General features: G+C 67.4%; 51 protein-coding genes, 1 pseudogene and 2 riboswitches (2 of these 54 running past the window's edge). Of the genes and pseudogenes, 39 read left to right on the top strand and 13 right to left on the bottom strand.

The genetic code is table 11. The annotated features are described in order from the left end of the window. Positions 1 to 660 carry the beginning of an aminomethyl-transferring glycine dehydrogenase gene (gene gcvP, locus QFZ61_RS11375; protein ID WP_307036083.1) on the bottom strand. 2,193 nt of this gene lie to the left of the window's left edge, so the window shows 660 of its 2,853 coding nt (coding positions 1-660); the start codon lies at positions 658 to 660; the stop codon falls past the left edge of the window. Positions 661 to 806: 146 nt separating this feature from the next. Then, positions 807 to 906: riboswitch (glycine riboswitch) on the bottom strand. Positions 907 to 1,159: 253 nt separating this feature from the next. After that, a riboswitch (glycine riboswitch) is annotated at positions 1,160 to 1,257 on the top strand. Positions 1,258 to 1,421: 164 nt separating this feature from the next. Between gcvP and cycA the strand changes: the two genes are divergently transcribed. The 4 genes from cycA (at position 1,422) to QFZ61_RS11395 (ending at position 5,066) form a co-directional block, all read left to right on the top strand. Beyond that, positions 1,422 to 2,891, top strand: coding sequence for a D-serine/D-alanine/glycine transporter (gene cycA / locus QFZ61_RS11380; protein WP_307036085.1), 1,470 nt, complete (start codon positions 1,422 to 1,424; stop codon positions 2,889 to 2,891). Next, positions 2,888 to 3,796, top strand: coding sequence for a formyltetrahydrofolate deformylase (purU, locus tag QFZ61_RS11385; protein ID WP_307036087.1), 909 nt, complete (start codon positions 2,888 to 2,890; stop codon positions 3,794 to 3,796). The genes cycA and purU overlap by 4 nt, the downstream gene beginning before the upstream one ends. A 140-nt stretch (positions 3,797 to 3,936) precedes the next feature. After that, positions 3,937 to 4,836, top strand: a complete 900-nt coding sequence (locus QFZ61_RS11390; RefSeq protein ID WP_307036088.1) for a methylenetetrahydrofolate reductase — start codon at positions 3,937 to 3,939, stop codon at positions 4,834 to 4,836. Then, positions 4,833 to 5,066, top strand: coding sequence for a hypothetical protein (locus QFZ61_RS11395; protein ID WP_307036090.1), 234 nt, complete (start codon positions 4,833 to 4,835; stop codon positions 5,064 to 5,066). Before QFZ61_RS11390 ends, QFZ61_RS11395 begins: the two co-directional genes overlap by 4 nt. A gap of 141 nt (positions 5,067 to 5,207) precedes the next feature. Here QFZ61_RS11395 and QFZ61_RS11400 read toward each other — a convergent pair whose 3' ends face one another. The 3 genes from QFZ61_RS11400 to QFZ61_RS11410 form a co-directional block, all read right to left on the bottom strand. Continuing rightward, positions 5,208 to 5,855, bottom strand: a complete 648-nt coding sequence (locus tag QFZ61_RS11400; RefSeq protein ID WP_307036092.1) for an MBL fold metallo-hydrolase — start codon at positions 5,853 to 5,855, stop codon at positions 5,208 to 5,210. Further along, positions 5,852 to 6,937 (bottom strand): S-(hydroxymethyl)mycothiol dehydrogenase, encoded by a 1,086-nt coding sequence (locus QFZ61_RS11405; RefSeq protein ID WP_307036095.1) that lies wholly within the window; start codon positions 6,935 to 6,937, stop codon positions 5,852 to 5,854. The genes QFZ61_RS11400 and QFZ61_RS11405 overlap by 4 nt, the downstream gene beginning before the upstream one ends. A gap of 127 nt (positions 6,938 to 7,064) precedes the next feature. After that, on the bottom strand, positions 7,065 to 7,322 hold the full coding sequence (locus QFZ61_RS11410; protein ID WP_011692168.1) for a mycoredoxin: 258 nt from the start codon (positions 7,320 to 7,322) through the stop codon (positions 7,065 to 7,067). Between the two features lie 237 nt (positions 7,323 to 7,559). Between QFZ61_RS11410 and QFZ61_RS11415 the strand changes: the two genes are divergently transcribed. The 3 genes from QFZ61_RS11415 (at position 7,560) to QFZ61_RS11425 (ending at position 9,710) form a co-directional block, all read left to right on the top strand. Continuing rightward, entirely contained in the window at positions 7,560 to 8,381 is an 822-nt protein-coding gene (locus QFZ61_RS11415) for an MBL fold metallo-hydrolase (RefSeq protein ID WP_307036097.1), read from the top strand. A gap of 95 nt (positions 8,382 to 8,476) precedes the next feature. Continuing rightward, positions 8,477 to 9,223 carry an SOS response-associated peptidase gene (locus QFZ61_RS11420; RefSeq protein WP_307036099.1) on the top strand — a complete coding sequence of 249 codons (747 nt, stop codon included), beginning with the start codon at positions 8,477 to 8,479 and terminating at the stop codon, positions 9,221 to 9,223. Between the two features lie 160 nt (positions 9,224 to 9,383). Continuing rightward, the gene (locus tag QFZ61_RS11425; RefSeq protein WP_307036101.1) at positions 9,384 to 9,710 is read left to right on the top strand and encodes a chorismate mutase; all 327 of its coding nucleotides are present in this window, start codon (positions 9,384 to 9,386) and stop codon (positions 9,708 to 9,710) included. A gap of 8 nt (positions 9,711 to 9,718) precedes the next feature. Here QFZ61_RS11425 and QFZ61_RS11430 read toward each other — a convergent pair whose 3' ends face one another. Next, positions 9,719 to 10,105 carry a hypothetical protein gene (locus QFZ61_RS11430; RefSeq protein ID WP_307036103.1) on the bottom strand — a complete coding sequence of 129 codons (387 nt, stop codon included), beginning with the start codon at positions 10,103 to 10,105 and terminating at the stop codon, positions 9,719 to 9,721. A 154-nt stretch (positions 10,106 to 10,259) separates the two neighbouring features. Between QFZ61_RS11430 and QFZ61_RS11435 the strand changes: the two genes are divergently transcribed. From QFZ61_RS11435 to pdxS, 6 genes are all read left to right on the top strand, one after another. Continuing rightward, positions 10,260 to 10,589 (top strand): hypothetical protein, encoded by a 330-nt coding sequence (locus tag QFZ61_RS11435; protein ID WP_307036105.1) that lies wholly within the window; start codon positions 10,260 to 10,262, stop codon positions 10,587 to 10,589. Then, positions 10,586 to 14,086 (top strand): DNA polymerase III subunit alpha, encoded by a 3,501-nt coding sequence (locus tag QFZ61_RS11440; protein ID WP_307036108.1) that lies wholly within the window; start codon positions 10,586 to 10,588, stop codon positions 14,084 to 14,086. The genes QFZ61_RS11435 and QFZ61_RS11440 overlap by 4 nt, the downstream gene beginning before the upstream one ends. A gap of 125 nt (positions 14,087 to 14,211) precedes the next feature. After that, positions 14,212 to 16,218, top strand: coding sequence for a threonine--tRNA ligase (thrS, locus tag QFZ61_RS11445; RefSeq protein ID WP_307036109.1), 2,007 nt, complete (start codon positions 14,212 to 14,214; stop codon positions 16,216 to 16,218). 14 nt (positions 16,219 to 16,232) lie between these two features. Beyond that, the gene (locus tag QFZ61_RS11450; protein WP_307036111.1) at positions 16,233 to 16,829 is read left to right on the top strand and encodes an HIT domain-containing protein; all 597 of its coding nucleotides are present in this window, start codon (positions 16,233 to 16,235) and stop codon (positions 16,827 to 16,829) included. Then, positions 16,819 to 17,457 (top strand): phosphatidylinositol phosphate synthase, encoded by a 639-nt coding sequence (gene pgsA / locus QFZ61_RS11455; RefSeq protein ID WP_307036114.1) that lies wholly within the window; start codon positions 16,819 to 16,821, stop codon positions 17,455 to 17,457. Before QFZ61_RS11450 ends, pgsA begins: the two co-directional genes overlap by 11 nt. Positions 17,458 to 17,621: 164 nt before the next feature. Next, positions 17,622 to 18,548 (top strand): pyridoxal 5'-phosphate synthase lyase subunit PdxS, encoded by a 927-nt coding sequence (gene pdxS, locus QFZ61_RS11460; RefSeq protein WP_307036116.1) that lies wholly within the window; start codon positions 17,622 to 17,624, stop codon positions 18,546 to 18,548. Positions 18,549 to 18,766: 218 nt separating this feature from the next. Here pdxS and QFZ61_RS11465 read toward each other — a convergent pair whose 3' ends face one another. Next, a complete protein-coding gene (locus QFZ61_RS11465; protein ID WP_307036118.1) occupies positions 18,767 to 20,779 on the bottom strand; it encodes a M3 family metallopeptidase in 2,013 nt (670 codons plus the stop codon). Between the two features lie 81 nt (positions 20,780 to 20,860). Between QFZ61_RS11465 and QFZ61_RS11470 the strand changes: the two genes are divergently transcribed. Together QFZ61_RS11470 and QFZ61_RS11475 are read left to right on the top strand one after the other, a co-directional pair. After that, the gene (locus QFZ61_RS11470) at positions 20,861 to 22,144 is read left to right on the top strand and encodes a CapA family protein (protein ID WP_307036120.1); all 1,284 of its coding nucleotides are present in this window, start codon (positions 20,861 to 20,863) and stop codon (positions 22,142 to 22,144) included. 2 nt (positions 22,145 to 22,146) lie between these two features. Beyond that, positions 22,147 to 23,013, top strand: coding sequence for an alpha/beta fold hydrolase (locus QFZ61_RS11475; protein ID WP_307036122.1), 867 nt, complete (start codon positions 22,147 to 22,149; stop codon positions 23,011 to 23,013). A gap of 77 nt (positions 23,014 to 23,090) precedes the next feature. On the opposite strand, the gene QFZ61_RS11480 is transcribed toward QFZ61_RS11475, so the two are convergent. Both QFZ61_RS11480 and QFZ61_RS11485 read right to left on the bottom strand, forming a co-directional pair. Further along, a complete protein-coding gene (locus QFZ61_RS11480) occupies positions 23,091 to 23,855 on the bottom strand; it encodes a type 1 glutamine amidotransferase (protein ID WP_373427200.1) in 765 nt (254 codons plus the stop codon). Positions 23,856 to 23,908: 53 nt separating this feature from the next. After that, positions 23,909 to 25,216 (bottom strand): Mur ligase family protein, encoded by a 1,308-nt coding sequence (locus tag QFZ61_RS11485; protein ID WP_307036124.1) that lies wholly within the window; start codon positions 25,214 to 25,216, stop codon positions 23,909 to 23,911. Between the two features lie 92 nt (positions 25,217 to 25,308). Here QFZ61_RS11485 and pdxT point away from each other — a divergent pair, with 92 nt between their 5' ends. From pdxT to QFZ61_RS11530, 9 genes are all read left to right on the top strand, one after another. Further along, positions 25,309 to 26,010 carry a pyridoxal 5'-phosphate synthase glutaminase subunit PdxT gene (pdxT, locus tag QFZ61_RS11490; protein WP_307036126.1) on the top strand — a complete coding sequence of 234 codons (702 nt, stop codon included), beginning with the start codon at positions 25,309 to 25,311 and terminating at the stop codon, positions 26,008 to 26,010. A gap of 3 nt (positions 26,011 to 26,013) precedes the next feature. Beyond that, positions 26,014 to 26,769, top strand: coding sequence for a YebC/PmpR family DNA-binding transcriptional regulator (locus QFZ61_RS11495; protein WP_307036128.1), 756 nt, complete (start codon positions 26,014 to 26,016; stop codon positions 26,767 to 26,769). Continuing rightward, positions 26,766 to 27,374 carry a crossover junction endodeoxyribonuclease RuvC gene (ruvC, locus tag QFZ61_RS11500; RefSeq protein WP_307036130.1) on the top strand — a complete coding sequence of 203 codons (609 nt, stop codon included), beginning with the start codon at positions 26,766 to 26,768 and terminating at the stop codon, positions 27,372 to 27,374. The genes QFZ61_RS11495 and ruvC overlap by 4 nt, the downstream gene beginning before the upstream one ends. 81 nt (positions 27,375 to 27,455) lie before the next feature. Continuing rightward, complete coding sequence (gene ruvA, locus QFZ61_RS11505; protein ID WP_307036132.1) at positions 27,456 to 28,103, top strand: Holliday junction branch migration protein RuvA; 648 nt, start codon at positions 27,456 to 27,458, stop codon at positions 28,101 to 28,103. Next, positions 28,096 to 29,172: a Holliday junction branch migration DNA helicase RuvB gene (gene ruvB, locus QFZ61_RS11510; RefSeq protein WP_307036134.1), complete on the top strand. Its 1,077-nt coding sequence runs from the start codon at positions 28,096 to 28,098 to the stop codon at positions 29,170 to 29,172. The genes ruvA and ruvB overlap by 8 nt, the downstream gene beginning before the upstream one ends. A 234-nt stretch (positions 29,173 to 29,406) precedes the next feature. Then, positions 29,407 to 29,898: a preprotein translocase subunit YajC gene (gene yajC, locus QFZ61_RS11515; protein WP_307036137.1), complete on the top strand. Its 492-nt coding sequence runs from the start codon at positions 29,407 to 29,409 to the stop codon at positions 29,896 to 29,898. Positions 29,899 to 30,004: 106 nt separating this feature from the next. Continuing rightward, positions 30,005 to 31,789 (top strand): protein translocase subunit SecD, encoded by a 1,785-nt coding sequence (secD, locus tag QFZ61_RS11520; protein ID WP_307036139.1) that lies wholly within the window; start codon positions 30,005 to 30,007, stop codon positions 31,787 to 31,789. Next, positions 31,790 to 32,794 carry a protein translocase subunit SecF gene (gene secF, locus QFZ61_RS11525; protein WP_307036141.1) on the top strand — a complete coding sequence of 335 codons (1,005 nt, stop codon included), beginning with the start codon at positions 31,790 to 31,792 and terminating at the stop codon, positions 32,792 to 32,794. A gap of 147 nt (positions 32,795 to 32,941) precedes the next feature. Further along, positions 32,942 to 35,335, top strand: coding sequence for a bifunctional (p)ppGpp synthetase/guanosine-3',5'-bis(diphosphate) 3'-pyrophosphohydrolase (locus QFZ61_RS11530; protein ID WP_373427152.1), 2,394 nt, complete (start codon positions 32,942 to 32,944; stop codon positions 35,333 to 35,335). 27 nt (positions 35,336 to 35,362) lie between these two features. Here the strand turns inward: QFZ61_RS11530 and QFZ61_RS11535 are convergent, their stop codons facing one another. From QFZ61_RS11535 to QFZ61_RS11545, 3 genes are all read right to left on the bottom strand, one after another. Beyond that, positions 35,363 to 36,106 (bottom strand): hypothetical protein, encoded by a 744-nt coding sequence (locus QFZ61_RS11535; protein ID WP_373427153.1) that lies wholly within the window; start codon positions 36,104 to 36,106, stop codon positions 35,363 to 35,365. A 107-nt stretch (positions 36,107 to 36,213) separates the two neighbouring features. Then, positions 36,214 to 37,824: a DUF349 domain-containing protein gene (locus QFZ61_RS11540; RefSeq protein WP_307036142.1), complete on the bottom strand. Its 1,611-nt coding sequence runs from the start codon at positions 37,822 to 37,824 to the stop codon at positions 36,214 to 36,216. A gap of 61 nt (positions 37,825 to 37,885) precedes the next feature. Continuing rightward, complete coding sequence (locus tag QFZ61_RS11545; RefSeq protein WP_307036145.1) at positions 37,886 to 38,692, bottom strand: peptidylprolyl isomerase; 807 nt, start codon at positions 38,690 to 38,692, stop codon at positions 37,886 to 37,888. Between the two features lie 221 nt (positions 38,693 to 38,913). Here QFZ61_RS11545 and hisS point away from each other — a divergent pair, with 221 nt between their 5' ends. Next, positions 38,914 to 40,272, top strand: coding sequence for a histidine--tRNA ligase (hisS, locus tag QFZ61_RS11550; protein ID WP_307036147.1), 1,359 nt, complete (start codon positions 38,914 to 38,916; stop codon positions 40,270 to 40,272). 61 nt (positions 40,273 to 40,333) lie between these two features. Here the strand turns inward: hisS and QFZ61_RS11555 are convergent, their stop codons facing one another. Further along, positions 40,334 to 41,626 (bottom strand): APC family permease, encoded by a 1,293-nt coding sequence (locus tag QFZ61_RS11555; protein WP_307036149.1) that lies wholly within the window; start codon positions 41,624 to 41,626, stop codon positions 40,334 to 40,336. 96 nt (positions 41,627 to 41,722) lie between these two features. Here QFZ61_RS11555 and aspS point away from each other — a divergent pair, with 96 nt between their 5' ends. Both aspS and QFZ61_RS11565 read left to right on the top strand, forming a co-directional pair. Continuing rightward, entirely contained in the window at positions 41,723 to 43,504 is a 1,782-nt protein-coding gene (aspS, locus tag QFZ61_RS11560) for an aspartate--tRNA ligase (RefSeq protein ID WP_307036151.1), read from the top strand. A 93-nt stretch (positions 43,505 to 43,597) separates the two neighbouring features. After that, positions 43,598 to 44,398 (top strand): GNAT family N-acetyltransferase, encoded by an 801-nt coding sequence (locus QFZ61_RS11565; protein WP_307036153.1) that lies wholly within the window; start codon positions 43,598 to 43,600, stop codon positions 44,396 to 44,398. Positions 44,399 to 44,416: 18 nt separating this feature from the next. On the opposite strand, the gene QFZ61_RS11570 is transcribed toward QFZ61_RS11565, so the two are convergent. Next, a complete protein-coding gene (locus QFZ61_RS11570) occupies positions 44,417 to 45,064 on the bottom strand; it encodes an acVLRF1 family peptidyl-tRNA hydrolase (protein WP_307036156.1) in 648 nt (215 codons plus the stop codon). Between the two features lie 74 nt (positions 45,065 to 45,138). Here QFZ61_RS11570 and QFZ61_RS11575 point away from each other — a divergent pair, with 74 nt between their 5' ends. The 12 genes and pseudogenes from QFZ61_RS11575 to QFZ61_RS11630 form a co-directional block, all read left to right on the top strand. After that, positions 45,139 to 46,632 (top strand): replication-associated recombination protein A, encoded by a 1,494-nt coding sequence (locus QFZ61_RS11575; RefSeq protein ID WP_307036158.1) that lies wholly within the window; start codon positions 45,139 to 45,141, stop codon positions 46,630 to 46,632. A 181-nt stretch (positions 46,633 to 46,813) separates the two neighbouring features. After that, on the top strand, positions 46,814 to 47,440 hold the full coding sequence (rpsD, locus tag QFZ61_RS11580) for a 30S ribosomal protein S4 (protein ID WP_091251848.1): 627 nt from the start codon (positions 46,814 to 46,816) through the stop codon (positions 47,438 to 47,440). Positions 47,441 to 47,587: 147 nt separating this feature from the next. Beyond that, the gene (locus QFZ61_RS11585; protein ID WP_307036164.1) at positions 47,588 to 47,962 is read left to right on the top strand and encodes a DUF948 domain-containing protein; all 375 of its coding nucleotides are present in this window, start codon (positions 47,588 to 47,590) and stop codon (positions 47,960 to 47,962) included. A gap of 30 nt (positions 47,963 to 47,992) precedes the next feature. Continuing rightward, complete coding sequence (locus QFZ61_RS11590) at positions 47,993 to 48,259, top strand: DUF6167 family protein (RefSeq protein ID WP_307036166.1); 267 nt, start codon at positions 47,993 to 47,995, stop codon at positions 48,257 to 48,259. Between the two features lie 177 nt (positions 48,260 to 48,436). After that, positions 48,437 to 51,116: pseudogene (alaS, locus tag QFZ61_RS11595) on the top strand (alanine--tRNA ligase). Between the two features lie 8 nt (positions 51,117 to 51,124). Then, on the top strand, positions 51,125 to 51,736 hold the full coding sequence (ruvX, locus tag QFZ61_RS11600) for a Holliday junction resolvase RuvX (RefSeq protein WP_307036168.1): 612 nt from the start codon (positions 51,125 to 51,127) through the stop codon (positions 51,734 to 51,736). A 582-nt stretch (positions 51,737 to 52,318) separates the two neighbouring features. Further along, entirely contained in the window at positions 52,319 to 53,419 is a 1,101-nt protein-coding gene (gene mltG, locus QFZ61_RS11605; RefSeq protein WP_307036169.1) for an endolytic transglycosylase MltG, read from the top strand. Continuing rightward, entirely contained in the window at positions 53,416 to 54,291 is an 876-nt protein-coding gene (locus QFZ61_RS11610; RefSeq protein ID WP_307036171.1) for a shikimate dehydrogenase, read from the top strand. Before mltG ends, QFZ61_RS11610 begins: the two co-directional genes overlap by 4 nt. Before the next feature lie 26 nt (positions 54,292 to 54,317). Further along, on the top strand, positions 54,318 to 55,517 hold the full coding sequence (gene aroC, locus QFZ61_RS11615; protein WP_307036173.1) for a chorismate synthase: 1,200 nt from the start codon (positions 54,318 to 54,320) through the stop codon (positions 55,515 to 55,517). Between the two features lie 59 nt (positions 55,518 to 55,576). Beyond that, a complete protein-coding gene (locus tag QFZ61_RS11620) occupies positions 55,577 to 56,110 on the top strand; it encodes a shikimate kinase (RefSeq protein ID WP_307038153.1) in 534 nt (177 codons plus the stop codon). Continuing rightward, positions 56,107 to 57,198, top strand: a complete 1,092-nt coding sequence (gene aroB / locus QFZ61_RS11625) for a 3-dehydroquinate synthase (protein WP_307036175.1) — start codon at positions 56,107 to 56,109, stop codon at positions 57,196 to 57,198. Before QFZ61_RS11620 ends, aroB begins: the two co-directional genes overlap by 4 nt. Beyond that, on the top strand, positions 57,198 to 57,538 hold the 5' portion of the coding sequence (locus QFZ61_RS11630; RefSeq protein ID WP_307036177.1) for a lipopolysaccharide assembly protein LapB. It continues 175 nt past the right edge of the window; 341 of the gene's 516 nt are visible here — the first part of the coding sequence; its start codon is at positions 57,198 to 57,200; the stop codon falls past the right edge of the window. Before aroB ends, QFZ61_RS11630 begins: the two co-directional genes overlap by 1 nt.

The following is a 57,538-nucleotide window of genomic DNA, read 5'->3' on the forward strand; positions in this document are numbered from 1 at the left end:
GCCGGGCTGCTGCAGGACGATGCCGTTGATCTCACCCTCGGGCAGTCCCTTGGAGAGGTCAGCGACCTCGACCTCGAAGCCGAGGGCCTCCGCGCGGCCCTTCACGATCGCGATGGTCTGCGGCAGGCAGCCGGCGTCCAGGACGGTCTTGCCGTCGTGCGCGGACTTGTTCTTGTTGGCGCGGCGCATCATCAGCACGGCCTCGGCGACGGCGGTGGCTTCATCCAGCAGCGAGGCGTTCGCGATGGGCAGGCCGACGAGGTCCTGGACCATGGTCTGGAAGTTCAGCAAAGCCTCGAGCCGGCCCTGCGAAATCTCGGGCTGGTACGGGGTGTAAGCGGTGTACCAGGCCGGTGCTTCAAGGATGTTGCGGCGGATCACGGCGGGAGTGACAGTGTCGTAGTACCCCTGGCCGATCATCTGCACGGCAGTCTTGTTCTTCGCGGCGAGCCTGCGCAGCTCAGCCAACACTTCAACCTCGCTCAGGGCGTCCTTGAGCGCAAGCGGCTTGGCCTGGCGGATGGAATCGGGGACGGCGACGTCCACCAAGCCGTCCACGCTGTCGTAGCCGACAGCTTTCAACATGGTATCCACGTCAGCCTGGCGGCGGGCGCCGATATGGCGATCGGCAAAATTGGATGAGAGCGATTGGACCGTCACGGGGAACTCCAAGGTTTGGCCGACGCAAAGCGCCGGAGGGGACCGGGTTCCTCCCCGCTCTGTATTGGACCTGAGAGATTCCGCAGACTGACGTCCGCTTGCACCGTCGGTGAGTCCGGAATGGCCGGACTGCTTTCCAGAGTCGCCTCGCCATGACGGTACGGGTGCCTGAGAGATTCCTGGGGAGGATTTGCTCCTACGGCGCCTGCCCGGTGTCAGCCGGGAGAACTCTCCCGCCACAGCTCGAAAGGCATATCAAAATATGGGTGATTCGGCTCACACGTTACACAACCTTTCGGCGGCGGGCAAGGCGGCCGCCCAAGGTGACGACACAAACTCGGGCGCTTGACATTTTCGCGTGAGCTATCCCACACTGAAGCAGCCGGGCGCTCCCTTGGGGGTTGACGCCCGGTGGCCGTGCGGGCCCTGATGCGTGGTTGAGCGGAGTTGACCTCCAAGCCACGGCGTCTTCCGCGTCACAAGAAAGTTTAAGTGCTTATGATCTGCGGCGGGAGAGTCCTGCCGGTACATTCAGCAGGCGCCGTAGGAGCAAATCCTCCCCAGGAATCTCTCAGGCCCACGTACCGCCGCGGTTAGGCAACTCTGGAAAGCAGCAAGCGCGTCACCTGGCGCGCCGGCTCACCGAAGGTGCAAGCAGGTCCTGCCGGCAGGACCCGCGGAAACTCTCAGGTCCCAGACAGAGCGGGGAGGAACCCGAATCATTGTGGCACTGAAATGCCACTTGAACGATGGAGTTCCTTATGACGATTCATACACCAGCTTCAGCCAAGGTTGAAGCTCCCCACCTCGAGCGCCAACTCAGCAATCGGCACATTCAGCTGATTGCGATCGGCGGCGCCATTGGCACGGGCCTGTTTATGGGCTCCGGCAAGACCATTTCGGCAGCCGGACCATCGGTCATCTTCGTCTACATGATCATCGGTTTCATGCTCTTCTTCGTCATGCGGGCCATGGGCGAGCTGCTTTTGTCCAACCTGCATTACAAATCCTTCAGCGATTTCGCGGCCGATCTGCTCGGCCCGTGGGCCGGCTTCTTCACCGGTTGGACCTACTGGTTCTGCTGGGTGATCACCGGGATTGCAGACGTTATTGCCATTGCCGGGTACTCTAAGGAACTTTGGCCGGGAGTGCCCCTGTGGATCCCGGGCCTGGTGACCATCGCCATCCTGCTGCTGCTGAACCTGACGACGGTGAAGGCTTTCGGCGAGACCGAGTTCTGGTTCGCCCTCATCAAGATCATCGCCATTGCGGCGCTGATCGTAGTCGGCCTGTTCATGATCTTCAGCGGTTTCAGCTCCGACGCCGGCCCGGCCACCTTCACGAATCTGTGGAGTCATGGCGGCTTCTTCCCGAACGAGTTCATGGGCTTCGTGGCCGGCTTCCAAATTGCTGTGTTCGCTTTCGTCGGCATTGAACTCGTAGGCACGACGGCGGCCGAGGCCAAGGATCCGGAGAAGAACCTGCCCAAGGCCATCAACTCCATCCCGATCCGCGTCCTGCTTTTCTACGTCGGTGCGCTGATCATCCTGATGTCCGTTATCCCGTGGACCCAGTTCGCCGCAGGCCACAGCCCCTTCATTGCCATGTTCTCCCTAGCGGGCCTCGGCGCCGCAGCCACGGTGGTCAACCTGGTGGTCCTGACCTCGGCAATGTCTTCGGCTAACTCCGGGATCTACTCCACTTCCCGGATGGTTTACGGACTCGCCCAGGAAGGCGACGCGCCATCCCGCTTCGGCGCCCTGTCCCGCCGCAAAGTACCCCAGAACGCCCTGTTCCTATCCTGCGTGCTGCTGCTCGCCGGCGTCGTACTGATGTACGCGGGGGACAACATCGGTAAGGCCTTCGAGATGGTCACCACCGTGTCTGCGGTCTGCTTCGTCTTCGTCTGGTCGATCATTCTTGCCAGCTACCTGGCCTTCCGCCGTCGCCGTCCCCACCTGCACGCCGCATCCAAGTTCAAAATGCCGGGCGGCGTGCCCATGGTTTGGGTAGTTTTTGCGTTCTTCGCCTTCGTGCTGTGGGCGCTCACCACCCAGACGGACACGCTGGAGGCGCTGCTCGTGACGCCGGTTTGGTTCGTTGTGCTCGGCGTGGCATGGGCTGTCCTGCGCCGGCGGCCGAGCCACCTGGCCCGCTACCAGGCGTTCCAGGCGGACCTGCAGTCCGAGCAGGATGTCGCTGCGGACCGTCGGGCGGTGGACAGCAAATGACCTTCGAATCGGCGGCACCGTCCGGTAGCCCGGCCGCGGAACAGCCGGAGGCGCCGGGTACGGAGTTCGTGCTCACCCTCGACTGTGCCGAATCGCCCGGGATCATTAGCTCGGTTTCCAAGTTCCTCCTGGACCACGGCTGCAACATTGTGGATATCAAGCAGTTCGGTGACCGGCAGGTGGAGCACTTCTTCCTGCGGGCCCACTTCGTCTCTGCGGCCGCTGTAAGCGTCGAAGACCTTAGGGAAGACTTCGCTCCCGTGGCGGCGGAGTGGAAGATGAATTGGCGCTTGGAACGGCACGGCCGGAAACAGCGGATCCTGGTCATGGTCTCCAAGTACGGTCATTGCTTGAACGACTTGCTTTTCCGGGCCCGCATCGGCGACCTGCCGGTGGAGATCGTCGCCGTCGTGTCCAACCACCAGGACCACGAGGACCTCGTCGCCTGGCACGGGATCCCGTTCCATCATGTGCCTGTGAGCCGGGAAACCAAGCCGGAGGCCGAAGCCACGCTGCTGAACGTGGTCGATAAGTACGACGTCGAGCTCGTCGTCCTGGCCCGCTATATGCAGGTCCTCAGTGACAACCTCACCGCCCGGCTCACCGGGAAAGCCATCAACATCCACCACTCCTTCCTGCCGAGCTTCAAGGGCGCCAAGCCCTACCACCAGGCGTATGAACGGGGGGTCAAGACCGTCGGAGCAACAGCGCACTACGTCAACTCCGAACTGGACGAGGGCCCGATCATTGCCCAGCAGGTGATCGAGGTGGATCACACCTACACGCCGGCGGATCTGGTCGCGGTGGGCCGCGACGCCGAATGCAAGGCGCTGACGAACGCCGTCCGGTGGCATTCCGAAGGACGCATCATTCTTTCGGGCAACAGGACCGTCATTCTTCGCTGAGACGGCTCCCGCTCGGACGTGCGGTGCCATCCGGTCATCCGGGTGGCACCGCATGATCAACCTGTCGGCTTTGGTTCCCGGACCCGACGTTCAGGCATGTCCTCCCGGCGCTTTGCGCCGCCCTTTTCCTGGAGTTTCTTGTGACGGTTCATTCTCCTGCACCCATTTTTGGCCCTGCATCCACTCTTCCCTCACCCCGCGACGCCGGGCCTGGGGATCCGATTCCGGCACGGCTGGAAATCATTCCGGCCGACGGTATCGTCGGCCGGGTCCACGCCAGCATCCCGCCGGGATCGGCGCTGACGGTCACCTGCCTGCCGCACCGCGGGGTTCGTCCCACTGTCCAGACGGCGCTCCAGCTTCGCGGGCTGGGATATGACGTGGTGCCGCACGTGGCCGCGCGAAGCGTCGAGAGCCGCGCTGAACTTACCGGCATCCTCCGGGAGTGTGAGGGCGGCGGGATCACCGAAATTTTCGCCGTCGGCGGTGACATGGCGCGCACTGACGGCCCGTACGCGAGCAGCGCCCTGATACTGGAAGACATCGCCCAGATCTCCGCCGGGCGGATCGCTGTCGGCGTGGCCGGCTACCCGGAAGAACATCCCCATCAGAGCCAGCTCCACATGCTTGATGCCCTGCTGGAAAAACAGCACCTCGCCGCCAGCGTCGTTACACAAATGTGCTTCTCGGCCGCCCGGATCGGCTGGTACGTCGAGCTGCTGCGCCGTGAAGGCGTCACCTTGCCGGTGTGGGCCGGAGTCGCCGGGTCAGTACCGCGGGCCAAGCTCATAGCTCAGGCGACCCGGATCGGCGTCGGGCCTTCCTTGCGGTTCATCAGCCGCAGGGGTCCGCTCGCCCGGCGGTTCCTCGAGGGAGGCAATTACTCGCCCCGGCGGCTCGTGTCCGAGTTGTCCGTCTTCCAGCCGGCGCTGGCAGGGGTCCACCTGTACACGTTCAACAACCTTGAGCCGTACTCAAGCGCCGGACCCTCGGTTCGCGCCACCCCGGCAGCGGCACCAGCGCGGGGACGCGGCCGGTGAAAACGACCCGGCTCCGGGCCGATGAGTCCCGGCACCCCCGGCCACGGCCGCCCTGGACCAGGCTTCCGCGGGGCCTGCCGGTGCGCATCACCGTGGGCGGCACGTACGTGGGCCAGGGAACCGTTGACAGTACGATGCCGGACGGGTCAGCGCTGTGGATCCTGTTCAACGGCTTCGAAGGCCGCCGCATGTTCCACCGGGACGACCCGGTCCTGATCGAAGTGGGCTAGCAAGGAGCAGGTTCTTACCCGGTGACCGCCCCTGGTCGGCCGGTGACCGCCCCCGGATCGGCCGCGGCCGGGGCCGTGCATCGGCCGGGGCCGGGGCCGTGCATCGGCCGGGGCCGGGGCCGTGCATCGGCCGGGGCGGTGTCAGTGGCCCCGCGCCAGCCATTCCTCAAGGTGCGGCGCTTCGGCCCCGATGCTGGTCGAATCCCCGTGCCCGGTCCGCACCACCGTGTCCGCAGGCAGCGTCAGCAGCCGGGACTTGATGGATTCGATGATGGTGGGGAAGTCGCTGAAAGACCGTCCGGTGGCGCCGGGGCCGCCCTGGAACAGGGTGTCGCCGGTGAAGACCGTGCCCTCGCTCTCAAGGTAGAAGCTCACCGAGCCGGGGGAGTGCCCCGGCGTGGCGAACGCCACCAGACGGGCGCCGGCGACGTCGAACGTGTCGCCGTCGGCGATGGCGCGGTCCGGCTCGGTGCCCGGGAAGACACGCTCCCACAGCATCCAGTCCTCACGGTTCAGGTAGACCGGGGCGTTGACCAGTTCGCGGAATTCACCGACGGCGGCGATGTGGTCGTCATGGCCGTGGGTGAGCAGGACCGCCGTGACTTTCCGGCCGGCGACGGCGGCCGCGATGGCGGCGGCGTCGTGCGCCGGATCGATCACCAGGCATTGCTCATCGTCGCCGACAATCCAGACGTTGTTGTCCACAGCCCAGGTTCCGCCGTCGAGCGAGAACGTTCCCGAGGTGACCAGTTGCTCGATCTTCAGGCCGGCTCCGGAGGCGCCGCTCACAGCTCCACCACCGAGCGGAGGACGGCGCCGCCGTGCATCTTCTCGAACGCTTCCTCGATCTGTTCGATCGTGATCCGTTCCGTGACGAAGGCGTCCAGGTCCAGCCGGCCCTGCCGGTACAGGTCGATCAGCATCGGGAAGTCGCGGGAGGGCAGGCAGTCGCCGTACCAGGAGGACTTCAGCGAGCCGCCGCGGCCGAAGACATCAAGCAACGGCAGTTCCAGGGTCATTTCCGGGCTGGGCACCCCTACGAGGACAACGGTGCCGGCGAGGTCACGGGCGTAGAACGCCTGCTTGTATGTTTCGGGGCGGCCGACGGCGTCGATCACCACGTCGGCGCCAAAGCCGCCGGTCAGTTCCCGGATCGCCTCGATGGGGTCGGCGGCGGAGGAGTCCACCGTGTGGGTGGCGCCCAGTTCCTTGGCCCGGTCGAGCTTCTTGGCATCGATGTCCACCGCGATCACGGTCGTCGCGCCGGCGAGCGCGGCTCCCGCGACGGCAGCCACGCCCACGCCGCCGCAGCCGATGACGGCGACGGAATCGCCGCGCTGGACGTTGCCGGTGTTGATGGCGGCGCCGATGCCAGCCATCACGCCGCAGCCGAGCAGCCCGACGGCGGCCGGATCGGCCTCGGGGTCAACCCTGGTGCACTGGCCGGCGGCGACGAGGGTCTTTTCGGCAAACGCGCCGATCCCCAGGGCGGCGGTGAGTTCCGTGCCGTCCTCGAGGGTCATCTTCTGCGCGGCGTTGTGCGTGTTGAAGCAGTACTGGGGTTCGCCCCGGCGGCAGGCCCGGCATTCGCCGCAGACGGCGCGCCAGTTGAGCACGACGCGGTCGCCCGGTGCCACCTCGGTGACGCCGGGACCGACGGCGCTGACCACGCCGGTGGCTTCATGGCCCAGCAGGAACGGAAAGTCGTCGTTGATCGCACCCTGCTTGTAGTGCAGGTCGGTGTGGCAGACGCCGCAGGTGAGGATGTCCACCAGCGCCTCCCCGGGCCCGGGGTCCGGAACCAGGATGGTCTCCAGGGTGACGGGGGCGTTCTTGGACCGGACAACGGCGCCTTGGACTTTATGGACCATAGGGGTGGCTCCTTTCGTACCGCTTCCCTGGCGGAAAGCGGGACGGCGCGGGCTCCTGGATGATCCGGGAGTCCGCGCCGTCGCTGGTGTCTGTGGAATGTCCTGCGGTGTGGCCTAAGCCGACGGCTCAGGCCGCGAGGCGGCTCTTGACTTCGGCTGCGGAGGGGTTGGTGGCTGCGGTGCCGTCCGGGAACAGCACGGTCGGGACGGTGCGGTTGCCGCCGTTGAGCTGCTCCACGAGGTCGGCGGTGCCTTCGACTTCTTCGATGTTGATCTCGGTGTACCCGATGCCCTGGGCGTCCAGCTGCTTCTTGAGCCGGTTGCAGTAGCCGCACCAGGTGGTCGAAAACATGGTGATGGTGCCGGATTCGGGGGTAAAGTCCACGAAGTTCTCCTCAAGCTGGTTGCCGGGGTGGCCGACTGATAAGTCTGATGTCACTTTCAATAACCGTAACCCGCGGGACCCTATTCCCGCAGCAGCACCGGCTCCCTACCTCGCCGGCTCCCTACCTCGCCGGCTCCCTACCTCGCCGGCCGTTTTCCCCACAGTGCTTGCGGTCTGGCGCCGCCGGGTAATACCGTCCCTGCAGGGCGGGTGCGGACCTCAAGCGGGCGGCGTTTCATGCTGAAGCACGTGGTCGAGGGCGTTTTCGTTCACGAAAGCGGGTTCCTCCGGAGTAATTCCGTCGTTGTGGAGGGCGGGGCCGGTGTGTTGCTCATCGACCCGGGGATAACGCGTGCCGAGATGGCCGGCCTCGCCGAGGACCTTCGCGCACGTGGACTGCCCGTCGCGGCCGGCTTTTCGACCCATCCTCATTGGGACCACGTGCTTTGGCACGAGATGTTCGGCGACGTGCCCCGGTTCGGTACAGCCCGTTGCGCGGCGCCTCTCCGCGAGCTGCTGTCGGATCCTGACTGGAAGGAACGCGTCGCGTCGGTGCTGCCGTCGGAGTTCGCCGCGGACATCCCGATGGAACTGTTCGGCCTGGTCACCGGACTGCCCGCCGGCGCGCGGCAAGTTCCCTGGGATGGCCCAGCAGTGCGGATCATCGAACACCAGGCTCACGCGGCAGGCCATGCGGCGCTGTTGGTTGAGGGACCCGGCGTCCTCATCGCCGGGGACATGCTTTCCGATCTCCTGATGCCGTTCCTCGATCCGGGGCCGGTGAATCCGATTGAGGACTACCTCGCCGCGCTATCGGTGTTCGACAGCGTGGCCGGCGAGGTCGTCGCTGTCATCCCCGGCCACGGCTCCGTGGGCGGGGCCGGACAGCTGCAGGTCCGAATCCGCCAGGACCGCGCGTACCTGGAGGCGCTGCGGGACGGCGGCGTCGCTGATGATCCGCGGGTCGGTCCCGCCGCCCCGGTGGGCTGGTTGACCGACATTCACAGCTGGCAGGTGCAGCAGTTCGGCCAAAGAGAGCAGAACAAGGCGGCCGACTAGCGGCGGCTGCCGGTTCCGGAGTCACTGCCTGCCTGACACCGGTGGAAATGTTTGCCGGGCTATCCCCTGGCTGCGCCCGATGGCATGCTGGTGCCATGTGTGGACGCTACGTGATGGCCCGGGCCGTCGGGGACCTGCTTTCCCAATTCGACGCCGAACTCGAGGAGGAAGTCGTTGTTCCGCCTTCGTGGAACGTCGCCCCGACCGCTGACGTGCCGATCCTGCTGGAGCGGCTGGTGGACGGCAGTCCGGTGCGGCAGTTGCACATCGCACGCTGGGGCCTGGTGCCGTCCTGGGCCAAGGACACCGGCATCGGCTCGAAAATGATCAACGCCCGCAGCGAAAGCGTGCTGGAGAAGCCTGCGTTCCGGAAGGCCACCCGGACCCGGCGCTGCGCGGTCCCGGCCGACGGCTACTACGAGTGGAAGGGCGAGGGCCGCAGCAAGCAGCCCTACTATGTCCACCCGAAGGACGGGACTCCGGTGGTCTTCGCCGGTCTCTATGAATGGTGGCAAGACCCCTCAAAGGGCGAGGACGACCCCGAACGCTGGCTGCTCTCGACCTCAATTCTCACCACGGACTCCCCGCCGGAAGGATACGCGGGCGGAATGCTGGCCGAACTCACGGCCCTGCATGACCGCGTTCCCTTGCCGATGGACCGGGCGACCATGGAGAAGTGGCTGGACCCGCAGGCCCAGGATGCTGCCGAACTGGTGGGAATCGTCCGGGTCAACGCGCATGACGTTGCCGAAGGCTGGAGGATCGACGCCGTCAGCAAGGCCGTTGGGAACGTCAGAAATGATTCCCCTGAGTTGATTGAGCCGGTCGGCAGCCTGTTCTAGGAGACTCTGCCGCGGTGTATCCGGCTAGATCGTCACGTTGCCGCCGGCGTCGACGGCCCAGCTGGGATTGAACGCGACCTCCCAGCGGAAGCCGTCACCTCAACGCTGCGGACATCCAGTGAGATGAAGTCGACTCGCGGTTCCATCTTTCGATACTGTCATGCGCATGTCGACAAACCACTCAGAAGATAAAGCCACCCAGGCCGACAAGGAGCAACTCGCTGCGGTGCGCGTGGCGGTCGATGAGGTGGATGAGCAGATCGTCGCACTGATCGGCCGGCGGGAACGGCTGATCCGGATTGCGGGAACCCTGAAATCCGACAGCGCCGAGGTCCGCGCTCCCGGCCGCGTGGAGCGGGTCCTGGAGCACGTGAAAGCCACGGCCGAGCAAAAAGAGGTCGACCCCGACATTGTCGAGCAGACCTACCGGGCCATGATCGAGGCCTTCATCAAACTTGAGCTCGACGTTTACAAGGCCAGCAGCTAGGACCGGGGCTAGAGAGCTTCTTCGACGGGTACGTTGGCCTGGTACTCCCTGCCTTCGCAGTCGCTGTAGGCCGTCATCAGGTGGCCCTTGGTCAGGCCCATCACTGTGCTGAGCGGAAAGTTTCCGGTGATGGTGTTGCCGGAGTGCTCAACCCCCTTGAGGTCGAAGTTCTCCTCCGTGCCGTCGTGGCTGAAGCAGAAAAAGGACACGGCCTCGCCATTCATGAACTCGATTTCCATCCGCCGCTGGTGGGAATGGTCCGGACTTGCCGCCACGAGCCCCACCACATAGGCACCTGAACTCGGGATATTGCCGTCTATATCGAACTTCGCCTCCAAGGTTGAGTCTTTGGCGGCGATGCTTACGTGCTTCAGGAGTGCGCTGTGGGAGCTCATTCCACCATCCTGCTCTCTGGAGATTCCTCCGTCCAGCCCCGATCTAGGTTTTGTCCTGCGGCCGTCGTAGACTGGAAGTGTTCGAAGATATATTCGAATACTTATTCAGTGAACCGCACGTTTCAGCATGGGGTTCCGCGGTCCGGGAGGCGCCATGGGGATGTTCAGCGAGTCGGTTGACGTCGCCTGCACCCCTGCCGGTCAGCCGGTGTCTCTTGACTGGGCAGGCCGGCACTATGAGCTTTGCGCCGAGCCTGTCCGCTGGTTTGAACGACGCCAGTGGTGGGTCGAAGAACAACGTGCACCGCTGGGCAGCGGTCCCGGCCTGGTGGATTCCGAAATCTGGCGCCTCCAGGTCCGGGACCCCGGGAACCCCGAGGTGACGCTGACCCTTGACCTGAGCCGCCACGTGCGCAGCGGCCGCTGGCGGCTGCTGCGGACCCATGATGCCCTGCCGGCACAGCGGAAACCGGAATCGGCATGAGTTTCACCCACCTGCACGTCTCCACCGCGTTCAGTGCCCACTATGGAGTGTCCTGGCCCGACGAACTTGCTGCGGCTGCCGCCGCGGACGGCGCCACGGCGCTTGCCTGTACGGACCGCGACGGGCTGTATGGAACCGTCAAGCATTTGAAGGCCTGCATGGCCGCGGGGCTTGACCCGGTGGTGGGGGTGGATCTCGCCGTGTTCGACGACGACGGCGACCTCCGCACCCAGCTGGGCGGACGCGTCGTCGTCCTGGCGCACGGGCAAAACCGCGGCGCCGGATACCGCGCGCTGTGCCGGCTGGTCTCCGATGCCCACGCCCGCACCACGGGCAAGGCCGGGGGAGTGGTCCCCGCCGCCGTGACCCGGGCGGAGCTGGCTTCCCGCGCTATGGATTCGGAGACCGGTCAGCCGGTCCTGACCGTGCTGGTCGGTCCGGACTCCGACGTCGGACGTGCCATGGGCGGGCGGCGCTACCTGCGCCCCCGAACGCTCTTCAAACGCTGGCTGGACGCCATGCCGGCCGGGACCCTTGCCGCTGAGGTGGTCTCACAGCTCAGCCCGCCCGGGGAGCCGCTGAGCACGGCCCATGCGGTGCGGATGCTCAAACTTGCGGCCGAGTACGGGGTTCCCGCTGTGCTGAGCAACGCCGTGCGGTATGTCGCTGAGGACGGGGCCGCGACGGCGGATGTGCTTGATTCAGCCCGGACCCTCAAATCCCTGCCGGAGCTTTCCGCCGCGCCGCTGCTGCAACCCAACGGGCAGGCCTGGCTGAAATCGTCAGCGCAGATGGTGCGGCTGGGTCAGGAGATCATGCACGCCGCAGGGTTCGGTGCGGCGGACCTGAAAAGCCTGCTGGCGCATACCGAGGCGCTCGCGGACCGTTGTCGGATGGATCCGGTTACGGACATGGGCTGGAAGCAGCCGGTTGTCCCGGAGGCTGCGGTGATCGGGATTGTCGGAGACCCGCTGGTCGAGCTGACCCAGCGCTGCGAGGCAGGCATCAGCCGGCGCTTCCCGGGCATGACCGGCAGGGCGGCCCAGGAGATGCGCGACCGGTTGGGTCACGAATTGCGGATCATTGACAGCCTTGGTTTCGCCTCCTACTTCCTGACCGTGGCGGAGGTGTCCAGGATGATCCAGGACATGGGAGTCCGGGCCGCTGCCCGCGGTTCGGGAGCCTCCAGCCTGGTCAACTACCTGATCGATGTCAGCCAGGTGAACCCGCTGCAGCACGACCTGATCTTTGAACGCTTCCTCTCCCGGGACCGGGCCACCCTGCCGGACATTGATATCGACGTCGAAAGCGCCGAACGGCACAACGTCTACCGGAAGATCTTTGAGCGTTTCGGCTCCGAACGCGTCACGCTGATGAGCATGCAGAACGGCTACCGGGCCCGGGGCGCCGTGCGGGACGCCGGCCTGGCCCTGGGCATGGACGGCGGGGACATAGACGAGATCGCCAAACAGCTGTGGCGGTTTTCGGCCCGGAACTTCCGTGAAGCGCTGGTGGAAAAACCCGAGCTAAAGGAATTTGCCGGTCGGGTGGAGCAGCGTGACTTCACCGAAAACCAGCAGCTGGACCTGCTGGTGGACCTTACTGAACGGCTGGACCGGCTGCCCCGGCACATTTCGATGCATCCGTGCGGGGTGATCCTGGGTGATGCCACGCTGCTGGACCGTACCCCGGTCCAGCCCAGCGGCCTGGGTCTGCCGATGAGCCAGTTCGACAAGCACGACATGGACCCGATGGGGATGCTCAAACTCGATGTCCTGGGCGTCCGGATGCAATCCGCCATGGCCTTCGCGGTCCGGGAGGTCATCCGGCTGCACCCCTCCAAGGCAGAGGTGGTGGCGGCCGGCCGGCATCCGGTGGGACCGGACGGCACCGGACCGGAGTACATCGCCGCAGACGGCACCATCGACCTCAATGCGGTTCCGCTCGATGACGAGCCCACCTACGAGCTAATCCGCAGCACCCACACGCTGGGCTGTTTCCAGATCGAATCCCCGGGCCAGCGGGAGCTGATCGGCAAGCTGGCGCCCCGGGAATTTAACGACCTCATCATTGACATCTCGTTGTTCCGGCCGGGGCCGATGAAGTCGGACATGGTCCGGCCTTTCCTGGAACACCGCCACGGCTTTGCCCCGGAGGTTTACCCGCACCCGGACCTGAAGCCGGTGCTGCAGGAAACGCACGGGGTGACCGTTTTCCACGAACAGATCCTCAAGACCTTTGACGTGCTGACCGGCTGCGGGCTGGCCCGGGCGGACGAGTTCCGGCGTGCCCTCGGCAATGACGTCCTGGAAGGGAAGGTGGAGGAATTCTTCCGCCGCGAGGCCAAGGCCCGGAACTACACCCCCGAAGTGGTGGACAAAGTGTGGGGGACCCTGAAGGCGTTCGGCAGTTTCGGCTTCTGCAAAGCCCATGGCGCTGCCTTTGCCGTTCCCACCTACCAGTCGGCCTGGCTCAAGACCCACCATCCCGAGGCGTTCCTGGCCGGGCTGTGGGAACATGACCCCGGCATGTATCCCAAGCGGCTGTTGGTCGCCGAGGCCCGGCGGCTGGGGATCCCCATCCTGCCGTTGGACATCAACCGCAGCCAGGCCGAATACCGGGTGGAGCGGGTCGACGCCGGGCCGGACCGCGGCCGGCTCGGAATCAGGCTGAGCCTGAACGGTATTTTCGGACTCTCCGGCGCGGAACTGAAGCGGCTCGTCGCCGGGCAACCGTATGACTCCCTCGCGGACCTGCGGGCCCGGGCCAGGATCAGCAAGCCCAGCATCCAGCGCCTCGCCCAGCTGGGGGCCTTCGACACGCTGCACCGCGCCTCCGGCGGAACAGCCAACCGGGCGGACCTGGTCCAGCACCTGCAGCTGCTGCAAAGCCGGCCGCAACGCAAAGGCGCGGAGATTATCGAAGGACAGCTGGCGCTGCCGCTGGGCGACGTCGAACTCAAGAACCTGCAGGGCGGGCTCCCGGCCCCCAGCCTGGTGGACAACGTCCGGGCCGAGCTGGACCTGATGGCGGTCGATGCCAGCGGGCACCTGATGGACAGCCACCGGCCGCTGCTGGACCGGCTCGGCGTCACGACGGCGGACAAACTGCTGGGATTGCGCAATGGCACCGAGGTGCTGGTGGCCGGGGTGCGGGTAGCCACCCAGACGCCGCCAATGCGGGGCGGCCGGCGGGTGGTCTTTATCAGCATCGACGACGGCACCGGCTGTGTGGATTCGGTCTTCTTCCACGAAGCCCAGGAACAGGCCGGGCCGCTGCTGTTCAGCACCCGGCTGCTGCTGATCCGCGGAACCACCCGCCGGACCGGTCCGCGGGGCATCAGCATCAGCGCCTCCATGGCCTGGGACCTCAGCCGCACGGAAACCCTGCCCCTCCCCGAGCCGCCAACCGGCGGGTCGGGCCCTCCAGAACCGGAACCCCCAAGTGCGCTGGACGGTATCCGCCGGAACCTGGCCATCACCGGCTTTGGCGGCTGAGCGGCCGTTTTCCTCCGGCACCCCGCGTTGGTTGGCCTCTCAAGAACCGATAGCATGGACGGGGCTGGCTGTGGTCCCCGTACGCCACAAGCTATGAAGCCCTTAACCGTGAATAGGAGACACCCGTGTCAGATGCCCAGCAGATCACCCTTCTCGTCGATGGCGAAGAGACCAAGGTGACTACCGGGACCACCGGCGCGGAACTCTTCTTTGAGCGCCGCGACGTTGTAGTAGCCCGAGTCAACGGCGAGCTGAAAGACCTGGACCAGCCGCTGCCCGAGGACGCCAGCATCGAAGGCGTCACCATCGATTCCCCGGACGGCCTGAACGTGCTGCGGCACTCCACCGCCCACGTCATGGCCCAGGCCGTGCAGCAGCTCCGGCCTGACGCCAAGCTCGGCATCGGCCCCTACATCACCGACGGCTTCTACTTCGACTTCGACGTCGAGGAACCCTTCACCCCGGAGGACCTGAAGACCCTGGAAAAGATGATGCAAAAGATCATCAACCAGAACCAGAAGTTCGTCCGCCGCGTCGTCACCGAGGACGAAGCACGCGAAGCCATGAAGGACGAGCCCTACAAGCTCGAACTCATCGGCCTCAAGGGTGCCGGTTCCGACGCTGACGGCTCGTCCGTGGAGGTCGGTGCCGGCGAGCTGAGCATCTACGACAACGTGGACCGCAAGGAAGGCGCCACCGTCTGGTGCGACCTGTGCCGCGGCCCGCACCTGCCCAACACCAAGCTGATCTCCAACGCCTTCGCCCTGACCCGGTCCTCCGCGGCCTACTGGCGCGGCAGCGAGAAGAACAAGCAACTGCAGCGCATCTACGGCACCGCCTGGCCCACCAAGGAAGCCCTGAAGGCCTACCAGGAGCGGATCGCCGAAGCCGAACGCCGCGACCACCGCAAGCTCGGCGCCGAACTGGACCTGTTTTCCTTCCCCGACGAGCTGGGCTCCGGGCTGCCGGTGTTCCACCCCAAGGGCGGCATCATCCGCAAGGCCATGGAGGACTACTCACGCCAGCGCCATGTCGACGCCGGGTACGAATTCGTGTACACCCCGCACATCACCAAGGGCCATCTCTACGAGGTCTCCGGCCACCTGGACTGGTACCGCGACGGCATGTTCCCGCCGATGCACATCGACGCCGAACTGAACGAAGACGGAACCGTCCGCAAACCCGGCCAGGACTACTACCTCAAGCCGATGAACTGCCCCATGCACAACCTGATCTTCCGCTCACGCGGACGGTCCTACCGCGAACTGCCGCTGCGGCTCTTCGAATTCGGTTCCGTCTACCGGTACGAAAAGTCCGGCGTCGTGCACGGCCTCACCCGCGTCCGGGGCATGACCCAGGATGACGCGCACATCTACTGCACCCGCGAGCAGATGAAGGAAGAGCTGACCAAAACGCTCAACTTCGTCCTGGGCCTGCTCAAGGACTACGGCCTCGAAGACTTCTACCTGGAACTGTCCACCAAGGACCCGGAAAAGTTCGTCGGATCCGACGAAGTCTGGGAGGAGGCCACCCAGACCCTCGCCGAGGTGGCGCAGGAATCCGGGCTGGAACTGGTTCCGGATCCGGGCGGAGCAGCGTTCTACGGCCCCAAGATCTCGGTCCAGGCGCGCGACGCCATCGGCCGGACCTGGCAGATGTCCACCATCCAGCTGGACTTCAACCTGCCGGAACGCTTCGAACTCGAGTTCCAGGCCGCCGACGGCACTCGCCAGCGGCCGGTCATGATCCACCGCGCGCTCTTCGGCTCGATCGAACGGTTCATGGGAGTTCTCACCGAGCACTACGCCGGTGCGTTTCCAGCGTGGCTGGCTCCGGTGCAGGTTGTCGGCATCCCGGTGGCGGAGGCCTTCAACGACTACATGTTCGACGTCGTCGATCAGCTCAAGGCCGCCGGAATCCGCGCCGAGGTGGACATCTCCTCCGACCGCTTCCCGAAGAAGATCCGCACCGCCAGCAAGGACAAGGTCCCGTTCGTGCTGATCGCCGGCGGAGACGACGCCGAGGCCGGCGCCGTGTCTTTCCGGTTCCGCGACGGAAGCCAGGACAACGGTGTGCCCGTCGCCGAGGCAGTCCAGCGGATCGTCGACGCCGTCCGTAACCGGACCAGCTAGCGGGGGAGCAACACGTGCAGGAGACCACAGGCGCCGGCCCGGACTATCCGGGCGACGACAACGTGACCGACGACTTTAACCTGGCCGGCGTCCCGGACGCATTCCAGCGTCTGTGGACACCGCACCGCATGGCGTACATCAAGGGCGGCCAGCACCAGTTCAAAAACGAGAACGACTGCCCGTTCTGCGTGGCCCCGGGACGCGGGGACGACGAGTCATTGATCGTTTACCGCGGCCGGTCCTGCTACGTGGTGCTGAACCTGTTCCCGTACAACCCCGGCCACCTGCTGGTCTGCCCGTACCGGCATGTCCCGGACTATACGGACCTGACAGTGGAGGAAACTGCGGAGTTTGCCGAGCTGACGCAGACGGCCATGCGGGTGCTGCGCAAGGTCGCGAACCCCGGCGGCTTCAACCTGGGCATGAACCAGGGCGTGACCGGCGGGGCCGGCGTTGCGGGCCACCTGCACCAGCATGTCGTTCCGCGCTGGGGCGGGGACGGCAACTTCTTCCCGATCATCGCGCAGACCAAAGCGATCACGCAGACCCTGGGCGACGTCCGGCAACAGGTTGCCGAGGCCTGGCCCCAGGGGACGACCCATGCTGAATAAGCACGCCCGCGGCTTCTTCACCGCATTGTTCTCGCCGCTGGCGCGCTGGCTGCTGCGGATGGGCGTCTCGCCCGACGCCGTCACGATCGTCGGCACCGCCGGCGTGGTGGTCGGCGCCCTGGTGTTCTACCCGCTGGGCCAGCTTTGGTGGGGCACGCTGTTCATCACCGCGTTCATCTTCTCCGACGTCCTCGACGGCATCATGGCCCGGCTGCAGGAACGCGGCGGCCGGTGGGGCAACTTCCTGGACTCCACCCTGGACCGGGTCGCCGACGGCGCACTGTTCGCCGGCGTCGCCATCTGGTTCTTCACCGGCGGCCAGAATGCCCCGATCGCCATCGCCGCCCTGGTCTGCCTGGTGCTGGGCATGGTCGTGTCCTATGCCCGGGCAAAAGCGGAGGCGCTGGGCTTTACAGCCAACGTGGGCATCGCGGAACGGGCCGAGCGGCTCGTGTCAGTTCTGGTGGTCACCGGGTTCACCGGAATCGGGCTGCCCACGGTGGTCCTGTTTGCCACTTTGTGCCTGTTGGGCCTGGGCAGCTTCGTGACAGTGGTGCAGCGGATCGCCGCAGTGCACCGCCAGTCGCTGGCGGAGACCCAGGGCACTGCGAGCGAACAGGCCGCCTAAAGGCCGTAACCGGAATTCAAACCGGCCGCGGCGGGGGACTAGTATTAGCCTTACCGGCCAATGGTTCCCGGTAATCCGGTGTGTGCGAGCTGGTGTATGCGAGATTGTCGTCTGCGTGCCGTCCGCGCCCCGGTGAGGTCATCTATCTACCCATAGGGGTTTTTGTGTCTACACCTGATGTAAGCAGCGAAGCCGGCGCGTCCGCGAAGAATGTCACGGGCAGCAGCCGCGTCAAGCGCGGCATGGCGGAGATGCTCAAGGGCGGCGTCATCATGGACGTCGTCAACGTCGAGCAGGCCCGAATCGCCGAGGATGCCGGTGCCGTGGCCGTGATGGCGCTGGAACGCGTTCCCGCCGACATCCGGGCCCAGGGCGGCGTGTCCCGCATGTCGGACCCGGACATGATCGACAAGATCATCGACGCCGTCTCCGTCCCGGTTATGGCCAAGGCCCGCATCGGCCACTTCGTCGAGGCCCAGGTCCTGCAGTCCCTCGGCGTCGATTACATCGACGAGTCCGAGGTCCTGACCCCGGCGGACTACACCAACCACATCGACAAGTGGAACTTCACCGTTCCGTTCGTCTGCGGCGCCACCAACCTTGGCGAAGCGCTGCGACGCATCAACGAGGGCGCGGCGATGATCCGCTCCAAGGGCGAGGCCGGCACCGGAGACGTCTCCAACGCGACCACCCACATGCGCCAGATCCGCGCCGAGATCCTCAAGCTCGCCGCCCTGCCCGAGGACGAGCTCTACGTCGCCGCCAAGGAACTGCAGGCACCGTACGACCTGGTCAAGGAAGTTGCCGCTTCCGGCAAGCTCCCGGTGGTGCTGTTCACCGCCGGCGGCATCGCCACTCCGGCCGACGCCGCGATGATGATGCAGCTCGGCGCGGACGGGGTCTTCGTCGGCTCCGGCATCTTCAAGTCCGGCAACCCGGCCCAGCGTGCCGCCGCCGTCGTGAAGGCCACCACCTTCTTCGATGACCCGGACGTTATCGCCAAGGCCTCCCGCGGCCTCGGCGAAGCCATGGTCGGCATCAACGTCGACGAGATCCCGCAGCCGCATCGCCTCGCCGAGCGCGGCTGGTAGCCTTCGCGCTGTTGAGGGCGCCGGATGGCGCGATCCTCTGCGGGTAAGAGAGACTGCAGAGGCTCCATAAATGAGGCGCCCTGGCGCCGAGTTTGTGGAGAGGCAGTCGAACGCGCTGCCGGATCACACCGCCCGTCTCCGCGCTTCTAAGTTAGACCACGAAGCCGGCCCGTCACCTCTTCAGGTGGCGGGCCGGCGTCGTTTGCGTTCTGGTGGTATTAGTCGAGGCCGCGGCGTTTGAGTAGCGGTTCGAGCTGGGCGTCCCGGCCGCGGAAGGCGCGGAAGGACTCCAGCGGGTCGCGGCTGTTGCCGCGGGACAGCAGCTCGGCGCGGAAGAAGTCGCCGTTGCCGCGGGTCAGCCCGCCGTTCTCCTTGAACCACTCCACGGTCTCGGCATCGAGCACCTCGCTCCAGATGTAGGAGTAGTAGCCCGCGGCGTACCAGCCGCCGGCGAAAATGTGCTGGAAGTAGCCGGTGCGGTAGCGCGGCGGGATCAGGCTGTGCGCGACGCCGGCAGCCGCCAGCGCCTTGGCCTCGAACTCGACGACGTCATCCGGGATCTCGGTGCCGTCCAGCACGTGCCAGGCCAGGTCCAGCAGCGCGGCGCCCAGGTATTCGGTGGTGCCGAACCCCTCGCCCCACAGTTCGGCGGCGTTGAGCTTGTCCACGGTCTCCTGCGGCAGCGGCTCACCGCTGATGTGGTGCTTGGCGTAGTTGGCCAGCACCTCAGGCCACATGATCCACATTTCGTTGACCTGGGAGGGGTACTCAACAAAGTCCCGGGGGACGGCGGTGCCGGCGAACCGCGGGTACGTGACCGAGGAGAAGAGGCCGTGCAGCGCGTGGCCGAATTCGTGGAACGTGGTGCGCAGCTCGTCCAGGGTCAGCAGCGTGGGTTCGCCGGCCGGCGGCTTGGAAATGTTGAGGTTGTTGATCACTACGGGCCGGGTGCCCAGCAGGTCCGACTGTTCCATCAGGGAGTTCATCCAGGCGCCGCCGCGCTTGGAATCCCGGGTGTAGTAGTCACCCAGGAACAGGCCGAGCTCCGTGCCGTCGGCGTTCTTGACTTCCCAGACCCGGACGTCCGGGTGGTAGCCAACCATGTCCGGGCGCTCGGTGAAGGTGATGCCGTACAGGGCGTTGGCGGCAAAGAAGACGCCGTCGTTCAGCACCCGGTCCAGCTCGAAGTACGGCCGGAGCGCCTGTTCATCCACCGAGTACCGGTCGCGCTTCACCCGGGCCGAGTAGAAGGCCCAGTCCCAGGCCTCCAACGGGTGGCCGGCGACCTCCGCCAGGGCCTCGGCCTCGGTGTCGGCATTCCGGACGGCGGCGGGCGCCAGCCGGTTCATCATGGCCTGGACAGCCTGGAAGTCGGGCGCGGTCTGCTGGTCCACGGAGAGTTCGGCGAAGTTTGCGAAGCCCAGGAGCTTCGCCTTCTCGGCCCGGAGCCGGACCATGTCCTTGACCAGCTCCTGCACGTCGAGGCTGCCGCCGCCGGTGCCGCGGCCGATGGAGGCTTCGTAGAGCCGGCGCCGCACCTCGCGGTTCTCCAGCGCGGCCATGGCCGGCTGGTTGCTGGGCTGGATCAGGGTGAGGAGGTACTTGCCGTCGTGCCCGGCGTTGCGGGCGGCCTCTGCGGCGCTGGCGATGTCGTCAGCGGGCAGGCCGGCGAGCTCGGCGGCGTCGTCCAAGAGCAGCGAAGCGGACTTCATGCCCTCCTTGACGCGTTGGCCGAATTCGGTGCCGAGGGTGGAGAGTTCGGCGTTGATGGCCTTGAGCCGTTCCTGGCCGTCCGGGTCGAGCTGGATCCCGGATTGCCGGAACTCCTTGAGGTACTCCTCCACCAGCCGACGTGATTCGGCGTCGAGCTGGTCGGTGTTGATGGCGGCGAAGCGCTCGAACAAGCCGCGGTCCAGGTAGACGGCGTCCTGGTGGGCCGAAAACTTAGGGGACAGGCGGGTCTCCAGTTCACGGATGGCGTCTGAGGCGTCCGCGGACACCATCGTGAAGAACGACGCCGACGCCCGGTGCAGCAGCTGACCGGACCGCTCCATCGCGAGCGCGGTGTTCTCGAACGTTGCCGGCTCGGGATCCGCGATGATGGCTTCGATCTCGGCGAGGTGTTCTGCGAGACCAGCCTCCACGGCTTCGGAGTAGTGCCCGGTCTCAATCTCGGCAAAGGGCGGCAGACCGTACGGGAGGGTGCTGGGAGTCAGGAGGGGGTTAGTCATGAAATGACTCTTTCATGTAAACGGGGAGTTCTCAACGAAATGCTGCGCGTGTTGTGACATACGCCACCGTACGATGGCCTCATGCACACCCTCGTTCCAAGGCCGAAGTATGCCCGGGCAGGCCGGCGGCTGCTCGCCGGCTCGGCAGCGGTGTTACTGACCCTTTCCCTGGCCTCCTGCGGCCTTGTTGCCCGACCGGGAGGCGACGCGCAGGGATCTCCGGCGGCAGGCTCTGCCGGGCAGACGACGGCGACTGCCGGCGCGACGGCGAACATGCCGAGCCCCACTCCCACGCCTACCCCGACGCCCGGGAAGGGGCCGGCCTGCCCGGCGGTACGCTGCGCCTCGGTCCTGGTGACCGGGGACATGCTGGTCCACGCCCAGTTGTGGGAGCAGACCCCTGCCGACGCCCTCGCCACCGGAGCCAAGGGCCTGGACTTCGGGCCGCTGCTAGAAGGCCAGCGCAAGTACATCGAGAAGAGCGACCTTGCGCTCTGCCATCAGGAGACGCCTGTTGCCGGGCCCACCGGCCCGTTCTCCGCTTATCCGTCGTTCAACGTGCCGCCCCAGATCATCACCGCCGCCCGGCAGGTCGGCTACCAGGCCTGCACCACGGCCAGCAACCACACGATCGACCGCGGCACGGCAGGCCTGGTCCGCACCCTTGACGCCCTCGACGCCGCCGGGCTGCAACATACCGGTTCCTACCGCAGCCAAGCCGACTCCCAGGGCGTGCTCATCCTGCAAACCGCCGCGGCCAAGGTCGCCGTGATTGAGGGCGCCTACGGGTTGAACGGGCAGACGCCGGAGTACGCCTGGCAGGTGGACCTGCTCGATCCTGCCGCAATGATCGCCAAGGCCCGGAAAGCGAGGGAACTGGGCGCGGACATCGTGCTGGGTGTTATGCACGCCGGCGACGAATACGCCAGCGTGCCCAACGCCGAGCAGCGCGGCGTCGCCCATGCCCTCGTGGACAGCGGCCAGTTCACGATGATCTACGGTCACCACACCCACTCGGTGCTGCCAATCGAACAGTACAAGGGGACCTGGATTGTCTACGGGCTGGGCAACGGGGTAACGGAACTCTCGCCGACGTACGTGGTGAACAACGAGGGCCTGCTTGTCCGGGCGCAGTTCAGCCAGGACGCCACCGGCAAGTGGACGGTCCCGGACCTCGGCTGGGCGCCTTCGGTCATTGTGCGCGGACCCTACCGCTGGTGCTCGGTGGCGTCGGACGCGCCGCAGGGCAGCTGCGCAGGGCCGGCCGCGGACAAGGCCACCCGGCTGCGGACCCAGGCCGTCGTGGAATCTATGGGCGCGGCAGCCGCAGGGGCCCACGAACTGCTGATCAGTAAGGAGCGCTGACCTTGAAATCATCCGAACCTCGGGAAGGGCTGAGCGAACGACGGCGGAGCGTCGCGGCACGCGGTGCCGAGCTTGCCGTCTTCGAGTACGGCCCGCAGCCGGGCCCGGGCGTTCCGACGCTGCTGCTGGTCCACGGCTACCCGGACGACCACCGGGTCTTTCTCCCTGCTATCGAACAGCTCGCGTCCAGCCACCATGTGGTCGCCTACGACACCCGGAACGCAGGTGCCTCGGACGTCACCGGAAGTCCTGGCGACTTCAGCTTGGCGACGCTCGTGGACGACCTTTTCGCGGTGCTGTCTGCCGTCGGTGCGGCCGGAGGTGCAGGCGCCGTCCACGTGGTGGGCCACGACTGGGGCTCGATCCAGGGCTGGGCCGCGGTGCAGGATCCGCGCGCCGCGGCCCTGATCAGCCGGTACACGTCCATCTCCGGCCCGGACCTGCGCCACTTGTCACGCTGGATGCGCGCCCGCTACCGCAGGCCGCGGGCGTGGCCCCAGCTGGCGGGGCAGTTGCTGCGCAGCTGGTACGTCGGTGCTTTCATGCTTCCGGTGCTGCCGGAGGCCGTCTGGCGGTTGTTCCTGACCCGGCGATACGAGCAACTGGCCAAGCGCGACGTCGGGAACGACCCGGTCCGAGGCCTGGCGCTCTACCGGGCCAATATGTTCACGGCGCGGAAGTGGCCGGCGGCGGCAAGGGTCGTCATGCCCGTGCTGGTCGTGGTGCCGGTCCGGGACCCGTTCCTGTCCCCGGACCTGGTGGAGGGGCTCGAAACGTGGGTCGACGACCTGACGGTAGCGCGGGTGGACAACGGCCACTGGTGGCCCGCAACCCGGCCGGCGGAGTTCGCCGCACTGATTAGGAACTAAAGCGTCGGTAAAGGCCCCGGATAGTATGAATGCCGTGTCCGGTGCCGTCGCAGGGTTGGCCGCCGGCGGGCCGGTCGTCAGCGCGGGCGGCGGGCCGCGTGCTCGCGGGCGAGGACAGCGTAGGAGTCGTCGGGGGAGCCGGGCGTGAAGCTGCCGAACTTGCGCTCCGCGGCGGTCTTGATCAGGAAGTCCGCCAGTGCCGGGTTCTTGGGCAAGAGCGAACCGTGCAGGTAGCTCGCCACAATGTTGCGGTAGCGGGCGCCTTCCTGGCCATCGCTGCTGTTGTTGCCGGTGCCTTTGGCCGTGGTGCCCAGCGGTTCGACCCCGGGGCCGAGCGTCGTCTGGCCGCTGTGGTTCTCATAGCCCAGCACCGTGCCGAACTCCGGTGAGGCCACCGTGACGTTGCCGATCAGCCGTTCATCCGTGCCCTGGGTTCCCACGTCCAGGACACCGATGCCGGGGATCACCGAGCCGGTCCGGGTCTTGAAGAACTTGCCGAACAGCTGGTACAGCCCGCAGATCACCAGCATGGGCGTGCCGTCCTCAGCCAGTTCCTTGAGCACCGTCTCTCTGGACAGCAGGTCATCCTGGATCACCAGCTGGCCGCTGTCCTGGCCGCCGCCGCCCACGATCAGGTCGACGTCGGCGGGGAAGTCATCGCCAACGTTGTACTCCAGCAACTCCGGGGTGTAGCCGTGCCAGCGGAGCCGCTGGGCCAGCACCAGGGCGTTGCCCCAGTCGCCGTAGATGTTCATGTCCCGCGGGTAGAGCTGCAGCACCCGGATGGTGCCCTTGCTCGGCGCGGCCGGCTCCTCGGGCGGCAGAACGTGACCGAAAGACAGTTCGTGCTCCTCAGGCGAGTCGGGGGATTCAGCGGATTCCGGCGATTCGGGGGTCAAGAGACCACCTCCACAGTGGTGATTTTGGACAGTTCGCGGCGGATGGCCAGCATGGCGGTGTAGGTGCAGAAGATGCGCTTCGGCTGGTCCTTGGCGCCGCGGATGAAGGCGGCCAGGGCGGCGGGAAGGTCCGTATCGACGGCGCCGATGGCGACGTCGTCGTACTGCAGCCGCAACGCCATGTCGTAGGCGCGGGAGCCCGAGAGCTGGTCCACGCCGCCTTCGCGCAGGGTGTCGAATTCCACGTCCCACAGCCAGGACATGTCCCGTCCATCGGCGTAATTGTCATTGATCGCGATCATGGTGGCGTACCCGGCGGCGGGGAACGACTTTAGGCCCAGCCGGAAACCGCTGGGGTTCTTGACCAGCACCAGCTCGAGCGGAAGGCCGTCGACGACGAGGCTTTCGCCGCGGCCGAAGGCCGGCGCCACGTTGGCGAGGGCCTTCAACAGCCCTTCATTGTCGGCGGCCGCACCGGCATCTCGCACCGCGATGGCCCGGGCCAGGGTCAGCGCTGCCGCCGCGTTGAAGATGTTGTAGACGCCGCGCAGTTTCATCCGGGTGCTGACTGTGGCGCCGTCGTACTCGAAGTCGGCGTCGTCGGCGCCCACCCGGCGCAGCACCACGTCGGCGTCCGGCTTGGCGGGGGCTGCCGGCACAGGGCTGCCCGGCGCGGCGCGCATCTCGTCGTCGTTGGGGAAGGTGCTGAGCAGCGAGTCGTCGAGGCCGAAGTACCGCACCGCGGGACCACCGGACGTCTCTGCTGCGAGTGTGTCCGCGATCCGGGCGACACGCGGGTCCTCGCGGTTCAGGACCACGGTCCCGGTGGTCTTGGCCGCGATGTGCTGGAGCAGCTCGGCAGTCTTGTCGATTTCGCCGAAACGGTCCAGCTGGTCGCGGAGGACATTCAGCAAGAGGCAGTAACGCGGCGGAACCTTGTTGACGAAGTGCACGGCATGGGCCTCGTCCAGCTCGAGCACGGCGACGTCGGCGTCAAGCCGCCCCCGCCAGTTGACCTCGCCCAGCAGGGCCGCGGCCACACCGCGGGTGAAGTTGCTGCCGGTACGGTTCGTGAAGACCCTCAGGCCCTGACTCTCCAGCAGTTCGACCACCATTTTGGTGGTGGTGGTCTTGCCGTTTGTGCCACTGACGACGGCGACGCCCAGCGGCAGGGTGGACAGCGTCCGCTGCATGAAACCGGGATCCATTTTTTCGACCACCAGGCCGGGGAGGGCCGAGCCTCCGCCCCGGAGCCGGGAGACCCGGCGGACGAGTTTGCCGAGCGGAACGCTGAAGTAGAGCATGCTTTGTAATATATCCCAGCGGCGGCATGGAACCCGGCCGGGCGGGCCGCCCCGGTGCGGCCCGCGGAATTCCCGCGCACTATGCTGGCAGTATGACTTCCCCTTCCTTCCTGCCTGGCTCCCGCGCGGGTTTGGGCCTGCGGATCGGCGTCCTGGCGCTGCAGGGCGACTTCCGTGAGCACCTGCGGGCGATGGACGCCGCCGGCGCCACCGGCGTCGGCGTCCGCCGCCCCTCCGAACTGGAAGGCCTCGACGGCCTGATCATTCCCGGCGGGGAATCGACCGCGATCGACAAGCTGGCCAGGGCGTTTGAACTGCAGGACCCGCTGCGCGAACGGATCCAGTCCGGACTGCCCGTCTACGGCTCCTGCGCCGGCATGATCCTGCTGGCGGACGACATCGCCGACCCCGCCACGGACCTTGCCGGCAACCCGCAGCAGACGTTCGGCGGACTGGACATCACGGTGCGCCGCAACGCCTTCGGCAGGCAGCGTGAATCGTTCGAGACTGACCTGGAGTTCAAAGGCCTGGAGTTCAGCGCCGGTGAGTCCGGCGTCGCCCCGGTGCATGCAGCCTTTATCCGCGGCCCCTGGGTGGAGCGCGTCGGCGACGGCGTGGAGGTCCTCGCCCGGGTGGAACCGTCCCGGGCCGGCCACCCGGAATCCCTCGAAGGGACGGCTAGAATTGTTGCAGTGCGTTCCGGCAAGCTGCTGGCCACCTCCTTCCACCCGGAAGTGACGGGGGAGAAGCGCGTGCACGAACTGTTTATTCGAATGATCAGAGGAGAAGCGTAAAGCATGTCAGGTCACTCCAAATGGGCGACGACCAAGCACAAGAAGGCCATCCTCGATAGCCGCAGGGCCAAGTCGTTCGCCAAGCTGATCAAAAACATCGAAGTTGCCGCGCGCATGGGCGGACCCGACCTGGCCGGCAACCCGAGCCTGGAACTTGCCGTCACCAAAGCCAAGAAGACCTCGGTTCCCGCCGACAACATTGACCGCGCCATCAAGCGCGGCGCCGGCCTCACCGGCGAAGTCGTGGACTATACCGAAATCATGTACGAATGCCGCGGCCCGCAGGGTTCGGCACTGCTGATCGAGTGCCTCACCGACAACAAGAACCGCGCCGCCTCCGAGGTCCGGCTCGCGATCTCCCGCAACGGCGGCACCATCGCCGATCCCGGTTCGGTCAGCTACCTGTTCTCCCGTAAAGGCGTCGTCTCACTGCCGAAGAACGGCCTGACCGAGGACGACGTGCTGATGGCTGTCCTCGACGCCGGTGCCGAGGAAGTCAAGGACAACGGCGACAGCTTCGAGATCCACTCCGAACCGACTGACCTGCAGGCCATCCGCGATGCGCTGAAGGAAGCCGGCATGGAATACGACACCGACGAGGCCGAGTTCGTGCCGTCCATGCAGGTGCCGCTGGACGTCGACGCCGCCAAGAAGTTCATGAAACTCGTGGACGCACTGGAAGAGCTCGACGACGTACAGAACGTCTACAGCAACGCCGACCTCAGCGACGAAGTGCAGGCCGCACTGGAAGCCGAGTGACCCTGCGCGTCCTCGGCGTCGATCCCGGCCTCACCCGCTGCGGAATCGGCGTCGTCGACGTCGAGAAGAACCGCCGAGCCACGATGGTGGCGTTCGGCGTCGTCGGCACCTCGCCGGAAGAAGACCTGGACCAGCGCCTGCTGGTGATCGCCACCTCGATCGACGACTGGCTCGACAAGCACGAACCGCACGTCCTCGCCGTCGAACGCGTCTTTTCCCAGCTCAACGTCAGCACCGTGATGGGCGTCGCCCAGGCCTCCGGCGTCGTGATAGCCGCCGCCGCGCGGCGCGGCATCCCGGTCGCGCTGCACACGCCGTCCGAAGTCAAGGCCGCCGTGACCGGCAGCGGCACCTCCAACAAGGACGCCGTGACCAAGCTGGTCACCAAGATCCTCCGGCTCGACGCTCCGCCGCGCCCGGCCGACGCCGCCGATGCCCTCGCCCTGGCGATCACCCACGCCTGGCGGTCCGGCGGCGCCACTGCCGGCGGTGGAAGTGCCGGCACTGGCGCCGCCGGCTCCGCCGCGGGCCCTGGCCGCCAGTCGCTCACCCCCGCGCAGCGCGCCTGGGCCGACGCCGAAGCCAAAGCGCGGCGTGCGCGCTGAATGTCCGCGCCGCTTGCTAGGGTATTCGTAGATATGTTCGGATAGCCGGCTGCAGCCCAGCCGTAAAACAGGAGCCAGGCCTTGATCAGTTTTCTCCGCGGAACCGTTGCGCACGTCGGCCTGTCCTCGGCCGTGATCGACCTCAACGGTGCCGGCATGAGCGTCAACGCCACGCCGCAGACCCTCAGTAGGCTCCGCGTCGGGGACGAAGGTAAGCTGTTCACCTCCCTGATCGTGCGCGAGGACTCGCTGACGCTGTTCGGCTTCGCCAGCGACGACGAACGCGAGGTCTTTGACGTGCTGCTCAGCGTCAGCGGCGTCGGACCGCGGCTGGCACTCGCCGTCCTGGCAGTCCATGAACCCGAGGCCATCCGCATCGCTGCGCACTCGGGCGACGGCAAGGCGTTCACCAAGGTTCCCGGTATTGGCCCCAAGGTCGCCGGTCGGATCGTGCTGGAACTGGCGGGCAAGCTCGTGCCGCACGGCACCCCGGGCAGCGCCGCGCCGGCCACGTCGTCGGCCGAGACGGTCTGGAAGCCGCAAGTGGTCGCCGCGATGACCAGCCTGGGCTGGTCCGAGAAGGACGCCACCGCCAGCATTGACAAGTCACTGGCTGATTCCCCCGAACTGGCCGAAAAGGGCAACGTTGCGGAAATCCTCCGCGCCACGCTGCGCTGGCTGGGCCAGGACGGCGCACGTGCCGGGAACCGGGTAGGCGCCCGTGGCTGAGCCGTCGCTCACCGCCGGGGGAGAGGAGCCGGAGGAACGCGCCATCGAGGCTGCGCTCCGGCCCAAAAACCTGCACGACTTCGTAGGCCAGCACCGGGTCCGCAAACAGCTGTCGCTCGTGCTGGAGGCGTCCCGGATGCGCGGCCGCAGCGCCGACCACGTGCTGCTGTCCGGCCCGCCCGGACTCGGCAAAACCACCCTGTCCATGATCATCGCCGCCGAGATGAACGCCCCGCTGCGAATCAGCAGCGGCCCAGCGATCCAGCACGCGGGAGATCTCGCCGCGATCCTGTCCTCACTCTCCGAGGGCGAGGTGCTGTTCCTCGACGAAATCCATCGGATGTCCCGGCCGGCTGAGGAAATGCTTTACATGGCCATGGAGGACTTCCGCGTCGACATCGTCGTCGGTAAGGGCGCAGGCGCGACCGCGATTCCACTCGAACTGCCGCCCTTCACCCTGGTCGGCGCCACCACCCGCGCCGGCCTGCTGCCCGGCCCGCTGCGCGACCGCTTCGGCTTCACCGGCCACCTCGAGTTCTATTCCGTGGAGGAACTGGAACTGGTGCTGCGCCGCTCCGCCGGCCTGCTGGACCTGAAGGTGAACTCGGCCGGCTTCAGCGAGATCGCCGGCCGCTCCCGGGGCACGCCCCGCATCGCCAACCGCCTGCTGCGGCGCGTCCGGGACTGGGCACTGGTGCACGGTGTCGAACAGATCGACGCGCGGGCCGCGTCGGCAGCCCTCGACATGTACGAAGTGGACAAGCGCGGCCTGGACCGGCTGGACCGTGCCGTGCTGGAGGCGCTCATCACCAAATTCGGCGGCGGGCCGGTCGGCCTGTCCACCCTCGCCATCGCCGTGGGTGAGGAAACGGAAACGGTGGAGACCGTGGCCGAACCGTACCTGGTCCGCGAAGGCCTGCTGGGCCGGACACCGCGGGGGCGGATCGCCCTCGCCCCGGCGTGGACCCACCTCGGCTTCGCGGTGCCCGCCGGCATGTTCGGCCAGGAACCGCTGGACCTGTTCCAGGCCGAGGACGCGGACGGCGAACCGGCCGGGTTCGGCGCCTGAGCGCGGAAGAAGCCGATCCGTAATAGTCAATAGCACTCCCTAATGACTATTTCCCTTTAGACTGGTATGACGCTCGGCACGTTCGGGCCTTTGTTTCCGTGCACGGCTACACCAAGCCGGCGTTGGCTGGCATGAGTTTCCTGCCAGGTCCTCCGCCAAGTGGCCCCGGAGCGAAGCGGACGTTGCTGGAAAACCAGCTTGTAAGTACAGATCGGAACTTTCCCCTTGGATCCAATGACAATTCTTCTGTTCGTCATGCTCGGTGTGTTCGTCTTCATGATGTTCCGCCGCAACAAGAAGACACAGCAGCAGCAGACGGAGCTCCAGTCGAAGTTCGGCCCCGGTGTTGAAGTGATGACCAGCTTTGGCCTGTTCGGCCGCATCGTCGAGATCGACGAGGCCGAGAACAAGGTCGTCCTGGAGCTTTCCCCGGGCAACACCGCCGTCGTGCACCGCCAGGCCGTCAGCAAGATTGTTGAGCCTGTCGCCGCAGCCGGGGAGCCGACCATTGTTCCCGACGACGCTTCCTCGCTGAGCCTGGGCACAACCGGCACCGTGGACACTCCGGGCGCGACCGGAAACGGCACGGTCGGAAACGGCGCCGTGGGTACCGGCACGACCGGCACGACCGGCACCGGCGCCACTGCCGCCGGCGACGCCCCTCGCGTCGAAACGCCGGACGAAACCCTCCGCCGCCTGAACGACGAAGGCAGGAAAGACAGCTAGTCTGCCTCCTGAGCTATCCCGCGAAGCTACGGTGCGCGGGCATCCGCCGGTGCAGGCCTGACAGGCCGCACCGGCGGTTCCTCCGTAAACAATAGAAAGATCGACAATGGCACGAACTGCCCCCAAACACACAGCCCGCAGGGTGCTGGTCTGGCTTGGCGTAATCCTCGCGGTCCTGACTGCTGTCCTCGCCGGCGGCACCATGGCCGGGCACGCGAGCTGGGCTCCAAAGCTGGCCCTGGACCTTGAAGGCGGCACCCAGATGATCCTGGCGCCCAAGGTGGAGGGCGGTTCGGGCATCAACGAAGAACAGCTCAACCAAGCCGTGGCGATCATCCGCCAGCGCGTAGACGGCTCCGGCGTCGCGGAAGCGGAAATCAGCACGCAGTCCGGCCGCAACGTCATCGTCAGCCTCCCCGGCACTCCCTCCAAGGAGACCCGCGCGCTGATCCAGGCATCCGCCGACATGAACTTCCGCCCGGTCATCCAGGCGGGGGCCGGCGCAGCCGTGCCCCCGGAGTCCCGGACGCCGGAAGACAAACTGCCCAAACCCACCGCCCCACCTGCCAATAGCAGCGACGAGAACTGGGTCACCGCGGACATCTACAAGAAGTTCGAGGCACTCGACTGCGACAACCCGGCCCAGGACAAGCAGGAGCGCTCCGATCCGGCCAAGCCGCTCGTGACCTGTGAACCTGCCTCCGAAGGCAGGCCCGCGGTCAAGTACATCCTCGGCCCGGTAGAGGTCAAAGGCTCAAACATCACCACGTCAACCTTCCAGCTGCAAAGCGGCGCGCAGGGGGCGGTGACCAACCAGTGGGCTGTCAACATCCAGTTCAACGAAGAGGGCACCGCGAAGTTCAAGACCGTCACCGAGCGGTTGAACAAGTTCTACGTCGCGGCCGGCGGCGAGAGCGGCTCGGATCCGAAGGCGCAGTTCGCCATTGTCCTGGACGACCAGGTCATTTCCGCACCGCGGGCCCAGGCTGTCATCACCGACGGCCGCCCGCAGATCACCGGCGGCTTCACCGAACAGACTGCCAAGGCTTTGTCCGACCAGCTGCGCTTCGGTGCGCTGCCGATCAGCTTCGAGATCCAGAGCGAACAGCAGATCTCGGCCACCCTCGGCGGTGAGCAGCTGCGCATGGGCATGCTCGCCGGCCTGATCGGCCTTCTGCTGGTCGTGGTGTACTCGCTGTTCCAGTACCGGGCCCTTGGCTTCGTCACCGTCGCCTCACTCGTCGTCGCCGGTGCGCTGACCTACCTGGCCATCGCGATCCTCGGCTGGACCGAAAACTACCGGCTGTCGCTGGCCGGTGTGGCCGGCATCATCGTGGCGATCGGCCAGACGGCGGACTCCTTCATCGTCTACTTCGAACGCATCCGCGACGAACTCCGCGAGGGCCGCGGCCTGGTTTCGGCCGTGGAGAACGGCTGGAAGCGCGCCAAGCGGACCGTACTCGCCTCCAAGGCCGTCAACCTGCTGGCCGCACTTGTGCTGTACTTCGTCGCCGTGGGCAACGTCCGAGGGTTCGCTTTCACCCTGGGCCTGACCGCTATCGCCGACCTGATCGTCGTCTTCATGTTCACCCACCCGACGCTGCAGCTGCTGGCCCGCACCAAGTTCTTCGGTGAAGGCCACAAGTTCTCCGGCCTTGACCCGAAGCGGCTCGGCGCCGTTCCGCTGTACCGGGGTGCCGGGCGGATCCGCACCCCGGAGGACAAGCCGGTGGCTGCAGTCCGCGTCAAGAACACCGGAGCCGCGGCCGAAGCCGAGCGCCGGATGACCATCGCAGAACGACGCCTTGCCGAAAGGCAGGAACAGGACAAACCAGGACAACGGGGACAGCTTGCCGGTTCCTCCCGGGTCACGTCCAAGGAGGGCAAGTAAATGGCCAGTTTCGCTACTTTCGGTAACGAGCTTTACACCGGCAAGCGCTCGTACGACTTCGTCGGCTCCAAGAAGATCTGGTTCCTGATCGCCGCCGTCGCCGTGGCGCTGTCCATCCTGCTCCCGGTCGCCAAGGGCGGCTTCAACCTGGGCATCGAGTTCCGCGGCGGTTCCGAGTTCACCGTCTCCAACGTCAAGGACCGGGACCCCGGCCTGGGCGAGAAAGCGGTCCAGGACGTCGTCTCCGGCAGCGTCCCGCGGGTCGCCAACGTCGCCGGCAACACGATGCGGATCCAGACCGACAAGCTCAGCGACGATGAGACGCTGCGGATCAAGGACGGCCTCACCAAGGCCTACGGTGTAACCGACAACGAGGTCACCTCGACCTTCGTCGGACCCACCTGGGGCGCCGACGTGACCAAGCAGGCCCTGCTCGGCCTGGCCGTCTTCGTCGGCCTCGCCGCAGTGTTGATGGCCTTGTACTTCCGGACCTGGAAGATGTCCCTGTCGGCCCTTGCCGGCATGGCGGTGACGATGTTCATCACAGCCGGGGTGTACTCGCTCAGCGACTTCGAAGTCACCCCGTCGGCCATCATCGGGTTCCTCACGGTGCTTAGCTACTCGCTGTACGACACCGTGGTGGTCTTCGATAAGATCCGCGAAAACACCGCGGACCTGCAGGCATCCACCCGGCGCACCTTCGGCGAAGAGGTCAACCTCGCCGTCAACCAGACCCTGGTGCGCTCCATCAACACCATGATGGTCGCCATCCTGCCGGTCGGTGCGATCCTGTTCATCGGCGCCGGGCTGCTGGGCGCCGGAACGCTGCGTGACCTCTCACTGGCGCTTTTCGTGGGCATCCTGATCGGCACTGCGGCGACGATTTTCGTCGCTGCTCCGCTCTACGCGTGGCTGCGCCAGGGCGAGCCGGAGCTGATCAAGCAGGCGAAGCGGGTGCAGCAGCGCCGCGCCGACGCCGCCAAGACGGCACCAGCCACCTCCTGACCCGCAGCGCCTGCTGCGGCGTTGCCCCGACGGGCCGGAGAACGTTCCCGCGACGTTCTCCGGCCCGCCGTCGTTGGGCGTCGGTTATCGAAGCCCTTGCCGCGGGAATACACTTGAAGAATTAACGGGTTGGAAGAGGTTGCTTTCTTGGAAGAACGTTCGACGTCGGCGCCTGCAGCTCCGGCGGAAAAGGCCAACGGCCAGGCTGCTCAGACTGGCCTCGCGGCTCCCGGACGCCCTGACGCGGCGGTCCCCGTGGACAACACCGGCACCCGGCCCACTTTCCCCGGCCGGCGCGAACGCACCCGGTCCCGGCTTGCGCGCCTGACCGGCCGCGGCACGCCCGCTTACTCGCCCATTCTGGAGCCGTTGCTGCGCACCGTGCGTGCCAACAACCCCAAAGACGACTTCGAACTCATCCAGCGCGCCTTCGTCGTTGCGGAGCGCTGCCACCGCGGGCAGAAGCGCAAGAGCGGCGACCCGTACATCACCCACCCTGTGGCGGTCGCGACGATCCTGGCCGAGCTGGGGTTGAACGGGACCACGCTGGCTGCGGCGCTGCTGCACGACACCGTCGAGGACACGTCCTACACGCTGGAGGACCTGAAGGGCGAGTTCGGCCCCGAAGTTGCCATGCTGGTGGACGGCGTCACCAAACTGGACAAGGTCAGCTTCGGCGAGGCTGCCCAGTCCGAGACCGTGCGCAAGATGGTCGTGGCGATGGCCAAAGACATCCGCGTGCTGATGATCAAACTCGCCGACCGGCTGCACAACGCCCGCACCTGGCGGTTTGTCTCGGCGGAATCCTCGGCCAAGAAAGCCCGCGAAACCCTGGAGATCTTCGCCCCGCTGGCCCACCGGCTCGGCATGAACACGATCAAATGGGAACTCGAAGACCTGTCCTTCGCGGCGCTGTACCCGAAGGTCTACGAGGAAATCGTACGGATGGTCGGGGAGCGCACCCCCGAGCGGGAAAAGAACCTGGGCGTCATCCGCAACCAGATCACCGAGGACCTCCGAGCGGCCAAGATCAAGGCCACCATCACCGGCCGACCCAAGCACTACTACTCGATCTACCAGAAGATGATCGTCCGCGACAAGGACTTCGACGACATCAACGACCTGATGGGCGTCCGTGTGCTCGTCGACTCGGTCCGCGACTGTTACGCCGCGCTCGGCGCCATGCATTCGCGCTGGAACCCGCTCCCGGGCCGGTTCAAGGACTACATCGCCATGCCCAAGTTCAACATGTACCAGTCGCTGCACACCACGGTGATCGGCCCCGGCGGCAAACCGGTGGAAATCCAGATCCGCACCCACGAGATGCACCGGCGCGCCGAATACGGCGTCGCGGCGCACTGGAAGTACAAAGACCAGCCCAACCGCACCGCGGCCGGTCCCGGGAGTCCGCGCGACGGCGACATGGGCTGGCTCCGCTCCCTGGTGGACTGGCAGCAGGAGACCTCGGATCCCGGCGAGTTCCTCGATTCACTGCGCTTTGAGATCAACGCCCGGGAGGTGTTTGTCTTCACCCCCAAGGGCGAGGTGATGGCGCTTCCGGCCGGGTCGACGCCGGTGGACTTCGCCTACGCGGTTCACACCGAGGTGGGACACCGCACCATCGGTGCCCGCGTCAACGGCAAACTGGTGCCGCTGAACAGCGAACTGAACCACGGCGACTGGGTGGAGATCTTCACCTCCAAGGCAGAGGGGGCCGGACCCAGCCAGGACTGGCAGCACTTCGTCAAGAGCGCCCGGGCCCGCAACAAAATCCGGCAGTGGTTCAGCAAGGAACGCCGCGAAGAAGCGATCGACCGCGGCAAGGAACTGCTCACCAAGGCCATGCGCAAGCAGAACCTTCCGCTGCAGCGCCTGATGACCCACGACGCCCTCGCCGCGATCGCCGAGGACTTCAAATACCAGGACATCTCCGGCCTCTACGCAGGGGTGGGCGACGGGCACACCTCCGCCCAGTCGGTGATGGAGCGGCTGGTCGAAAGCCTGGGCGGCAACGACACGCCCGAAGACGACCTGACTGAGGTTTCCATTCCCAGCCAGGTCAGCAAGACACGCTACTCCGACTCCGGCGTCGTGGTCCGCGGCGTCGACGACGTCTGGGTGAAACTGGCGCGGTGCTGCACCCCGGTGCCGCCGGATCCCATCCTGGGCTTTGTCACCCGCGGTTCCGGCGTCTCGGTGCACCGGACGGATTGCACGAACGTGGCGGGCCTGATGGACCAGCCGGACCGGATCGTCGACGTCGAGTGGGCGCCCACGCAGTCCAGCGTATTCCTGGTGGAAATCCAGGTCGAGGCACTGGACCGCAAGTCGCTGCTCTCCGATGTCACCCGGATCCTTTCCGAGAACCACGTCAACATCCTGGCCGCGAGCGTGCATACCTCCACCGACCGGGTAGCGATCTCGAAGTTCGCCTTCGAAATGGGCGATCCGAAATATCTCAGCCACGTCCTCAGCGCGGTCCGCCGCATCGACGGCGTCTTCGACGTGTACCGCACCACCGGCAACCGCCGCCGCAGCTGAGCAGGCCACCGCTAGGCGCGGCTGTAGCTAGGTGCCGCCCGGCGCCGGACCGCCCGGCGCCGGACCGCCCGACCTGAGCCCGTCCGGTGCCGGCCCAGGACCCCGGGCCGCGACTTGGGATCCGCGGGCCTGCGCTGCCTGTAGGATCGCCAGGGTCCCCAAGGCGGACTTCTTGTACGGTACCCGAGGTGACGCTTCCACCGCCCGGACCAGCAGCCGCAGCCGCACGTCCAGCTCCGGTGCCGCCAGCAGCGCCTGCAGCGCCGGGACGGCACGCTCCCGCTCCACATGCAGGGCGATGTCCGCCGCCGTCCGCAGCGGGCTGGAGACCAGAAGCCCGCCCAGGCTGACAACGTCGAAGGGGCCCAGCCTCACCTCATGGAAGCTGCAGCCGCGGGTGGCCCGGAGGCTGGAGATCCGCCGGCTGGCGTCCACCAACAGGGCCAGCCGGTCAGGTTCCGGCGCGCAGCCGTAAATCCAGGCAGCGGTCATCCGGCCCGCCACCACCCGCTGCCGGATAGCCTGCGGAACCATGCCCGCGGCTGCCCGGGCCCGCAGTTGCGCGGTGGCAGCGGTGCCCGGCGGAAGATAGCCCCGCTGGGACAGCCGCGTCAGCACCCCGTCGGACGCCATCGCCTGCAGCTCCGCCCACGAGAACAGCGTTCCGGGGGAGTAAAGCACCGGCGCCGGGACACCCGCGTGCCGCGGGGCAACCGAGGCGTACGGGGCGGCCGGGTGACCGGAGGCGGGGTGGCCGGGCGGGATGACCATTCCGCCATCGTCCCGCCTGCTCCCGGACACGGAACAGGCCCCGTCCCCGTCATGTGGATAACGGGGACGGAGCCTGTTCTCTGGCGGGCCGAACCTGGCGGCGGAACCTAGGAAAGTTCGCTGGCCGAACGCTCGAGCTGCTCCAGCCACGCCTGGCGGGCCTCAAGGGCCTCCCGGGCCGCCTTGATCTTGCGTTCGTCGCCGGCCTTCTCCGCCTTGACCAGGTCTTCCTTCAGCCCGGCGATGGCGGACTCCAACTGCGAGAGGGCGCTGTTGGTGCGCGCCTTCGTCTCGGGGTTGGACCGCTTCCAGTTCTCATCCTCGGCGTGCCGCACGGCGTCCTCGACCTTGCGCAGGCCCGCTTCGATCCGGCCCATGTCCGCGCGGGGCACCTTGCCGGCTTCCTCCCAGCGGTCACGGATGGACTGCAGTGCCTTCTTGGCGGCGGCAAGATCCTTGATCGGGAGCAGTTCGTTGGCTTCTGCCAGCAGGGTTTCCTTCACCACGAGGTTCGCGCCGTACTCCTGGTCAATTTCCTCGTTCGCGGCCTGACGGTTGGTGAAGAACACGTCCTGCGCGGCCCGGAAACGGGCCCACAGGGCGTCGTCATCCTTCCGGCTGGCGCGCGGGGACGCCTTCCACTGGTCCATCAGGCGGCGGTACTCGCCGGCTGCGTAGCCCCACTCGGTCGAGGACGACAGCGCCTCGGCTTCGGCGATGAGTTTCTCCTTGGCCGCCTTGGCAGCTGAGTTGGTGCTGTCCAGCTGGGAGAAGTACGCGCGGCGGTGCCGGTCGAAAACGGTCCGCGCGGCACGGAACCGCTTCCAGAGCGCATCCTCGTTGCCACGGCCGAGCCGGACGCCGCTCTTCTGGGCGGTCTTCCAGCTCTCGAAAAGCTCGTTCATCCGCGCGCTGGAGGTCTTCCACTGGATCTGGGCCGGATCGTGCCCGGCGATCTCCTCGGCCTCCGCCACGATCGCCTCGCGGGCTGCCAGCTCGGCGGCACGGACGGCGTCGTGCTCGGCCTTCTCAGTTTTTTCCAGGTCAGTGATCTGGCCGGACAGCGTGTCCAGGCGGCCCTCGGCGGCCCGGAGGTCGCCGACCATGTTGCGCCCCGCCAGCTGTTCGCGCAGGTGGGTCACGGTCTTCTGCATGTCAGCCGCGGGCGCCTTGGAAGCCACCCGCTGCTCAAGCAGGACGATCTGGGCCACGACGTCGTCGTACTTGCGGGCAAAGTAGCCCAGCGCCTCGTCATCGCTGACGCCGGGGTATTGCCCGACGACGTGCTCCTCGCCATCAATGGTCAGGAAAACGTGGCCGTCGCCTTCCACCCGGCCCCAGCGGGCGGCCTCTGCGAGCGAACTGGCGCTGGACGCCGGGACGGCTGCCGGCGCGGCGACGGACGGCGTCGCCTTTGGCCGGGCCGCAAAAGCAGCCGGCGAGGGAGCCGGGCGGGGCGCTGGGGCCGGGGCAGGAGCGGGCGCTGCAGTCTCCGGAACGGCAGGCGCCCCAGCGGGCTCGGCGGCCGGCGCCTCAGCGGAAGCCTCAGCAGCCTCGGCGGCCGGCGCCTCAGCGGGCGCTGCGGCCTGCTCTTCGGCCTGCGCCGGAGCGCCGGAGGCCGGGCTGGTTTCGTTGGCCGCCCCGGTCACCGCACCCTCGGCGTCGGTCGGGTTGGCAGCTGCTGCCACTGTTTCGTCGGATTTCTGACTGTCTGTCACCGCTAGAAGTCTTTCGCTTGGAGGGAAATACCGGCACCGCGGCCGCGAGGGCCCCGGCTGGTTACTTCAGAGAGAACGAGTCTATCGTGACTGGTTCCACCGGTGCGCCGTCGGTGGGGCTGTCGCCCGGTTTCACTCCGGCCGCCGCGACGTTGCGGACGACGTCGAGTCCGGAGGTCACCTTGCCCACCACGGTGTAACCGCCGGCGGCGTCGGCCGGGATCACAGTGTCTTTGTAGACGATGAAGAACTGCGTCCCGTTGCCGTAGGCGTTGCCGCCGGTCCGGGCCACAGCGATCGTGCCGGCCGGGTACGTGTTGTCCGCGGGGGTATTCTCCAGCGGACCCCAGGTGTACGCCGAGTCGCTGCTGCCGTCGCCGGCCTTGGAACCGCACTGCAGGACGCCGAACGAATCGGCAATGGTCAGCCGGTGGCAGCTGAGCCCCTTGTAGAAGCCCTGGTCTGTGAGCGACTTGAACACCGCTGCCGCCTGGGGGGCTTTGCTGCCGTCCAGTTCGACGCCGAGAGTGCCGAGGTTAAGGACCAGCTCACCTGTGAAGGTCTTGCCGGCGGCCGTCTCGGGCTTAGGAATGTTCTCGCCGTTGCTGGCGCCCGGTGACGGTGTGGCGGACGCCGACGGGCTGCTCAACCCGGCCTCGGCTGCCTTGAACTCATCCTCCGTCGGATTGCTCGCGAAGACGGTCAGCTGCAGTACGACGGCGAGGACCAGGGCAGCAGCCCCCGCGGCGGCGGCCAGGATGTTGTCGCGCTTGCGGCGTTTGTCCTGTTCCCGGCGCAGCTCGCGCTTTGCCTCCATCTGCTGGACGCGCCGCTTGGCTTCGCGGGCGCTCCGTGAACTGGCCGCCAAAGGTCCTCCTGGGTGTAGGGCCGCACGCGGGCCGCACCTAAGGCGCCGATCCGGGTGCAGCGCGCAAGCTGCCGGCAGCACTGCCTCCGCGGCCGCATTAGAGATGCACGCGCCGAAAGCATAAACTGACTGCCGCACACAGTTTATGCACGACTGGCCGGTCCGCGCGGAACGCCGCGTCCGAGGGACCCGCCGTCGTTATCTGAGGAGAAAATTCCACCATGGCACGCACCGCCTCCCTGTCCGGATTCCCCGAGTGGCTTCCCGAGGAGCGGCTGGTGGAGCTGCATGTGCTGGACACCCTGCGGCGGACCTTTGAACTGCACGGCTTTTCCTCGATCGAGACCCGGGCAGTGGAGACGGTGGGTCAGCTGCTGCGCAAGGGTGAGATCGACAAAGAGGTGTACGGCCTGAGCCGGCTCCAGGACGACGAGGCTGAGGGCGCAACGGGCACGGCCGCTTCACACAAGGGCGACCCGCACGCCCTGGCCCTGCACTTCGACCTCACCGTGCCGTTCGCCCGGTATGTGGTGGAGAACGCCGGCTACCTGGCGTTCCCGTTCCGCCGCTACCAGATCCAGAAGGTCTGGCGCGGCGAGCGTCCGCAGGAGGGCCGCGCCCGCGAGTTCACCCAGGCGGACATCGACATCGTCGGCGACGGCGAACTGCCGTTCCGCTACGACGTCGAGATCGCGCTGGTCATCGCCGAGGCCCTGGGTGCCCTGCCGATCCCGGACTTCCTGCTTCGGATCAACAACCGCAAGCTCGCCGAGGGCTTCTATAACGGCATTGGCCTGACGGACACCGCAGGGGTGCTGCGCAGCATCGACAAGCTCGAGAAGATCGGCCCGGCCAGGGTCGCCGAGCTGCTGCAGACCGAACTCGGCGCAACCGAGGAGCAGGCGCAGGCCGCCCTTAAGCTCGCCGGGATACGCACTCAGGACACCTCGTTTGTCCAGCAGGTCCGGGCGCTTGGGGTCAGCAACGAACTGCTCGAGGAGGGCCTGAACGAGCTGGAGCAGGTCATCGCCGCCGCCGTGCAGCGCGCTCCGGGCAAGGTGGTCGCCGACCTCAGCATCGCCCGCGGCCTGGACTACTACACCGGCACCGTGGTGGAGACCGTCCTGGTCGGCCACGAGCAGCTCGGTTCGATCTGCTCGGGCGGCCGCTACGACGCCCTCGCCAGCAAGGGCAACCGCAAGTTCCCCGGCGTCGGCCTCTCGATCGGCGTGACCCGGCTGGTCTCCCGGATCCTCAGCCAGGACCTCGCCAAAGCCTCCCGCACCGTGCCCACCGCGGTACTCGTGGCGTTGAACAATGACGGGAGCTGGGGCGCGGCGCAGGACATTGCCGCCCAACTGCGCTCCCGCGGCATCGCCACCGAAGTGGCGGCTAAGGCGGAGAAGTTCGGCAAGCAGATCAAGTTCGCTGACCGCCGCGGCATTCCGTTTGTCTGGTTCACCGACGACGACGGCAAGCACCAGGTCAAGGACATCCGAACCGGTGAACAGGTCGACGCCGACCCCGCCGCGTGGACGCCGGCCGAAGAGGACCTGCAGGTCCGCGTCGTCCGCGCCTAAGCGCTGAAGCCGGCCGCAGGTGCGGTGCCGGCCAGGCGCGAGGCCGGCCAAACGCCGTGGGTCAGCTGGCCGCGGGCCCCGCAGCCCGGGTTTTGCGCCGGCGCAGCACCAGGAAGCGGCCCGCGATCCCGGCGGCGAGGACTGCCGCCATGCCCAGCGCCGAGGCCGGCGGCAGGGTGAGCGCCAGCACCACGCAGCCGGCAAAACCGAGGACATTGAGCCAGCGGGGCGCGTGCCAGGGCCGGTCGGTGAGCGTGAAGGCGGCGGCATTGGCCACCGCGTAGTACACCAGCACCCCGAAACTGGAAAAGCCCACCACGGTCAGCACGTTCGTGGTCAGCAGCAGCACAATCACGGCGGCCGCGACCGCCAGTTCGGCCACGAACGGCACCGTGTGGCCGCCGCCCACCCGGGCCAGCGGTGCGGGCAGGTCCCTTTCCCGTGCCATCGCCATCGTGGTCCTGCCCACCCCGGTGATCAGCGCCAGCAGCGCGCCCAGGCAGGCGGCGGCCGATCCCGCCTGGACCAGGGGCGTGCCGGCGCTGAGCGCGGAACTGGCCACGGCGTCCAGCAGCGGCGCGGCGGAGCCGGCCAGCTGTGCGGCCGGCAGGTGCCACTGCAGCAGCAGTGCGAGCCCCAGGTAGATGACGAAGGCGGCGGCGAGGGCGGCCAGGATGGCCTTGGGAATGGTGGTGGCCGGATCCTTGACCTCTTCGCCGAGGGTCGCGATCCGGGCGTAACCGGCGAAGGCAAAGAACATCAGCCCCGCGGCGGGCAGCACCCCCCAGGCGTAACCGCCGTCGGCCGCGGCGCTCCAGCCCGCACCGCCCCCCGCCGGGTGCGGGCCGGTGAGCGCCGCCACCGCAACAAAACCCAACGTGGCGAGCACGACGGCGAGCAGGATCCTGGTCAGCTGGGCCGTCCGGGTGATGCCGAGCAGGTTCACCCCGGTCAGCACGACGACGGCGGCGACAGCCAGCGGGGTGGCGAAGCCGGGCGCCAGGTAGTGCCCGAAGGTCAGGGCCATCGCCGCGCAGGAGGCGGTCTTGCCCGTCACGAACCCCCAGCCGGCGATGAACCCGGGCCATTCGCCCAGCTGCCGGCGGCCGTACACGTAGGTACCGCCGCTCGCGGGATACTTCGCGGCCAGTTGCGCCGACGCCACCGCGTTGCAGTAAGCCACCACGCCGGCCACGGCCACCGCCACGGCCAGCAGCGGCCCGGCAAGGGCCGCGGCGGGGGAGAAGACCACGAAAACGCCGGCTCCCAGCATCGAGCCGAGCCCGATGGCGGTGGAATCGACCACGCCCAGGCGGCGTTGCAGTCGAGCGGGCTCCGGCGTCGGGCTTGGCATGGCGGGTGGGGCCTTTCCAACGGGTAAACTCGAACGGGACCGTTCCCGTAGCGGTCCCATTTAACACCACCCTGTTTTCCTTCTGAAAGGCGAGCTGTGCTGCGCACCCACGACCTCGGATCCCTTCGCTCCGAGCACATCGGACAAACCGTAACCCTCGCCGGCTGGGTCGGCCGGCGTCGTGACCACGGTGGTGTCGCATTCGTGGACCTGCGCGACGCTTCGGGCGTCGCCCAGGTCGTCGTCCGTGAAGAAGAGGTCTTCCACGGCCTCCGCAACGAGTTCGTGCTGCAGGTCATCGGCACCGTGGCGAAGCGCCCCGAGGGCAACGAGAACCCGGCGCTGGCCACCGGCGAGATCGAGGTGATGGCCGAAAAGGTCACCATCCTCAACACCTCCGACCCGCTGCCCTTCCAGATCGACGAGCACGTTGAGGTCGGTGAAGAGGCACGCCTGAAGCACCGCTACCTGGATCTCCGCCGCCCCGGCCCCGCACGGAACCTGCGCCTGCGCTCCGAGGCCAACCGGGTGGCCCGCGAGCTGCTGCACCAGGACGGCTACGTCGAGATCGAGACGCCCACGCTGACCCGGTCCACGCCGGAAGGCGCCCGCGACTTCGTCGTTCCGGCCCGCCTGGCGCCCGGTTCCTGGTACGCGCTGCCGCAGTCGCCGCAGCTTTTCAAGCAGCTCCTGCAGGTCGGCGGCTTCGAGAAGTACTACCAGATCGCCCGCTGCTACCGCGACGAGGACTTCCGCGCGGACCGCCAGCCGGAGTTCACCCAGCTCGACATCGAAGCCAGCTTCGTGGAGCAGGACGACATCATCAACCTCGGCGAGAGCATCGTGAAGGCGCTGTGGAAGCTGATCGACGTCGAGATCCCCACCCCGATCCAGCGCATCACCTACAACGACGCGATGGCCCGCTACGGCTCGGACAAGCCGGACCTGCGCTTCGGCCTGGAACTGACCGAGCTGACCGAATTCTTCAAGGACACCAACTTCGGTGTCTTCAAGGCGCCCTACGTCGGTGCCGTCGTCATGCCCGGCGGCGCCTCGCAGGCCCGCCGCGCCCTGGACGCCTGGCAGGAATGGGCCAAACAGCGCGGCGCCAAGGGCCTCGCCTACGTCCTGTACAAGGAAGACGGCGAGCTGGCCGGCCCGGTGGCCAAGAACCTGACCGAGACCGAGCGCGCGGGCCTCGCGGACGCCGTCGGCGCCAAACCCGGCGACTGCATTTTCTTCGCCGCCGGTGAGAAGACCCCGTCCCGGGCGCTGCTCGGCGCCGCGCGGGTTGAGATCGGCCACCGCACGGGCCTGATCAACCCCAGCGACTGGGCCTTCTGCTGGGTCGTCGACGCGCCGATGTTCGAACCGGCCGCAGCCGCCGTCGCGTCCGGCGACGTCGCCGTCGGCGGCGGCAAGTGGACGGCGGTGCACCACGCCTTCACGTCACCCAAGCCGGAATTCATGGACAGCTTCGACACCGATCCCGAATCGGCGCTGGCCTACGCCTACGACATCGTCTGCAACGGCAACGAAATCGGCGGCGGCTCCATCCGTATCCACCAGGGTGACATCCAGGAACGCGTGTTCAAGGTCATGGGCCTCTCGCACGAGGACGCGCAGGAGAAGTTCGGCTTCCTGCTCGAGGGCTTCAAGTTCGGCGCGCCACCGCACGGCGGCATCGCGTTCGGCTGGGACCGTGTGGTCTCGCTGTTGGCCGGCGTGGACTCGATCCGCGACGTCATCGCGTTCCCGAAGTCCGGCGGCGGCTACGACCCGCTGACCCAGGCACCGGCGCCGATCACGGCCCAGCAGCGCAAGGAAGCCGGCGTGGACTTCAAGCCGGAAACCAAGAAGGACGAAGGCTCCAAGTAGCCGGCTAATCAGCAGCGAAGGCCCTCCGGAAGTCCGGGGGGCCTTTGCTGTCGGTTGACGAGATCAAGTGCCCCGGCACAGAAGGGAAACCCAATGGCACCGGAGTCCGGTCCCGCGCTGGAAGCGCTGATGGACGCAGCCTGGCCCGCTTCCGACCGGCAGGATTGCGGCGGATGGGTGCTGCGCGCCGCCTCGGGGGTGACCCAGCGGGCCAACTCGGTCTGGCCGCGCGAGCCAGGGACCGATGAGCATGCCCAGCTCGCCGCACTTCGGGAGGCCCGGCTCTGGTACCGGGCGAAACGCCTCCCGCTGATCTTCCAGGTATTCGAGGACCCGCGCTCCGGGCCGCTGAACGCGGTGCTCGACGCCGAGGGATTCACCCGCCAGTCCGAAACCGTCATGCTGGTCCGGGACGGCGGCGGTTCTGCCCCGGCGCCGGCCCACGGCGTCGAGATCTCAACAGAGCCCTCAGTGGAGTGGCTGCGGCTCTGGTGGAGCGTGGACGGCCGCGGCGGCGCCGAGGCTCTCGGGGTTGCCCGCGCGATCCTGACGGGCTGTCCCGCGCTGTACGCCCTGGTACGGGACGGCGACGGCGGCCCGGCCGGCGTCGGACGGCTCGCCATGCCGGACGGCGCGGCAGCCGGAGCCGGCAAGTCCCACGGCGGGTTGTACTGCATGGCGACCCGTCCAGACGCGCGCCGGCGCGGCTACGCCGGCCAGGTGCTGCGCGGGTTGCTGGACGAGGGAACGCGCCGGGGCCTGGCCGGCTACTGGCTGCTCGTCACTACGGCCAACAGCGGGGCGCGGGAGCTCTACGCCCGCGCCGGCTTCGAAGAAGCCAGCCGCTACCTCTACCGGCAGGAACGGCCGAAGCGGCACCTGACCGGCTGCTGAGCCGCGGGGCGCTCGTGTCTACGCCGGCGGATCCGTGACGAGGATCCGCACGGCGCAGAAGTCCGCGGCGGCCTTTTTCAGCACCGACGCGCGCGGGTCCGGAACGTCAAGGAACGGCAGCCGCACCAGCGCCGCATAGCTTTTCAGCACGGGTTCGGCAAGCACCTGCTCGGCCAGGGCCTTGTCCCCGCCGGGCGCGAGGTACTCGACTCTGTGGTCCGCAAAGATCCGCGCGGCGTGGGCGGCGACTGCTTCGACCAGGGCGTCCGCCTGGTTGGCCCGCCGCCGGGCGAAGCGCTGCTGTGACCAGCCTCCGGCGGCGGTGCGGGACTGCACGTGCCGGGTGCCGGTCTTGGCGGCCAGTACCTGCCCTTCCGACACGACGGCCACCGAGTACCCGCCGCGGCGCACCAAAACCAGGCCAAGGTGCCGGGGCTGGGACACCAGCGACGACAGCCGCGCCACCGGGTCCGGTCCGCGGCCCGGGCGCCCGTCGGCCGGCCACGGCGGCTGCAGCAGGGCCGCAGCCCCGTCAGCGGCGGAAAGCTGCAATCCGCCGTCGAGTTCCTCTTCGGCCAGGCGCCCGTGGCTCGCCGCGAACCGCTCCACCCAGCCGGGCAGCCGGCCGCCGGCGACGAACGCCTGGCGGGTCTCGGGGCTGGGCATGGCGTAACTCCGTTGCAGGGTTGCGGGGCGGCCGCCGGTCGGGGCGGGCCGTGAACTAGAAGTAGCCTATCTATGTGGATGATCTCTTTGGCGCAGGGCAGGACGACGCGTCTGCGCACAACGACGTCGACGCCGATGACGCCGGCGACACCCGGGCGGACCGCGCAGGCCTGTCAGCGCCGCGTAGCCCGCTCGCGGTCCGGATGCGGCCGCGGACCCTCGATGACGTCGTGGGCCAGCAGCACCTCCTGGGCCACGGCTCGCCGCTGCGCCAGCTCGCCGCCGGCAGCGACGCCACCGGACCGGCCGGACCCAGTTCGTTGATTCTCTGGGGGCCTCCCGGCACCGGCAAGACGACCCTCGCGCACGTGATCGCTAAAGGTCCCGGTCGGAAATTCGTGGAGCTCTCTGCCATCACCGCCGGCGTGAAGGACGTCCGGCGGGTCATGGACGAGGCCCTCACCGCCCGCGACCTGTACAAGACGACCACCGTGCTGTTCCTGGACGAAATCCACCGCTTCAACAAAGCCCAGCAGGACGCGCTGCTGCCCGGCGTGGAGAACCGCTGGGTGGTGCTGGTCGCCGCGACCACGGAAAACCCCTCGTTCTCCGTGGTGTCGCCGCTGCTGTCCCGCTCGCTGCTGCTGACACTCAAGCCGCTCACCGACGCCGACGTTGAAGGGTTGCTGCGGCGCGCGGTGGCCGACCCCCGCGGACTCGGCGGCAACGTGGGACTGGACGACGAAGCCCTGGCGCACCTTGTCCGGCTTTCCGGCGGCGACGCGCGGCGGGCCCTGACCGCGCTGGAGGCCGCGGCCGGCGTCGCGTTCGGCGACGCGGACGACGTCGGCGGCCCAGAAGGTGCCGGGCCGGAAGGGGCCGGCTCAGAAGGGGCCGGCCCAGAAGAATCCGGGACGTCCGGGGACCCCTCCGTCCGGATCGAACTCAAGCACACCGAACGCGCCCTCGACGTCGCCTCGGTGCGCTACGACCGGGCCGGGGACCAGCACTACGACGTCGCCAGCGCCTTCATCAAGTCGATCCGCGGCTCCGACGTCGACGCCGCACTGCACTACCTGGCCCGGATGCTCGAGGCGGGGGAGGACCCCCGGTTTGTGGCCCGGCGGATCGTAATCTCAGCGGCCGAGGACGTCGGCATGGCCGACCCCACGGCGCTGCAGACGGCGGTCGCGGCCGCGCAGGCCGTCCAGCTGATCGGCATGCCTGAGGGCCGGATCATCCTCGCCGAGGCCGTGGTCCACCTCGCCACGGCACCGAAGTCCAACGCCGCGTACCTGGGCATCAACCAGGCCATCGCCGACGTCCGCGCCGGCCTGGGCAACGGCATTCCTGCCCACCTGCGCGACGCCCACTACCCCGGCTCCAAACAGCTGGGCCACGGCAAAGGCTACAAGTACTCCCACGATGCGCCGCACGCGGTGGCGACGCAGCAGTATCCGCCGGACGACCTCGTCGGCCGGAACTACTACCAGCCCACCGCCAACGGCGCCGAGCGCGAGATCACCACCCGGCTGGAACGGCTGCGCAGGATCATCCGGGGCAAGTGATCCTCTGGTAGGATTGACCGTTGTCTGGCAAGGCACGGACGCACAATCCACCACTCTTCGGCAGTTCCTGCTGTGTGGACGGGTTTGCCCTGTGCCCAGTAGCAAAAGGCAGCGGTTGGCCGATGCTCTCCATCGTGGAGGCCAGTAACACTGACACACCGCAGATATTGGAAGGACACAAGTGGCTAACAACACTCGTGCTCGCCGTACCGCACGCCTCTCGCGTGCACTCGGCATCGCTCTGACCCCCAAGGCCGCCAAGTACATGGAGCGCCGTCCTTACGGCCCCGGCGAGCATGGCCGTGCCCGTAAGAAGCAGGACTCCGACTACGCCGTACGTCTGCGTGAAAAGCAGCGTCTGCGCGCCCAGTACGGCATCCGCGAAGCCCAGATGACCCGTGCCTTCGAAGAAGCGCGCCGGACCAAGGGCCTGACCGGTGAAAACCTGATCGAACTGCTCGAAATGCGTCTCGACGCCCTCGTGCTGCGTGCCGGCTTCGCCCGCACCATCGCCCAGGCCCGCCAGCTGGTTGTGCACCGCCACATCCTCGTTGACGGCATCCGCGTTGACCGCCCGTCTTTCCGCGTCGGTGAGGGCCAGCTGGTCCACGTCCACAGCCGCAGCGAGACCATGCCTCCCTTCCAGGTGGCAGCAGCCGGTGCACACCGCGACGTTCTGCCGATGGTTCCGGCCTACCTGGACGTCAAGCTTGACGCCCTGCAGGCACGCCTGGTCCGTCGCCCCAAGCGCTCCGAAATCCCCGTGACCTGCGAAGAGCAGCTCGTCGTGGAATTCTACGCACGCTAGATCCAGCGCGACACCTTACAAAGAAGCCCGTGGCAAGCGCCGCGGGCTTCTTTGTAGGTAAGGTACTTGGGGGAGTTCTCCGTTTGCCGCGCCCGGTGGCCGGAGAACCATGCAGGAATCCACGTAGTTTCAAGGAGATGAACGTCTATGTCTGGTGGCGATATTGCCGGCCTGATCGCGGCCGGAGTGTTTGCACTGCTGGTCCTGCTGCTCGCTGTGCCGATCCTCAAGCTCGGTGGAGTCTTTGACGAGGTCCGCAGCACCATCCGTTCGCTCAGCGACGGCGCCACTCCGCTGATGGATGAGGTCACGGCTACTGTCACCACCACAAACCAGCAGTTGAAGAAGGTCGACGGGATCGCCTCCAACGTCTCCGACGCCTCGGCAAACATCTCGGCGCTGTCGTCGCTGGTTGCCGCCACCGTCGGCTCCCCGCTGATCAAGGTCGCGGCCTTCAGCTACGGTGTACGCTCGGCGTTTTCCGCCAGCAAAAAGCCCGCCACCGGCCGCCGCAGCCGCTGACCTGCCCGACTATCGCTGAAAGAGCGTGAAATGAACAGAATCATCTGGATGGGCATCGGCGTCGCGATCGGCGTGATCGCCTTCCGCAAGGTCACCGCCGCACAGTCCGCCCTCGGCCCGGCAGGCATGAACCGTGCCGTAGGCCGCCTCACCGACGGTGTGTATGACTTCGCCGACGCCGTTCGCGCCGGCATGCGCGAGCGTGAGACCGAACTGCGCGCCGCTCTCGGCGTGGACACCACAACCGATGTTGCCGCGGGCACCGGTGTACCCAGCCGGGATGCGCTGCGGCGTTAGCAGCGGGAGAATGAGAAGCGACGGCGCCCCGCAGGCGCCTGCCGGCGTCGGGCCGGCGCACTAAGCATTCCCAGGGCGGCAGCCCGGCGCCCCGCGCCCGGAAGGCCCCGGAAACAACGACACTGTGGATATCGAAGCAGTGAAGCAGTGAATATTTGAAGGGTAAGTAACCAGGTTATGAAGTCGCAGGAGATCACCAAGCGCTGGATCGACTTTTTTGTCAGCAAGGGCCACACGGCGGTGCCGTCCGCATCCCTGGTCTCCAGCGACCCGTCCCTGCTGTTCACGGTGGCCGGCATGGTCCCGTTCATCCCGTACCTGACTGCCCGCGAGGAAGCCCCGTACTCCCGGGCCACCAGCGTGCAAAAGTGCATCCGCACCGGTGACATCGAGGAAGTCGGCAAAACCGCCCGGCACGGCACCTTCTTCCAGATGTGCGGCAACTTCTCCTTCGGCGATTACTTCAAGGAAGACGCCATCAAGTTCGCCTGGGAACTGCTCACCACGCGGCGTCGACGACGGCGGCTACGGCCTGCCGCCCGAGCGCCTCTGGGTCACCGTCTACGAAGAGGACGACGAGGCCAAGGAACTCTGGCTGAAGAACACCGGCGTCCCGGCCGAACGGATCCAGAAAATGGGCAAGGCGGACAACTACTGGTCCACCGGCCAGCCCGGCCCGGCCGGCCCCTGCTCCGAGATCTACTACGACCGTGGACCGGCGTACGGAATCGAAGGCGGACCTCTGGCCGACGAGACCCGGTACATCGAAATCTGGAACCTGGTGTTCATGCAGTACCAGATCGACAACGTCCGCTCCAAGGTGGACTTCGACATCACCGGCGAGCTGCCCAAGAAGAACATCGACACCGGCCTCGGCATGGAACGCCTCGCGATGATCCTGCAAGGCGTCGAAAACATGTACGAAACCGACCAGGTCCGCCCGGTGATCGACAAGGCCGCGGCACTGTCCGGCAAGGAATACACCTCCGCGGAGACCCCGGAAGACCCGCACCACACGGACGACGTCCGGATGCGCGTCGTGGCTGACCACATCCGCTCCGCCCTGATGCTGATCGCCGACGGCGTCACGCCCTCCAACGAAGGCCGCGGCTACGTGTTGCGCCGCCTGATCCGCCGCGCCGTCCGTTCGATGCGCCTGCTAGGCGTCGAAAAAGCCTGCCTGCCCGAGCTGCTGCCCGCCTCCCGGGACGCGATGAAGGGCGTCTACCCGATCGTGGAGACGGACTTCGACCGGATCAGCCGGATTGCCTACGCCGAAGAGAAGGCGTTCCTGCGCACCATCGCCTCCGGCACCGCCCGGCTCGAGGACGCGGTCAAGGAATCCAAGGCCGCAGGCCAGCCGCTCTCCGGCGCCGACGCGTTCGCGCTGCATGATACCTACGGCTTCCCGATCGACCTCACCCTGGAAATGGCCGAGGAAGCCGGACTCAAAGTCGACGAGCCCGAATTCCGCAAGCTCATGCTCGAACAGCGGCAGCGCGCCCAGGCCGATGCTAAGGGCAAGAAGGGCGCCCACGCGGACCTGAGCACCTTCCAGGAACTGCTCAGCGCAGGGGAGACGGTCTTCACCGGCTACACCGAACTGGCCGGCGAATCCAAGGTCCGCGGCATCCTCACCGGCGGCCGCAAGGTCTCCCAGGCGTCCACCGGCGAGGAGATTGAACTTGTCCTGGCCGAAACGCCGTTCTACGCCGAGGCCGGCGGCCAGGCCGCTGACACCGGCCTGATCACCGGTGACGGCTTCGTCGTCGAGGTCCTGGACGTGCAGCGCCCGATCAAGGGCCTCAGCGTGCACAAGGCGATCGTCCGCGAAGGCGAGATCGGCGCCGACTCGCTGGTCCTCGCCGCCGTGGACCGGGAACGCCGGCACGCCGCGGAACAGGCGCACACCGGCACGCACATCGTGCACGCGGCCCTGCACCAGATCCTCGGCCCGGAAGCCCTGCAGCGCGGTTCCTTCAACAAGGCCGGCTACCTCCGCTTCGACTTCGCTTGGGGTGAGGGCCTCAGCGCCGCCACCCGCTCCGAAATCGAAGAAGTGTCCAATATTGCCATCCGCAACAACTTCCAAGTCCAGACCAAGGTCATGGGCCTGGCAGAGGCCAAGGCGCTCGGGGCGATGGCACTGTTCGGCGAGAACTACGGCAACGAGGTCCGCGTCGTGGAAATCGACGGCGCCTGGTCCCGCGAACTCTGCGGCGGCACGCACGTCTCCAACACCTCGCTGATCGGCAGCCTGTCGCTGCTCGGTGAACAGTCTGTCGGGTCAGGAAACCGCCGCGTGGAGGCCTTCGTCGGCATGGACGCCTTCCGGCACCTGGCCGCCGAGCGGGCCCTCGTCACCGAACTCACCGACATGCTGAAGGTCCCCTCCGGGCTGCTCACCGAGCGGATCGCCAGCACCCTGGCCAAGCTCAAGACCGCAGAGAAGGAACTGGAGCGGATGCGCAAGGAACAGCTCGCCGCCGTCGCCGGCCAGCTGGCCGGCACCGCCAAGGACGCGGCCGGCGTGAAGGTCATTGCACACGACGCCGGTACGGTCAGCGGCGCCGACGACCTGCGCGGCCTCGCGCTGGACCTCCGGACCCGGCTCGGTTCCGACGCTGCCGCTGTGGCGGTGGCAGGCGTCAGCAACGACCGCCCGGTCATCCTGATTGCCACCAATGAAGCCGCCCGGGCCGCCGGCGTGAAAGCCGGCGCGCTCGTCCGGCTCGCTGCCGGCATCCTCGGCGGCGGCGGCGGCGGCAAGGACGACGTCGCCCAGGGCGGCGGTACGGACGCGTCGAAGGTCGGCGCTGCCCTGACCGCCGTCGTGGACGCGATCACGAGGCGGTAATCCACCGGATGACTGACGCGGCAATGCCCGGCGGCTACCCCCGGGGCGTGAAACTTGGGGTGGACGTCGGCACCGTCCGCGTCGGCGTCGCAGTATGCGACCGCGACGGAATCCTCGCCACGCCGCTGAGGACGCTGGCGCGGAACGTGAAAAAGAACACCGACGTGCGGATCCTCGCCGACCTGGCCCGTGAGCTTGACGCGGTGGAGATCTTTGTCGGTCTGCCGACAACGATGAAAGGCGAGGAGCACGCCTCCGCGCGAATGGCCAGCGAGTATGCAAAGCTACTGGTCAATACACTATTGGCGGCCGGATCCGGCGTGCCGGTGAGGTTGGTTGACGAACGGCTGAGCACGGTGACAGCACACCGCAACCTGCACCAAGCTGGCATGAGCAGCCGGGACCACCGTAAAGTAGTGGATCAGGTTGCGGCCGCAGGGATCCTGCAGCACGCCATCGACATGCAAAAGGCCAGGGGAACGGAAGTAGGGCGCCGCGTCAGCGCGGACCTGCCGCCGGGGCCACCCGGCGGCGGCGCTCAGGCCACCCCGGAAGTAGACACGCATTCTGCAGATCGCATTGTGCCCAAAATGGAAGGCTACAGTGAGCCCGGTCAATAATGACGACCCCTCTGGTGTTGCCAACAGCGGCGCGCCGGCCGTCCGCTGACGCGCAAAGAGATCAGGGCCCAGGAAAAGAACCTGGTAACTGAAAGTCACGACGTCGTCCCCTCCGAAGGCTCCGGCCCGCAGTTCCGGGAAACGCCGGCCGACGCGCCACGCGCAACTCCGGCTGCCGCACCCGAGCGTCCGGACGCTGCGCCCACCGTCCACGAAGACGCTGTCCACGACGACGCTGTCCACGAAGACGCTGTCCACGAAGACGCTGCGGACAATGAAACGGCGCACGACGAACCGGTCCAGGAGCCCGTACACGGCGGGTCCGGCTACCACGAACAGGGCCACGACGGGCGAGCAGGCGAGGACCTTGTCCACGACGACTATGCGCACGAATTCGCCTACGCCGACGAACCGGCCCTGTCCCGGGAGGAGACCCTGCGGCCTGCCGATGAGCTGCAGTACGGCTACGAGTCCCACGACGCCCACGGTTCCCACGACGCCCACTACGCCGCAGCCGACGGGGTCCACCACCCCGAGGACGGGTTTGACGACGGTTACGACGACGGGACCGGCCACGACCTGATGTCCGGCGCTGCCAGGATCCCCACTGCCAAGGGACCCTCCAAGAAAGTCCGCCGCCGGCGGCGCTTCCTCGCCCTGGTCCTGAGCCTGACCGTCTTCATCGTCGCCATCGTCGTCGGCGCCCAGTTCCTCAAGCCCCTGCTCGGCGGCGACACCGTCGCCGACTACCCGGGTCCGGGAACCGGTGAAGTGACGGTGACGGTCCCGCCGGGCGCCGGTCCGAAGTCCGTGGCCTCAGACCTGCAGTCCAAGCAGGTCATCGCCAACGCCGATTCGTTCCTCAAGCAGTTTGCCGCCGCCGGCGGAGCGCTGAACCCCGGCACGTTCACGATGCGCAAGGAAATGAACAACTCGGACGCGGTGTCCGTTCTGCTGAACAAGGACCAGGGCAAGGTCATGTATGTCGCCCTGAAGGCGGGCATGCGGATTAACGAATCCCTCCAGGCCATCTCGGAAGGCACCGGCGTCTCGGTGCCGGAGCTGAAGGCTCTGAGCGATTCCCCCGGCCAGTTCGGCGTGCCGGCGAAATCCAAGAACCTTGAAGGGTTCCTGTTCCCGGGCGAATACCGTTTCCCGCTCGGGACTTCCGCCAAGGACGTCCTGGCGAAACTGGTGACCAGCACCCTCGACGAGCTGAAAGCCCAGGGCGTCACGGATCCGGCGAAGCAGTACGACGTCATCACCGTCGCCAGCATTGTGCAGGCCGAGGGCGGCCAGGCCGAATACGGCGACGTGGCCGGTGCCATCTACAACCGGCTCAAGCCCAACAACACCGAAACGAGCGGGCTGATCCAGTCCGACGCCACGGTGACCTACGGATTGGGCATCCGAAGCTTCCACATCGACGAAGACCAGAAGCGGGACAAGTCGAACCCCTACAACACCTACGCGAACCCCGGCCTGCCGGCCGGTCCGATCGGTTCGCCCGGGAAAACGGCGATTGACGCCGCGGCCAAGCCCAAGAACAACGAGTACCTCTACTGGGTCACCATCAACCTGGACACCAAGGAGACGAAGTTCTCCAAGACACTCGCGGAGCACAACGGCTACGTGGCCAAGTACAACGCGTGGTGCGAGGCCAACCCGGGCCGTTGCGTGTGACCCTGCGGGCCGCCGTTCTCGGACACCCGATCAGCCACTCGAAGTCTCCGGCACTGCACCGCGCAGCGTACGCGCAGCTCGGCGTGGACATGGCCTACGAGGCGATCGACGTGACCGTGGACCGGCTGCCGGCGTTCCTGGCCGCAGTGCGCGGTGACGAGCGCTGGCGCGGGCTGTCCGTGACGATGCCGTTGAAAGCCGCCATGGCTGCCGCCGTGGACGAGGTCCGCGGCGTGGCGCGGCAGCTGGGTGTGGTGAACACCGTGGCCTTCGAAAACGGGGCGGGCTCTGCGGCCCGGCTGGTCGGCTACAACACCGACGTCGCCGGCATCGTCAACGCCGTGCGCTACGCTGGCGCCGCCGCCGAACCCGCCGCCGTCATTCTGGGCGGCGGCGGCACCGCGGCGGCGGCGGCCGCGGCGGTGAAAGAGCTTGGCGCACCCTCCGCGGCGGTCTTCGTCCGCGACGTCAGCCGCGCGGCCGAAGTGCGGGCTGCCGCCGCCGCCGTCGGACTTCCCCTCCAGGTCCTGCCGCTCAAGGCGGCCGCACCGTCGGTCGCCGCCGCCGACGTCGTCATCTCCACGCTGCCGCCGCGGGCCGCCGACGGCCTGGCGGCGGAACTCGCACAGCAGCTCGGCGACCCCGGCGCCGCCGCGTCCCGCGTGCTCCTGGACGCAGCCTACGACCCCTGGCCCAGCCGGATCGCCGCGGTCTGGGCGGATGCGGGCGGAACGGTGGTGCCCGGTCTTGAAATGCTGCTGTACCAGGCCGTCGAGCAGGTGCGGCACTTCACCCGGCACAGCGGACCGTTGCCGGTTGAAGTCCTTGATGTGATGTGTGACGCAGTCGGGGCGCCTCGACGAGTGTTCTAAGTGTCATGCATGGCAGGATGGAATTTATGTTGCGTTGGTTGACCGCCGGAGAATCCCATGGCCCGGCCCTGGTCGGAATTATTGAAGGCGTCCCCGCCGGCGTGGAGCTCGGCAGTGACCGGATCGTCGAGGCCCTGGCCCGCCGCCGGCTCGGCTACGGCCGCGGCGCGCGGATGAAGTTCGAACAGGACGCCGTCACGGTCCTGGGCGGTGTCCGCCATGGGCTGACGCAGGGCGGCCCGGTCGCCATCCAGGTCGGCAACACCGAGTGGCCGAAGTGGGAGCAGATCATGTCGGCGGACCCGGTTGACCCGGACCTTCTCGCCGACCAGGCCCGGAACGCTCCGCTGACCCGGCCCCGGCCCGGCCACGCCGACTTCACCGGGATGCAGAAATACGGCTTCGATGAGGCCCGGCCGGTCCTGGAGCGCGCCAGCGCCCGCGAGACCGCCACCCGCGTGGCCCTCGGCGCCGTCGCCGCGGCGTTCCTGCAGCAGCTCGGCATCGAACTCGTCTCACACACCGTGTCGATCGCCAGCGTGGCCGTTCCGGAAGGGCGTCCGCTGCCGGTGCCGGCCAATGTGCTGGCCCTCGACGCCGACCCGCTGCGCTGCTTTGACCGGGAAACGTCCGACGCCATGGTCGCGGAGGTGGACGCGGCGCACAAGGAAGGCGAAACCCTCGGCGGCGTCGTTGAGGTCCTCGCCTACGGCCTGCCCCCGGGGCTGGGCAGCTACGTGCACTGGGACCGGCGCCTTGACTCGCGCCTTGCAGCCGCGCTGATGGGCATCCAGGCGATCAAGGGTGTCGAGGTCGGGGACGGTTTCCTCACCGCCGCCCGCCGCGGCTCGGCAGCGCACGACGAGATCGTCAAAGACGCGGACGGCCGGATCATCCGCACCTCCAACCGGGCCGGCGGCATTGAGGGCGGCATGAGCATCGGTGACGTGCTCCGTGTCCGCGCTGCCATGAAACCCATCGCGACAGTGCCCCGCGCGCTCAAGACGGTGGACGTCAGCACCGGCGAAGCGGCCAAGGCCCACCACCAGCGCTCCGACGTCTGCGCCGTGCCGGCCGCCGGCGTCGTGGCCGAGGCCATGGTCGCGTTGGTCCTCGCCGAGGCCATCACGGAAAAGTTCGGCGGCGACTCCGTGCAGGAAACCGCCCGCAACATCAAGGGTTACCTGGACAGCATTCCGGCGTCCCTGGACTCGATCGGACACTAGTGCCGGCCCGGGAAGCACCGACCAGGCATCCGGTCCGTCCTGTCGTGCTGATCGGTCCGATGGCGGTCGGCAAATCCGCGATCGGAAACCAGCTGGCGCAGCAACTCGGTGCCCGCTTCGTCGACACGGACGCCGAGGTCACCGCCCAGCACGGCACCATCGCGGAAATCTTCGCCCTCCGGGGCGAGTGCGCTTTCCGTGAACTCGAGGCCCGCGCCGTGGCCCGCGCCATCGAGGAAGCCGCGGACACCGGCACCGTGATCTCCCTTGGCGGCGGCGCCGTGCTGGACTCGGGCACGCAGCAGCTGCTGGCCACCTGTACCGTGGTGTACCTCGAAGCCGACGCCGGCACCGTGTCGGAACGGATCGCCCGGAACTCGGGGCGCCCGCTCCTGGCCGGCGACGCCATGGAACGCTGGCGCACGCTGTTCGCCGCCCGGCAGCCGGTCTATGAACGCCTTGCCGACCTGGTTCTCGATGTCCGGAGCGGCTCCGTTCCGGAGCTCGCGCGCCGGGTTGAAGATGCGCTGGAGCAGTTTTCCGCCACTGCGGCGGGCGCGGCTCCAGCGGCGACAAAGAAAGTGGAAAAGTGAGCACCGAATCAACCGTCATCAAAGTCACCGGGCAGCTTCCGGGGGACAACTACGACGTCGTGGTGGGCCGCGGGCTGCTCGCCGGCCTTCCGACCCTGCTGGGGGAGCGCGTCAAGCGCGTCCTCGTCATCCACCCCCGGGCGCTGCGGCTCACCGGCGACACCGTCCGCGAGGAGCTCTCCGCCGCCGGCTTCACGGCGCTGACCGCCGAGATCCCCGACGCCGAGGAGGGCAAGCACATCGAGGTCGCCTCGTTCTGCTGGCAGGTGCTGGGCCAGAACGATTTCACCCGCTCCGACGCAATCGTCGCCGTCGGCGGGGGAGCGGTGACCGACCTCGCCGGATTCGTCGCCGCGACCTGGCTGCGCGGCGTGAAGGTCATCCACATGCCCACGAGCCTGCTGGGCATGGTCGACGCCGCCGTCGGCGGCAAGACAGGCATCAACACCGCCGAGGGCAAGAACCTGGTCGGCGCCTTCCACCCGCCCGCCGGCGTCCTCGCGGACCTGGACACGCTGGAGACGCTTCCGAAGAACGAGATCATCTCCGGCATGGCCGAGGTCATCAAGTGCGGCTTCATCGCCGACCCAGCCATCCTGGACCTGGTTGAGAAGGACCCCGCCGCCGTCGCCGATCCCCGCTCCGACGCCCTGCGCGAACTGATCGAACGGGCCATCGCGGTCAAGGCCCGGGTTGTTTCCGAGGACCTGAAAGAAACCGGGCAGCGCGAGATCCTCAACTACGGCCACACCCTGGGCCACGCCATCGAGCTCGCGGAACGTTACTCCTGGCGCCACGGCGCCGCCGTCTCGGTCGGCATGATGTTCGCAGCCGAACTGTCCCGCAGCGTGGGACGGCTCAGCGACGCCGACGCCGACCGGCACCGGGACATCCTGGAGAGCCTGGGGCTGCCGGTCAGCTACCGGCGAGACCGGTGGCAGGCACTGCTGGACGGCATGCGGCGGGACAAGAAATCCCGCGGCGACCTGCTGCGCTTCGTGGTGCTCGACGGCGTCGGGCGCCCCGGCATCCTGGACGTGCCCGACACCTCGCTGCTTTTCGCGGCCTACCAGGAAATCGCGGCCTAGTGATCAGCGACAACGGCGGCACCAGCGAGTGGCCCGACGCCGGGTTCCCCGGCATCCGGATCAACCCGCAGACCCTGCTGCCGCAGATCGTTAACGAGGAAGCCTGTGCAGCGGCCCTGGCCGCGTCGACGGATGCCACCGACCTGATCTTTGTGCGACTCGTCGAAGGCCACCCGGGCGAGGCCGCCGAGCTGTTGGCGGAAGCCCGGTACAAGGACCCTGACTCCTTCCGGCTGCGGATGTTCGAGGCCGAGGTCCTGCGGGTCTCGCACCGCTTCGACCGCGCCGTCGAACTGTACCGCCAGCTCCTCGCCGAATCCCAGGGAACTCCTAACGAGGC

The organism is Arthrobacter sp. B3I4 (genome assembly GCF_030816855.1).
Taxonomy (GTDB): domain Bacteria; phylum Actinomycetota; class Actinomycetes; order Actinomycetales; family Micrococcaceae; genus Arthrobacter.

Excerpts from the sequence above, each read along its gene's own strand:
- QFZ61_RS11555 (WP_307036149.1), bottom strand. The coding sequence starts at position 41,626 with ATGCCAAGCCCGACGCCGGAGCCCGCTCGACTGCAACGCCGCCTGGGC.
- QFZ61_RS11470 (WP_307036120.1), top strand. The coding sequence starts at position 20,861 with ATGCACACCCTCGTTCCAAGGCCGAAGTATGCCCGGGCAGGCCGGCGG.
- QFZ61_RS11425 (WP_307036101.1), top strand. The coding sequence starts at position 9,384 with ATGCGCATGTCGACAAACCACTCAGAAGATAAAGCCACCCAGGCCGAC.
- QFZ61_RS11570 (WP_307036156.1), bottom strand. The coding sequence starts at position 45,064 with ATGCCCAGCCCCGAGACCCGCCAGGCGTTCGTCGCCGGCGGCCGGCTG.
- QFZ61_RS11565 (WP_307036153.1), top strand. The coding sequence starts at position 43,598 with ATGGCACCGGAGTCCGGTCCCGCGCTGGAAGCGCTGATGGACGCAGCC.
- secD (WP_307036139.1), top strand. The coding sequence starts at position 30,005 with ATGGCACGAACTGCCCCCAAACACACAGCCCGCAGGGTGCTGGTCTGG.
- QFZ61_RS11415 (WP_307036097.1), top strand. The coding sequence starts at position 7,560 with ATGCTGAAGCACGTGGTCGAGGGCGTTTTCGTTCACGAAAGCGGGTTC.
- mltG (WP_307036169.1), top strand. The coding sequence starts at position 52,319 with ATGTCCGGCGCTGCCAGGATCCCCACTGCCAAGGGACCCTCCAAGAAA.
- cycA (WP_307036085.1), top strand. The coding sequence starts at position 1,422 with ATGACGATTCATACACCAGCTTCAGCCAAGGTTGAAGCTCCCCACCTC.
- QFZ61_RS11620 (WP_307038153.1), top strand. The coding sequence starts at position 55,577 with ATGGCGGTCGGCAAATCCGCGATCGGAAACCAGCTGGCGCAGCAACTC.
- QFZ61_RS11405 (WP_307036095.1), bottom strand. The coding sequence starts at position 6,937 with ATGGTCCATAAAGTCCAAGGCGCCGTTGTCCGGTCCAAGAACGCCCCC.
- QFZ61_RS11590 (WP_307036166.1), top strand. The coding sequence starts at position 47,993 with ATGAACAGAATCATCTGGATGGGCATCGGCGTCGCGATCGGCGTGATC.
- QFZ61_RS11485 (WP_307036124.1), bottom strand. The coding sequence starts at position 25,216 with ATGCTCTACTTCAGCGTTCCGCTCGGCAAACTCGTCCGCCGGGTCTCC.
- aroC (WP_307036173.1), top strand. The coding sequence starts at position 54,318 with ATGTTGCGTTGGTTGACCGCCGGAGAATCCCATGGCCCGGCCCTGGTC.
- QFZ61_RS11465 (WP_307036118.1), bottom strand. The coding sequence starts at position 20,779 with ATGACTAACCCCCTCCTGACTCCCAGCACCCTCCCGTACGGTCTGCCG.
- hisS (WP_307036147.1), top strand. The coding sequence starts at position 38,914 with ATGGCACGCACCGCCTCCCTGTCCGGATTCCCCGAGTGGCTTCCCGAG.
- secF (WP_307036141.1), top strand. The coding sequence starts at position 31,790 with ATGGCCAGTTTCGCTACTTTCGGTAACGAGCTTTACACCGGCAAGCGC.
- purU (WP_307036087.1), top strand. The coding sequence starts at position 2,888 with ATGACCTTCGAATCGGCGGCACCGTCCGGTAGCCCGGCCGCGGAACAG.
- pgsA (WP_307036114.1), top strand. The coding sequence starts at position 16,819 with ATGCTGAATAAGCACGCCCGCGGCTTCTTCACCGCATTGTTCTCGCCG.
- QFZ61_RS11535 (WP_373427153.1), bottom strand. The coding sequence starts at position 36,106 with ATGGTCATCCCGCCCGGCCACCCCGCCTCCGGTCACCCGGCCGCCCCG.
- QFZ61_RS11430 (WP_307036103.1), bottom strand. The coding sequence starts at position 10,105 with ATGAGCTCCCACAGCGCACTCCTGAAGCACGTAAGCATCGCCGCCAAA.
- QFZ61_RS11420 (WP_307036099.1), top strand. The coding sequence starts at position 8,477 with ATGTGTGGACGCTACGTGATGGCCCGGGCCGTCGGGGACCTGCTTTCC.
- yajC (WP_307036137.1), top strand. The coding sequence starts at position 29,407 with ATGACAATTCTTCTGTTCGTCATGCTCGGTGTGTTCGTCTTCATGATG.
- QFZ61_RS11440 (WP_307036108.1), top strand. The coding sequence starts at position 10,586 with ATGAGTTTCACCCACCTGCACGTCTCCACCGCGTTCAGTGCCCACTAT.
- pdxT (WP_307036126.1), top strand. The coding sequence starts at position 25,309 with ATGACTTCCCCTTCCTTCCTGCCTGGCTCCCGCGCGGGTTTGGGCCTG.
- QFZ61_RS11435 (WP_307036105.1), top strand. The coding sequence starts at position 10,260 with ATGGGGATGTTCAGCGAGTCGGTTGACGTCGCCTGCACCCCTGCCGGT.
- ruvX (WP_307036168.1), top strand. The coding sequence starts at position 51,125 with ATGACTGACGCGGCAATGCCCGGCGGCTACCCCCGGGGCGTGAAACTT.
- QFZ61_RS11495 (WP_307036128.1), top strand. The coding sequence starts at position 26,014 with ATGTCAGGTCACTCCAAATGGGCGACGACCAAGCACAAGAAGGCCATC.
- QFZ61_RS11585 (WP_307036164.1), top strand. The coding sequence starts at position 47,588 with ATGTCTGGTGGCGATATTGCCGGCCTGATCGCGGCCGGAGTGTTTGCA.